Source organism: Martelella limonii, from assembly GCF_013344475.1.
GTDB lineage: Bacteria > Pseudomonadota > Alphaproteobacteria > Rhizobiales > Rhizobiaceae > Martelella > Martelella limonii.
In genome coordinates this window covers 142,957-198,398 of sequence record NZ_JABUOU010000004.1, presented here as the reverse complement: position 1 = coordinate 198,398, position 55,442 = coordinate 142,957, and the positions used below count along the sequence as shown (strand labels likewise).

Below are 55,442 nucleotides of genomic sequence, written 5' to 3'. Positions count from 1 at the left end.
TTTTTGACAAACAGGCGGGCGGGCTCGATCGCCGTCCGGCACGGCGCTGTCGGCCTGCCGGCGGGAGACGGTGCGCGTTTTCCAAAGCGGCGGCGGAAACGCATGGTTTGGAGGCCGGTGCGGATGGCGCACGCTCTTCGATTGCCTGCCTCAAGAGAGCCCGCCGCCGGGTCGCCCGGTCACGTCTTTCCGGACCGCACCGCCACCCGGTCGCTTCAGCACGCGCGGCCCCAGCCGGCCGACTTCCGCAAACATCCGATGATCAAGGACAACCGCAATGACACTCTTTGCCGCCCTGAGGCTTCCCGGCGAAATCCTGTTCGGCAAGGGCCAGCGCCATGCGCTGGCAAGGGTTGCGCAAAAGCACGGCAAGCGCGCCCTGATCTGCACCGACGAGCGATTTGCCGGCACGGAGATCTTTGCCGAGATCCGGTCATCGCTTGCGGCCGCCGGGATTGCGCTTCACGTTCACGATCGCGTGGCGCCGGACGTGCCGCGCGACAGCGTTGGCGCCTGCGTTTCGGAGATCGGCGATTTCGCGCCAGACATGGTGATCGGCATCGGCGGCGGAAGCTGTCTCGATATGGCAAAATGCGCGGCGCTTCTGATCAGCCACGGCGGCGCGCTTTCTGACTACTACGGAGAATTCAAGGTGCCGGGGCCGGTTCTGCCGGTGATCGCCGTTCCGACCACGGCGGGAACGGGCTCCGAGGTGACGCCTGTCGCCGTGATTTCCGATCCGGACCGGACGCTGAAGGTGGGAATATCAAGCCCGCATCTGATTGCGGCGGCGGCGATCTGCGATCCCGACCTGACGCTCACATGCCCGGCGGGCCTGACGGCGATTGCCGGCGCGGATGCGCTGACTCATGCGATCGAGGCTTATACCGCCGTCCGGCGCGAGGGCAGCGCAGAGCTTGCGCAGAACCATGTGTTCATCGGCAAGAGCGACCTCAGCGATCAACTGGCGCTTTACGCCATCCGCCTTATCGGCCGCAGCCTGGAGCGGGCCTGCGCGGATGGGAGCGACGAGGCGGCGCGGGCCGATGTGATGATGGGGGCGCTTGCCGCAGGCGCGGCCTTCGGCACGGCCGGCACGGCTGCGGCCCATGCGATCCAGTATCCTGCAGGCGCGCTCACCCATACCGCCCACGGTCTCGGGGTTGCGACCATGTTGCCCTATGTCCTGAACTATAACCGCAAGGCAGCAAGCGCGGAGATCGCCGATGTCGGCGAGGCGTTGGGTCTGGTGCCCGCGGGGCGCAGCAAGGAAGTCCTGGCGGAAGCGACGATCGAGGAGGTCGCACGGCTGTTTGCCGCGATCGGCATCACGAGAACGCTCGCAGCGCTTGGCCTGCCCGAAGAGCGTATCGACTGGACCGCCGAACAGGCGCTCGGCATCGACCGCCTGATCAAGAACAATCCCCGCCCGTTCGATCTGTCCGCGATGAAGCGTCTGATCCGGGCGGCGTTTGATGGCGACCTTTCCGCAGCCGCCCAGTGAACGCGTGTTAACCGGGCTTCGAATTTCGTTTGAGACAAGCAGGATATCTTTCATGAACGCACCGCAGAAAACCCCGGCGCTCGATTTTCCGGCCTTTGCCAAGGGCCTTTATATTGGCGGCGATTGGCGTGCCGCAAAGAGCGGAAAGACCATCAACGTCACCGATCCTTCGAGCGAGGCGGTGCTTGCAGCCGTCGCCGATGCCGGGCTTGAAGATGCTGCAGCGGCCGTCGATGCCGCAGCCGCCGCAGCACGGGGCTGGCGGCAGACGCCGCCCCGCCAGCGCTCGGAAATCCTGCGCCGCTGCTTCGAGTTGATGATCGCGCGTGCCGACATGCTGGCCCGGCTGATCTCCCACGAAAACGGCAAGGCGCTGCGCGATGCGCGCGGCGAGGTTGCCTATGCCGCCGAATTCTTCCGCTGGAATGCCGAGGAGGCGGTGCGCATTTCCGGCGAGTACGGTCTTGCCCCTTCCGGCGCAAACAGGATCATCGTCGATTATCAGCCGATGGGGATCGCGGTGCTGATCACGCCGTGGAACTTTCCCGCCGCCATGGCAACGCGCAAGATCGCGCCGGCGCTGGCCGCCGGCTGCACGGTGATCCTGAAGCCCGCCACGGAAACCCCGCTCACGGCCTATGCGCTTGCCGATCTCTTCGCGGAGGCGGGCGTGCCGCCAGGCGTCGTCAACGTGCTGACCACATCGACGCCCGGGCCGGTCACCAATGCCATGCTCGCCGATCCGAGGGTGCGCAAGCTGTCCTTCACCGGCTCGACCGGCGTTGGCAGGGCGCTGCTGTCGGAAGCCGGCAAGAATGTGATCTCGTGTTCGATGGAACTGGGCGGCAACGCCCCCTTCGTGGTGTTCGACGACGCCGATCTGGAGTTGGCGCTCGACGGCGTGATGGTTGCGAAGATGCGCAATGCGGGCGAAGCCTGCACGGCTGCAAACCGCATCTATGTCCAGTCCGGCATTCATGACGCCTTTGCCGAAGGGCTTGCAAAGCGGATGGCGGCGCTGAAGGTCGGCGAGGGCGTGGACGAGGCCACCGAATGCGGGCCGATGATCACCCGCAAGGCTGTCGAGAAGATCGACCGGCTGGTTTCCGACGCCGTCGGTCGCGGGGCGAAGATCACCTGTGGCGGCAAGAAGGGAGAGGGGACCGGCTTCTTCTATCCGCCCACCGTCATCACGGATGTGCCGGACGACAGCGAAATGGTGCGCGAGGAAATCTTCGGGCCCGTCGCGCCGCTTTACCGGTTCGAGACGGAAGAAGAGGCGATCGAGCGCGCAAATGACACCGAATACGGGCTTGCGGCCTATGTCTTCACCCGGGATATCGGTCGGGGCCTTCGGGTCGCGGGCGGGATCGAGGCCGGCATGATCGCGCTCAATCGCGGACTTGTTTCCGATCCGGCCGCCCCCTTCGGTGGCGTCAAGCAGAGCGGGCTCGGACGCGAAGGCGGACAGCATCACGGGATTGCCGAGTACATGGAAGCCAAATACATTGCCGCCTCGATCTGAGGGAGGCAGTCTTGGCAAGTGATCCGTTCCGCATCCGCGACCACGTCGCGGCATTTGATGACATCGTGGCCGAAATCCGCGAGCGCAGCGCCGAGACGCGCCGGCGCCTGCGCATGAGCGGTGGCGTCGCCTATGGCACGGGGCAGGGCGAAACGCTCGATCTGTTCTGGCCTGCCAATCCCGCGCCCGGCGCGCCGGTGCATATCTTCATCCATGGCGGCTACTGGCGGATGTTTTCGAAGGACGACTATTCCTATGTCGCCGATACGATCTGTTCGGCCGGTGCCATTGCCGTGATCGTCGATTATGCGCTGATGCCGGGCGTCAGGATGGCGACGATTGTCGATCAGATGCAGCGCGCCAAAGCCTGGGTGCGCGAAAGGATCGGCCATTTCGGGGGAGATCCGGCCCGGCTGACCGTCAGCGGCCACTCCGCCGGGGCGCACCTCGCGAGCTTTCTGTTCGAAACGCAAGGCTCAGGCGTCAAGGCGGCGCTGCTTCTCGGCGGCCTTTATGCGTTGAAGCCGCTGCAGACATCGTTCCTCATGGACGAAATCGGTTTTACCGATGAGGAGGTTGCGCAGTTTTCGCCGATGACCCGTCCCCATAATCCGCAGACGCAGGTCGATATTCTGGTCGGCAGCGAAGAGACCCCGCCGTTTCATGCGCAGGCCGATCAGTTTCGCGATCACCTTGCAAGCCAGGGGCTTGTCGTGACCCGCGCCAATGTCACGGGCCGCAACCACATGGACAGCGTGCGCGATCTCGGGATCGCGACGTCGGATGCCGGGCGCAGCCTGGATCGCCTGATCCGGAAAAGCTGAACGGCGCGGCTGTTCCGGCGCGCAACACGTTCCGAGGGAGCAGAAATGCAGAAGCCCGGCATTGGCCGGGCTTCCGTTTTTCGTCAGTTGAAGTTCAGATCCGGCGGGCTGTCGAGGTTGAAGCCATCGTCCGAGCCGCCTTCTGCGGGCTGGTCGCCGCTGCCGAAATCGGGCAGGCCGAACGCATCATTGCCTTCGCCGCCGAAGCCGCTGTCAAAGCCGAACCCGCTGTCTTCACCGCCGAAGGACGGCATGTCGATCGTGACCGTGCTCGGATCCACGCGCACGACCTCGTCCTTGTAGTGGGTGACGAGCTTCGGGAAGGCGATGACGGCGGTGATCGCCAGCAACTGGATGATGATGAAGGGCACGATACCCTTGTAGATATCGAGCGTTCTGACGCCGCGCATCATCTTGCCGGTAACCTTGTCGCGCCACTCCTCGGCCGGCGTGACCGAGCGCAGATAGAACAGCGAGAAGCCGAAGGGCGGGGTCAGGAACGATGTCTGCAGGTTGAGGCCGAGGATGATGCCGAACCAGATCAGGTCGATGCCCAGCGCCTGTGCCGGCGCCACCAGGAGCGGCACCATGATGAAGGCGATCTCGAAGAAATCGAGGAAGCAGCCAAGAATGAAGACGATGATCGTGACCACGATCAGGAAGCCGTATTCGCCGCCCGGCAGGCCGGTCAGCAGCTCCTCGATCCAGACATTGCCGTTGATGCCGTAGAAAGTCAGGCTGAAGACGCGGGCGCCCATCAGGATCATCATCACGAAGGCCGAAAGCTTGGTGGTGCTGTCGAGCGCCGCCTTCAGGGCCGAAAAGTCGAGCCTGCCCTTGGCGATCGCGAGCGCCAGCGCGCCGGTCGCACCCATGGCGCCGCCTTCCGTCGGCGTGGCAATGCCGAGGAAGATGGTGCCGAGCACCAGGAAGATCAGCGCCAGCGGCGGCACCAGCACGATGATGACCTGCTGGGAAAGCCGCGACAGGATGTTGAGGTTGAAGCGGTCATTGGCGATCGCCGCCAGATAGATCACCATCACGCCGAAGAACAGAGCCGCCACCAGCCGCCATGCCTCGTCGAGGCCAGTGAACAGCACGTGGTAGCCGAGATAGTAAAGCGCGACCGCGACCGCGATCATCACCAGAAGCGAGGTGACGCCATTGCCGAGCGTGCGGGCTTCCACAGGCATGGCAGGTGCGGCCTTCGGCCGGATGAGCGTGGTCACGAACACGTAGAGGCAGTAGGCCGCGATCACCAGCAGCGACGGGTAGAGCGCGCCGACATACATGTCGCCGACGGAGCGGCCGAGCTGATCGGCCATCACGATCAGCACCAGCGACGGCGGCACGATCTGGGCAAGCGTTCCGGACGCCGCAATGGTGCCGGTGGCAAAGGAGCGGTCATAGCTGTAGCGCAGCATGACCGGCAGCGAGATCAGGCCCATCGCCATGACGGAGGCAGCGACCACGCCGGTGGTGGCCCCCAGTAGCGCGCCCACGAGCACGACCGCATAGGCGACGCCCCCTCGTATCGGACCGAAAAGCTGGCCGATCGTATCGAGCAGGTCTTCCGCCATCCGCGAGCGCTCGAGGATGATGCCCATAAAGGTGAAGAATGGCACCGCAAGCAGCGTCTCGTTCGACATGATGCCGCCGAAGAAGCGGTCGGGATGGGATTGCAGCAGCGGCCAGAACAGGTGGATTTCCGGAGAAATCGCTGAAAATTCGACCCCGAGGACGAAGAAGATCAGACCTCCGGCTGCCAGTGTGAAGGCGACCGGATAGCCGAGAAGCAGCATCGCCATCACGGAAATGAACATGATGGGGGCGAGGTTGTGCGCGACCAGATCAATCATGCGGCATGTCCTCGGTCATCATGTGGGCGGCATTGCCAGCCTCGGTGTAAAGCGTCTTGTCTTCATTGAGATGGCCGGACAGCACGGCGGCGCGCTTGATGATCTCCGAAAACGCCTGCAGCAGCAGAAGCGCAAAGCCGATCAGGATGAAGGATTTTGCCGGCCACAGGATCAGCCCGCCGGCATTGGTAGAGTGCTCGCCCGTGATGAAGGAGCGCCAGAACCACGGCCAGCACAGATAGACCATCATGCCCGCAAACGGGATGAGGAAGATGGTGTGCAGCACCAGATCGATCCAGTCACGGGTGCGTTTCGACCATGACGAGGACAGGATGTCGATGCGGATGTGCTCGTTCTTCAACAGCGCATATGCCGCTGCCAGCATGAACACCGCGCCGTAAAGATACCATTGTAATTCGAGCATGGCGTTCGAAGAGAGCGCAAACAGCTTGCGGCTCACCGCATTGCCGGCGCTGACCAGAACGGCCACAAGGAGCAGCCAGGACACCGAGTGTCCGATGAATTCGTTCAGCCTGTCGATTGCTCGGCTTATTATTATCAGTGGTCGCATGCGTGCCTCCAAACCGTCCGACTTCCTTAATGGAAGTTGTCAAGGCCACGCAACATGCCTTTGGTACAATACGACCGCAAAATCACCTCATATTGAAACTTTCCGGCTGTTTTCGGCTCCGGACCAGCCAGATTCTTTCCGCGTACCGGAAAACGCCTGGGTTGATGGGCAATGCCCAGCGCCGCCGCGTCGGGTCATGCCGGTTGCGGAAGTGGGGTCGTCTGAGCTCTGCGCTGGCGGAAGGTGAGCGCCATCAGCGTTGCTCCGATCCCCATGCCCCAGGCGCCGACATACATCCATGTATAGGTCGCGAAGCTGTCATAGATCAGTCCGCCGGCCAGCGGCCCGAGCGCCATGCCGAGGCCGCCCGCAAGCCCGGTGCCGCCGATGACGGTTCCCATCATCCGCTGCGGGAAATTTTCCCGCGCCAGTACCGCATAGAGCGGCATCACCCCGGCATAGATGAAGCCGAAGATCGCCGCGACGGTGTAAAAGCCTGCGAGCTCGCGCACGAAGGCATAGGCGAGCGCGCCGAAGGCCTGGGCGAGGAGGCCCGCGACCAGCACGCGCTTGGCGCCGAGCCGGTCGCCGAGAATGCCGAAGACGACGCGTCCGCCAAGACCCGCAAGGCCCTCGATCGAATAGATCGAAACCGCCGCCATCAGCGGTATGCCGCACGTCACCGCATAGCTGACGGTATGGAAGATCGGACCGGCATGGGTGGCGCAGCAGAAGAAATTGGTGAGGCAGAGGATGATGAATTGCGGCGAGCGGATCGCCTCGCTGACGGTGATTTCGGGCGTGGCGGCAATCGTGTCGGCAATGGCGGCCTCTTCCGCCGGCGGCCGGCGCATCAGCATCGCTGCCGGCAGCATCAGGATGGCAACCACGAGCGCGATGATCTGCATTGCGGTGCGCCAGTCATGACCTTCCACGAGATAGGCCGCGAAAGGCGACATCGTCATCGGCGCGACGCCGAAGCCGACCGAGACCAGCGAAACCGCCAGCGATCGGTGGGTGTCGAACCAGCCGACGATCGAGGACATCATCGGCGCCATCAGCGCGGCGATCGCAAGGCCGGAGAGGAGGCCGAAGGTGAGCTGGAACGTGAGAAGGCTCTCGCTTCTGCTGCCAAGGAGGAGGGCTGCGACCATGAGGATGCTGCCTGCGACGACGACGGGCCGCGGGCCGATCCGGTCGGAGAGTGTGCCGGTGAGCATGCTTGCGAGTGCCGAGACCACAAAGCCGATCGTCATGGCGGAGGAAATGCCGGTGTTTGACCAGCCCGTCGCCTCTCCCATCGGTCTCAGAAAGACCGGAAGCGAGAATACGGAGCCGATTGCAAGGCAGCCGATGACGGCACCGGCACCGACCATGATCCAGCGATAGTGAACATGTTTCATGATGCATCCCCCAACAATCATGACGCCAGCAAAGGGCTGAAAACGATATAAGTTGATATCAACCTATATAAATGCTGTCAATTCTGCTCTTCAATAATCGATTGAATGACTTGGGTTTCCTGCAGGCGTTGTTGAAAGCGCCGAACAAGGTATGATAATCGAGAACGCCTAGGGGTTTAGGCCGCACCAGGTGCGGCGAGCGCGGCGGGGGCCGCAAAGGAGGGAAGTCTATGCAGAATGTCGAAGTATCTCAGCCGGCCGACGAGGCGGATTTTTCGGAACACGCCCACACATACAAACTGTTCGTCAACGGCACGAAATACGGCACTGTGCATCTGATCGCCCTGATGGTGGCCATGGCCGCCGGTCTGCTTGGTCCGTTCGGATTTTTCGGCAGTCTGATCATCTTCGTCGTTATCAGCGCCATCGGCTATCTGGCCCTGCGCTGAACGCTTTTGAACTTTTGCAGTCTTGCGGAATCGCGCGTGCCGGTGATCCGGTGCGCCGTTGACGGCTGTCGTCGATTCCGCGTTCAATCTGGGAGCATGTGTTGAGCAAGACACTCTTTGTACCGAAGGAGACGGCGGAAGCGGAAACCCGCGTTGCCGCTTCGCCCGATACGGTCAAGAAACTAAAAGCCCTGGGCTTCGATGTCGTGGTGGAAAGCGGCGCGGGCCTTGCCTCAAGGATCGATGACGAAGCCTATCGCGCCGCTGGCGCCGAGATCGCCGGAACAGAGGCCGCTGCCAATGCAGACGTGCTCTTTTGCGTGCGCAGGCCCGGCGAGGACGCCTATTCCGGCTACAAGAACGGCGCGGTGGTCATCGCCATCATGGATCCATACGGCCATGAGGACGTGCTGTCGGCGATGGCCGGCAAGGGGATTTCGACCTTCGCCATGGAATTGATGCCGCGCATCACCCGCGCGCAGTCGATGGATGTCCTGTCCTCGCAGGCAAACCTTGCCGGCTACCAGGCCGTGATCGAGGCGGCAGCCGTGTTCGACCGCGCCATGCCGATGATGATGACGGCCGCAGGCACCGTGCCGGCAGCGCGCGTCTTCGTCATGGGCGCAGGCGTTGCCGGGCTGCAGGCAATCGCGACCGCACGCCGTCTCGGCGCCGTGGTTTCGGCAACCGATGTGCGTCCCGCCGCCAAGGAACAGGTCGCCTCGCTCGGCGCCAAGTTCATCGCGGTCGAGGATGACGAGTTCAAGGCGGCTGAAACCGCCGGCGGTTATGCCAAGGAAATGTCGGCCGAATATCAGGCGAAGCAGGCCGAACTGGTCGCTGCCCACATCGCCAAGCAGGATATCGTGATCACCACCGCGCTGATCCCCGGCCGCCCCGCGCCAAGGCTTGTGAGCCGCGCCATGCTTTCGGCGATGAAGTTCGGTTCCGTCGCCGTCGACCTCGCGGTCGAGCGAGGCGGCAATATCGAGGGCGTGGTTGCTGGCGAAGTTGCCGAGGTCGAGGGCGTGAACGTCATCGGCCACGAAAACATGGCCGGCCGGATCGCGGCCAGTGCCTCCGCGCTTTACGCCAAGAACCTCCTGACCTTCTTCGAGACGCTGGTCGACAAGGAAAGCGGCGAGCTGAAAATCAACCGGGATGACGAACTCGTCGCCGCCACGCTTCTCACCCATGGCGGCGCGCTGGTTCATCCGAAATTCGGCGGCCAGACCGCGCAAGGAGAGGCCTGATGCCGTTAGATGATGTCAAAACCTCGATCGATCAGGCGATGCTGTCGCTTGAGCATGCCAAGACCTCGATCGGCAACCTGGAAGACGGTTCGCTTGCCTCGCTGGCCCATGCGGCGACCGGCGGCGTGATCGATCCCTTCGTGTTTCAGCTGGCGATCTTCGTGCTCGCCGTGTTCGTCGGCTATTACGTCGTCTGGTCGGTGACGCCCGCGCTGCATACGCCGCTGATGGCCGTCACCAACGCGATCTCCTCGGTGATCGTGGTCGGTGCGCTTCTGGCGGTCGCGCTCTCCGCAAGCGGCATCGCCACCGGCATGGGCTTCGTTGCCCTGATTCTGGTCGCGATCAATATTTTCGGCGGCTTTCTGGTGACCCAGCGGATGCTGGCCATGTACAAGAAAAAAGAGAAGTGAGGCCGTAGACGATGTCTGTCAATTTTGCAGCCTTGCTGTTTCTTGTTTCCGCCGTCCTGTTCATTCTGGCGCTGAGGGGGCTTTCGCACCCGTCCACCAGTCGCAAGGGCAATCTTTACGGCATGATCGGCATGGGGATTGCAATCCTCACCACGCTGATGCTTGCCAAGCCGGATTTTCCGGCGCTGATCCTGATCATCCTGGCGCTTGCCATCGGCGGCGGTATCGGCGCTTACATCGCCCGCACCATCCCGATGACCGCCATGCCGCAGCTTGTGGCGGGCTTCCACTCGCTGGTCGGCCTTGCCGCCGTGCTGGTGGCGGGCGCGGCGCTCTACTCGCCGGAAAGCTTCGGAATCGGCACGCCGGATGACATCCATCTCAGAGCCCTGATCGAGCTTTCGATCGGTGCGGCGATCGGTGCGATCACCTTCACCGGCTCGATCATTGCTTTCCTGAAGCTCGACGGGCGCATGTCCGGCAAGCCGATCATGCTGCCGGGCCGTCATGTGATCAATCTGGCGCTTCTTGCCGGCCTGGTTCTGTTCATCGTGTCGCTGTCGGCAACGGCTAATCCGGTCCATTTCTGGCTGATCGTCATTCTGGCGCTGGTGCTCGGCGTGCTGCTGATCGTGCCGATCGGCGGCGCCGACATGCCGGTCGTGGTCTCGATGCTGAACTCCTATTCGGGCTGGGCGGCAGCCGGCATCGGCTTCACGCTCGGCAACATGGCGCTGATCGTTACCGGCGCGCTGGTCGGCTCTTCGGGTGCGATCCTCTCCTACATCATGTGCAAGGGCATGAACCGCTCGTTCATCTCGGTCATCCTTGGCGGCTTCGGCGGTGACAGCGGATCTGCCGCAGCCGCTGGCGGCGCGGTCGATCGCAACGTCAAGACCGGCTCGGCCGATGATGCGGCCTTCCTGATGGAGAATGCCTCCAAGGTGATCATCGTGCCGGGTTACGGCATGGCGGTTGCTCAGGCACAGCATGCCCTGCGCGAGCTTGCCGACAAGCTGAAGGAAAAGGGCGTCGAGGTGAAATACGCCATTCATCCGGTCGCCGGCCGCATGCCGGGGCATATGAATGTGCTGCTCGCCGAGGCCAATGTGCCTTACGATGAAGTCTTCGAACTCGAGGATATCAACTCGGAATTCGCCCAGGCCGATGTGGCTTACGTGATCGGGGCCAATGACGTCACCAATCCGGCGGCGCGCGATGACAAGGCCTCGCCGATTTACGGCATGCCGATCCTCGACGTCGACAAGGCCAAAACCTGCCTGTTCGTAAAGCGCTCGCTCGGCTCCGGCTATGCCGGTATCGACAATGAGCTGTTCTACAAGGACGGCACGATGATGCTGCTTGGCGACGCCAAGAAGATGACCGAAGATATCGTCAAGGCGATCGAATAGTCTCATCTCTCTGATTTTATTGAGAACCCGGCGGCCTGTCTCGCCGGGTTCATCTTTTGTGATTTGGTGTTGCGGGAACCCCGCGCCACGACCGCACGTTGTCTCGATGTACGATCAACCGAGGATTTCACGTGGTCAGTCTCCGCAAGCCCATCGCCCTTGCCGCCCTGCCGGCAGCGGCGCTCTTCCTGATGGCGCTCGATCTGCCGGAAAACCCGCCCGTTCCCGAACAGCGTCCCGAAGCTTCCACCGCTCAGCCGGGTTCCGCAGCCGCACCCGAAAAGGCTGACGCCGCAACGGAGACGGAAGACGCCGCAAAGGCGGAAGGTGCCGAGGCAGGCAAACCGGCCGAAGAGGCGCCCAAGCCCGACGCCGCTGCAGAGGGGGAAGACGCGGACAAGTCCAGCGCGGATGAGGAGGCGATCGAGAAGGTGGAGGAGGATCTGCCCGATGATCCGCCCGTTCCGGAGGAGCGTGCCGACAATCCGCCGACTCCGCCGCCTGCCGACCCAAAGCCGGCGAAGGAAGATGCCGAAGCCTTCAACCGCTGCACGGCTGAGCTGATGAAGCTCGGAACGGCATTCAAGGTTCTCGACACGATCGACGGGCCAGGCATCTGCGGCATCGACCGGCCGCTTGAAGTCACGATGGTGATAAAGGGCGTTGAGCTTTCCCCGGCTGGCACAATGCGCTGCGAGACGGCGCTGGCGCTTGCAAACTGGGCAAAGGACTATGTGAACCCGACTGCAAAGGTCGCGCTTTCGAAGGACGCGGAGCTCAAGCGGATCAATCAGGCTTCGACCTATATCTGCCGCAGCCGCAACAATGTCGAAGGCGCGAAGGTATCCGAGCATGCCAAGGGCAATGCGATCGACATTGCCAGCCTGACCTTCTCGGATGGCACCGTCGTCGACATGGAACCGCGCATGACCGACGGCACGGCCACCGGGGCATTCCAGCGCACGGTCAGCGCCGCGGCCTGCCTCTATTTCAAGACAGTCCTTGCACCGGGCAGCGATGCCACCCATCAGGATCACATGCATCTCGATGTGATCGACCGCAAGGGTGGCTATCGCTACTGCCGCTAGAGAGCGTCAGGCGGAAAGCCAGGCCACGGCCTCGTCCTGGCGGTCGGGGGCAAAGACCCTGACCTCGGCATGGAACAGCATGCCGAACATCTGGACCGCCTGGGCGAAACCCCGGTTGGCGCTGACGATCGCGATGCTCTTGAAGTTCAGGGGTTCGGAGCGGCGGAACGCCTGGCCACCCATCGCCGAGCCGACATCCGCGCCCGCAAAATCCGGTCCGGTCACGAGGAGCAGCCGCAGCCCGCCGGCATGCGTGCTCTGGGTTTCGAGCGCGGGCAGAAGAACGTTCTGGTAATCATTGGCACTCAGCGCGCTGTGGATGGTGAAGCCGATCATGGTGTCGGGCAGGTTGTCGATTTTCTCAAGCATGGAATTATCTCCGGTTTGCAAGCGTTTTAACGCGCTCAGTCTTCCGTGAAAAGCCGCCATTGGTGATTTGCACCCTGTTGGGGCGGGGCCAGGCGCAGTGCCGCGCTCGGCATCGAAAAGGAGGGTGAGGCGCATTCCGAATAAACATGAGTATAATTCTCATATTTAAACTTTACCTTTTTTATCATGTTTTATAAGGTCGCCATGATGATGCACGAAACCCTCGTTGGAAGGAGGTCTTTCATGGCGAAGAAGAACAGGCGCAAGGCGGAAAAGGGTGTCTCGGCTTCGGAGGACGTCACGCGGGTGGCGCAGGCGCCCGACAGTCTTTCCGGCCGCAGCTTTCTCTATGTCGGTGGTCGGGACTGTCAGGTGGCGCACCTGCGTGCGGTTGCCGATGTCTATGGCGCGGAGTTGATCCACCACGATGGCGGCCTGCGCGAGGCGGTATCGCGGATCGACCGGGTTCTGCCTTCGGTGGATTGCGTGTTCTGCCCGATCGACTGCATCAGCCACGACGCCTGCGTGCGCGTCAAATCCGGCTGCAAGAAGTTCAACAAGGCGTTCATTCCGCTCAGGAACGGCTCGAAGTCGTCGCTCGAGCGCGCGCTCCAGAGCATGAACGAGCGCAACAACTGATGAAGAGCGATCTTGGTGACGCCGGTCTCATCGGCCTGCATCGGACGGACAGCTTCGGCCGTCTCATCACCCGCTACGCGCCGATGCACGCGCAGGCGACGGTTCTGGTCTTTCCGGCGCGAAAGCGGCTGCAACGCCCGCAGAAGAACGCCAGGAGCGCCGACGTCATTGACCTTCAGAGCCGGCATCGCCATGTCGGAGAATGCAAAAGGGAGGTACCCCAGTGTATATCGCAATGAACCGCTTCAAGGTTGCCATCGGCTCGGAAGAGATTTTCGAGGATATCTGGAAGGGCAGAGATTCCAGGCTCGCCGAGCTCGAAGGCTTCATCTCCTTCCATCTGCTCAGGGGCAAGACATTCCCGGATGAAGGCTACACGCTTTATGCATCGCACACGATGTGGGCGAGCGAGGAGGCGTTTCTGGCCTGGACGAAGTCGGAGCAGTTTCGCGATGCGCACCGCAATGCCGGCGCGCGCAAGGCGGATTATCTCGGACCGCCCGTGTTCGAGGGTTTCAACGCGGTTGCTGGTGCCTGATGAGCGATCCCTCTGAAATCACGGTCCTTCCCGTGCTGCCATCGCTCGATCTTGCCGAGACAAAAGCGTTCTATGGCGAAAAGCTGGGTCTTGCCGAAATTGTCCATCAGGCTGACGACTATCTCATCCTGCGCCGCCCGGGCCTGGAGCTCCACTTCTGGCTGACGGATGATCGCTCGCTCTGCGAGCGCAGCTCCGTCTATATCCGTGGCGGCGGCATCGATGGCTTGTATGCCGAATACGAAAAGCGCGGCGTGCTGCGTCCCGAAGGCTTCACCGAACGGCCCTGGGGCATGAAAGAGTTTTACATCTCCGATCCGCACGGCAACCTGCTGCGCTTCGGACGGATCCCCACTGCCGAATGATCAGCGCTTTCCGGCTGGCAGCAGTGCCGCCAGGGCTGCGATCAGCCAACCGGCGATGATGGCGGTCCCGCCAAGAGGGGCCGCCATGCGGAACAGGCCTGATCCGAGATAATTGAGTGCCGCGATATCGCCTGCAAACAGCAGCGTGCCTGCCGCAATCAGGACGCCGGAAACGGCAGCGACGGACGTGCGCACGGCGATCAGCGAAAGGGCCAGCAGTGCCGGGCCGTTTGCAAGGCAGATCAGGGCGGCCGATTGCAGGATATCGCTGCTGCCGTGATAGGCGGCAGCGGCCAGCATGATGCCAGAGGCGCCTGAAATGCCGCCGAAGAACATCAGGAGGCGGGATGAACGCGTAAGGCTTCCCATGATCAGCTCCGGTTTTGCATGTGATAGGCAAGTTTCTCGATCGGCGGCATGATCACGGCCCTCAGACGGATGTCGGGCACGGTCTCTTCCAGCGCGCGACGGAAGCAGAGCAGCCACTCGTCGCGCTCATCGGCGCCGATGGGCGCCGGCATGTGCCGCATCCTGAGGCGCGGATGTCCGTGCTTTTCCACATAGACCGGCGGGCCGCCGAGATAGCCGGTCAGATAGTCCCGGAATTTTTCCTCGGAGCCCGAAAGGTCTTTCGGGTGGATGGCGCGGCACCTTGCCGCTTCGGGAAGCGTATCCATCAGCGCGTAGAAGCGGCCTGTCAGCCGTTCGACCGTCGCCGCACCGCCAATCGCTTCGTAAAGTGTGATCGCTTCCGGCGCGCTCATCGGCTCGTCCCAAGTCTTCTGCGTATGGAATCATTTGCGAAGCCGTGGGCCCGCGCGAGGTTCTGCGCAGCCGCAGCTGGCATGTGGGCAGGCGTAATGGAGCGGTGATCCGCCGTCAACCGCCATGAATTTACCTATTCGCAGCGCGATGCCGCAACCGCGTCGTCGTTAAGCGGACCATTGCCGAACCGGTCGGCGATGTCGGCAAGCGTCACGCCGGCGAAACGTTTGAGCAGCAATTGTTCGGCCTCGTCGAAGACATCGATCAGGGTTGCGTTCACCGCCTGTTCGATGGGGCAGCCGGGCATGTCATAGGCAGGGCCGACGGCGAAAACGGAGGGCTCGCCCACGGCGCGGTAGATATCGAGCAGGGAGAGCTGGTCAAGCCGGCGCGTCAGCGTCCAACCGCCGCGATGCCCCTTTTCCGAGCGCACGTAACCCTCATCGCGAAGTCCCGCCATCGTGCGGCGGATCACGACGGGATTGGCGTCGAGCATGGCGGCAATCATATCGGAGGTCATCGCGCCGTCATGCCTCCCCATATGGATCAGTACATGAAGCATGCGTGAAAGCCGGCTGTCCTGCCGCATGATGTCGCTCCTTTGCCTCGGCTCCTGCTCTTTTTGCTCTAGCACAGCTTCAAGGTCACGAAACAACAAAAGTTTCGTGAGTGTTGACGGCGTCATGTTATGTAACTTATGTTGTGTCGAGAAATGAAAGGTGAAACCATGAATGCTCTCGTATACGACGTCATCATCATCGGCGGCAGCTATGCCGGACTTTCCGCTGCCCTGCAGCTTGGCCGTGCCCGGCAGCGGGTGCTGATCATTGACGAGGGAAAGCGCCGGAACCGGTTTGCCAGCCACTCGCACGGCTTCTTGACGAATGATGGGGCGGAGCCCGCCGAAATCGCCGCAAGGGCGCGCGCGGAGGTGCTGAAATACAAGACGGTAGGGTGGCTTTCCGCCCGAGCCGAAAGCGCCGAGCGCGTGACGCCGGTGGAAGCAGGGGAGCTGCTGTTTGCGGTGACCGTTAAAGAAGAGCGCCATCTGGCGCGTCGCCTGATCCTTGCAACCGGCCTGCGCGATATCATGCCGGAAATCAGCGGCCTTTCCGAGCGGTGGGGCAAGGCCGTGTTTCATTGCCCCTACTGCCATGGCTATGAACTCGATCAGGGTATGATCGGCGTGATTGCAGGCTCGGCGCTGTCCATGCATCACGCGCTGATGCTGCCGGACTGGGGGCCGACGACATTCTTCATCAATGATGCCTTCGAGCCCGACCGCGGCCAGCTTGAGAGCCTTTCTGCGCGCGGCGTGACGATCGAACGCGGCTCAATCGCGGCGATTACCGGTCACGCCGATATCCGGCTTGAGGACGGCCGGGTGTTGCCGTTTGCCGGGTTGTTCGCGCTCGCTCGGTTCGAGCTTGCAAGCCCGATTGCTGTCGGCCTTGGCCTGGCTCTGGAGGAGGGGCCGCTCGGCGCCGTCATTCGCACAGGGGCGATGAAGGAGACCAGCATGCCGGGCGTTTTTGCCTGCGGCGATGCGGCCCGTCCGATGGCATCCGTCGCGCTTGCGGTGGGCGATGGCAATCTCGCCGGAGCAAGCGGCCACCGGTCGCTGATATTCGGCGCCGGCTAGGCCATCGGGCTGAAAATCGGGTTCGATCTTTGCAAGGGCCGTTGCGTCGCTGCAACCGCCGGGAGGGCGATGCGGCCGACTGGCCCGAACGGTGTTCAGCCGGCAGGCCGCATCAACGCTTCAGGGCGCGACGCACTCCAGTGCCACGCCCTTTTCCTGCAGGACATGGCGCTGCTCTTCTGCCAGTTCCGCGCCGGTGAAGACGGCATTGAAGGTTTCAAGCCCGGTCAGGAAGTGCAGGCCGGGGCGTCCGAACTTGGTGTGGTCTGCGAGCAGAACCCGCCGCTCGGCGCCCTTGACGATCAGCCGCTTGGTCTGCACCACTTCCGGGTCCTGGTGAAAGGCCGCGCCGTCATAGATCGCCGAGGCCGAGATGAACCCCATATCGGCGCGCAGACCGCGCAACGCGTCCTCCGTCAGAAGGCCGAAAAAGCCGTTGAACTTGCGGCTGTACTGGCCGCCAAGCGCCATCAGTTCAATCCCGGCGATCCCGGCAAGCTGTGATATCACACTCAGATTGTTCGATATCACCGTCAGCGGCAGCCGGTGGACGAGATGTTCGGTGAGATTGGCGGCGGTCGAGGAATCGTCGATCATCAGCGTCATGCCGGGCTCGACCAATGTGGCAGCGCGCGCGGCGATCCGCGCCTTCTCATTCGCCGCCATCTTCTGGCGATAGCGGAAATCCGCCTGAAACATTGCCGACGATTGCACGGACGCCCCGCCGCGCACCTTGCGCAACTGGCCCGAGGCTTCCAGTTCGTCGAGATCGCGATGCACCGTCATCTTCGAAACATGGAATCTGAGGCTCAGTTCATCGACGCTCGCCGTACCCTTTTCCATCAGAAGCGCCATCATCGCCGCTCGTCTTTCATCCGCTTTCAACAGGCTCTCCTTGTCGAATGTTGGCGCATTTTTGATATCACAGGTTCGTCAATGATACATATCACATTTTATAACGATTAAAATAACAATCAATATGTTGTTTGTAAAATCATGTTGTTATTTTCCGGGGTCTCCCTATCATCATCATACAAAGCTGCCATACTCGGGCGGCTGAGGAACATTTTGATGAGCCGTCGGCAGGGCGGCGCTAGATCACAGGAGACTTGGCCATGCCCATGATTACCTTGCGGCAACTGCTCGACCACGCGGCCGAATACGGCTACGGCGTGCCGGCCTTCAACATCAACAATATGGAACAGGGCCTCGCGATCATGGAGGCGGCGAAGAAGACGTCGTCGCCGCTGATCATCCAGGCAAGCCGCGGCGCGCGCTCCTATGCCAACGATCTGGTGCTCGCCAAGCTGATCGAGGGGCTGGCAGCGCTTCATCCCGAAATCCCGCTGGTGATGCATCAGGACCACGGCAACAATGAAGCCACCTGCATGACCGCGATCAAATACGGCTTCACCTCGGTGATGATGGACGGCTCGCTGAAGGGCGATGGCAAGACGCCGGCCGACTATGAGTACAATGCCGGCATCACCCGCCGCGTCTCGGACTTCGCCCACTGGGCCGGTGCGTCCGTCGAGGGTGAGATCGGCATTCTCGGCTCGCTGGAAACCGGCGAGGGCGAGAAGGAAGATGGACATGGCTTCGAGGGCAAGCTCGATCACGACCAGCTGCTGACCGATCCGGATCAGGCCGTCCAGTTCGTCAGGGACACCAATGTCGATGCGCTGGCCGTTGCCATGGGCACCAGCCACGGCGCCTACAAGTTTACCCGCAAGCCCGATGGCGAAGTGCTGGCGATGAACGTGATCGAGGAAATTCACCGGCGGCTGCCGGATACGCACCTCGTCATGCATGGCTCCTCCTCCGTGCCGGAGGATCTCCAGGAGATCATCAACCGGTATGGCGGCGAGATGAAGCCGACCTGGGGCGTCCCGGTGGAGGAGATCCAGCGCGGCATCAAGCATGGCGTGCGCAAGATCAACATCGATACCGACAACCGCATGGCGATGACCGGCGCGATCCGGAAGGTGTTTGCCGAAAACCCCTCCGAGTTCGACCCGCGCAAATATCTGAAGCCTGCGATGGAAGCGATGACCAAGCTCTGCGTCGAGCGTTTCGAGGCCTTCGGAACCGCCGGTCACGCCGACAAGATCAAGCCGATCTCCATGGCCGACATGGCAAAGCGCTATGCGGACGGCTCGCTCGCGCCGAAGCTCGGCTGAAGGACAAGGCGGCGACCGCATGAGGTCGCCGCATGCCTCCGACAGGTCATGCTTGCGCGTCGGAGCGTGGCTTTCAGTGCGGCAAACGCGCCATGGTCAGCGACGATCCATCGAACGCGACACCATGAGCACCGGGATAAGGCCTGCGAGGATGATGATCATCGCAGGCACTGACGCGCTTTCCACCTCCGCCCGCGAGGCATCCTCGTAGACCAGTGTCGCGAGCGTGTTGAAATTGAAGGGGCGCAGCAGGATGGTGGCCGAAAGTTCCTTCAGCGTTTCGATGAAGACCAGAAGTGCTGCCGTCCAGAGCGCCGGGCGCATGTTCGGCAACAGCACGGAAAACAGCGCCTTCACGGGCGAACGGCCGAGCGTGCGGGCCGCCATGTCGAGATTGGGCGACAGCTTCTGGAAGCCTGAATCGACGCTGCCCTCCGCCATGGCCAGAAACCGCACGGTGCAGGCATAGACGATGGCAAAGCCGCTGCCGGACAGGATGAGGCCGGTGGAGACGCCGAAGCCTGCGCGCATCACCCCATCGACGGCGTTGTCGAAGCCTGCAAGCGGGATGAGCACGCCGATCGCGAGCACCGTTCCGGGAATGGCGTAGCCGAGCGAGGCAAGGCGTGCGAAGCTTTTTGCCTTGCGCGATGGATCGTTGCGCACCGCATAGGAAAGCGTGAGCCCGAAGAACACCGCAAACAGCGCAGCAAGCCCGGCAACCGCAATGCTGGTGGTCAGCGCCTCGAGGAGGCGGGGGGAGGCGAAAGCATCAAGACGCTTCAGCGCAAAGCCCGCCAGAACCAGGGTCGGCACGAAGAAGCCGATGATGACGGGCAGGGCGCAGCAAAGCGTCGCGAGAGCGGCCTTCGGGCCGCTCAATCTCTGGCGCGAAGCTTCGCCGTTTGCGCGTGAGGCGGCATAACGCTGATTGCGGCGCGCCAGCCGTTCCATCATGATCAGCGCAAGCACGATCAAAAGCAGGATGACCGAAAGCTGGGCGGCGCCGCCAAGATCGCCCCGGTTGAGCCAGGTCTCATAGATCGAGAAGGTCAGCGTGTTGACGCCGAGATATTGCACGGCGCCGATATCGTTGAGGCTTTCCATCATCACCAGCGTGAGGCCGACGATGATGGCCGGCCGCGCCATCGGGAGCTGGACCCGCAACAGCACCCGCCAGCGCCCGGCGCCAAGCGTGCGCGCCACATCCGCGGCATTGCGGCCCTGCATCGCGAAAACGGCGCGGGCGGTCAGATAGACGTAAGGGTAGAGCACCGCCGTCATCACCAGCACGGCGCCGCCGAGGGAGCGGACATCGGGGAAGCCGTAGTCGCGTGCGCTCTTGAAGCCGAAGATCGCGCGGTAAAACGTCTGCACCGGACCGGTAAAATCGAGAAATTCGCCGAAGGCATAGGCCGCGAGATAGATCGGCATGGCAAGCGGCAGAACCAGAAGCACCGAAAGCAGGCGGCGGAACGGAAAATCGAAGGAAACGACCAGCCAGGCCGTCACCACCCCGACAAGGCCGGTGATCACGCCGTTCAACAATAGCAGCCAGAATGTCCGCCGCGCCGCTGCCGGAAGCACGGTGGTCGCCAGATGGGAGATCGCCGACAGATCCGAGGTGAAAGCGAGCCAGACGATGGCTGCAAGCGGAAGCAGCATCAGCGCGCTGATCGCCGAGGCGGCCAGCGCCAGCGAGGAAAACCTGAAGGCCGGGCGGCCGGAGGTTTCGGATACGGACATCTCTTCTCGCCTTTCGGCAGCCGGTCATTTCAGCCCGGACCTTTGTGTTATGCGCGCCCCTTGAGGAACCCAGCGCGCGGTGATTCCGCACGCTGGGTGATGCTTTAGAGCATTTTGCGGCAAGGTGGAATCTCCCGCCAGGGCTCAAAACGCCGCGCAAGCATCACCGGGTGAGCGCGAAAGAACCGGACAGGACGGTGCCCGATCAATAATGCAGCGGCCGCGTCTGCGTTTCGGACAGGAACACTTCCACCAGCATGCCTTCGTTCGGCACGGCGTTCACGACGAGGCGTGCGCCAAGACTGTCTGCCAGTGCCCGCGCTTTGGCGAGATGGGAATTGTCCGGCTCGCCCTGTTCGATGCGCGCGCCGCCATTGCCGATGCGCCGCCGGGACGGTGCAATGCCATTGTCGCGAAATCTGAGAACAATGCCGCCTTCAGGGGTAAGCGCCGAAGAGACCACGACCTGCCCGCCGGCAGGCGTGAACTGAACGGCGCCCAGAAGAAGCTCATGGGCAATATCGCGCAGCGTCTCGGACGAGCCGCCCGCAGAGCCGATGCCCGGCGACAGGGCGGCGCGGATGATGATCCGTCGGCTGTTGGCGCGCGGCTGGACCATGCTGACGGCTTCCGCGATCGCATCATTGACCGGGGCGGCAGCCTCGGTATTGACGGCCTGGGCCTCTGGCTGTTTGGGAAGCGGTGCCGGTTCCACCTCGGGCTCCGGCACGGCTTCGCCCAGAAGCCTGCCGATCACGCCGCGCGCATGCCGGCCCTTCAGCGCGATCTCGCGGGCTATGGCGTGGTAGCGCCCGTCGCCCATCGGACCGAACGCCTGATGATCCATGGTTTCCGACAGCGAGACGATCGCATCGATCGGCTGGCGCAGCTCGTAGCGCAGGGCGGAGAGGAAGTCCTCGCGCTCATCCTGCGCCTCGCGCGCCTCGCGCCGGGCCGAGCGTAGATCGTCCTCGCGCCGCTTCAGCGCGGTGATATCGCGCAGCACCACGCAGATGCCGTCCGATTGCGGCAGGCGGCCGAGCGTGACGTAAAGCGGAATGAGCCCGCCGCCCGCTTCGCGACCGATCACCTCCAGCCCTTCGGAATTGACGTCTCCAGCCCTTTGCATGCGTTTGAGATGAATGGAGAGATCGCTGTGGCTTTCCTCGGCGAAAAGAACATCCACCGGCTCGCCGGCCACATCGGTCGTATCGGTCGCAAACAGCGCCGAGGCCGATGCCGACAGCGAGCGGATGCGCTGGTCGCCATCGAGAATCAGAATACCGTCCGTGGCGGTGTCGAGGATCGAGGAGAGTTCCGTAACCTCTGCGGCACTTTCATCTGCGGGCTCCGCCTGCGGCACGCGGCGGATCACCGGGTTTGCGGAAGCGCCGTGTTCGCTTTCAGGCCGCAGGGTCAGGGCAAGCGCCCGTCCGCCCTGCCAGGTGATGGCCTGCATGTGAAAGGATACGGGGAGCTTGGTGCCGTCTGCGGTGCGCAGAAACAGCCGGTCATCGCTGCCGCGCTCGACGAAGGCATCCGTTCCGCCTGCGGCAATGACGGCCTCAAGAGAGCCGTAACCCGAAATCGTCAGAAAGGCGTGGTTTGCATAAAGCACGCGATCGCCGGACTGGATCACGATCGGATCTTCGCGGCCGTCGAAGTCGCTGGTGTCGGGCAACGCCTCATTCTCCGAGGGCGCGGCAGTCTTGCGGCGGATGAGCGGGCGCGGCGTGTCTTCCGTCTCCGCCGGTGTCTCTTCGGCGGGCGCTGCGGCGCGCAGCTGAAGCGCGATCTCGTCAAGCGCGTTGCGCTCGTCGGCGGTGAGCGTCTTGGCCGTTTCGGCAGGGCGCTTCGGCGCAGCCGGCTGAGGCTTCGGGCTCGTCTTCTCCTCGCCCCTGCGCACGAGGCCGAAGCCGCGGAAGCCATCGAACCGGCGTTCGCGGGTGAAGGTCGGCAACGCGGCAAGATCGACAGGGACCACCATGTCGGTACCTGAAATCGGCCATTCCACGGTGCGGCCCGACCAGGTCTCCGTCGATTGCACCAGATCACCGATCGCGCCGGCGCCGGTTACGCCCAGCTGGGCTTCGATCTCGGAAAAGGAAAGGCCGGTGATCGTTCCGGTTTCGTCGCCGACGGCCTCGACGAGCTCTCCCGATGTCTCGACGATCCGGCCGTCAATGTCGCTGCGCCAGACGAATCGAAGCGGCAGCGCGCGCTGTGCGGCAAGTTCCGGGGACGGCTCGGGCGCGGCCTTGGCCGGAGCGGGTGCCCTGCGGATCACCGGCTGCGGCGTCTCATCGATGTCTTCAATCAGCGCGCCTAGGCTATCGTCAATCGCGGCGATCACGTCGAGGGGGGAGCGGGCCGGAGGCTGCGGCTCTGGTCTGACGTCTGCCGAAAGATCGGGTGATACGGCGAGCAGGTAACGCTCGGGATCGCTTGAAAGCCTGCCAAGAGCCACCGGCCAGATGCCGCTCTCGCTGGTGATTAGCCGTTCGACATAGCTTTCAGGCCGGCGGCGCAGGCTTTCGATCACGCCGTCGATCTCGTCTTCGTCAAGCTCTGCATCCGTGAAACCCGCCGAATGCTCAAGCACCCGGCCCTCGCCATCGATCAGCGCCAGATGCAGGTCACCGGGTCCTTCCACAAGATTTTTCGGGGCGCGCTGATCCGCTTCGCATTCGATCAGAACGTAGCGCTTCTGGGACAGGACGAACAGGGTGACGGTTGCCGCCACGGCGGCGCGCCGGAAACCTCTGGTGACATGGATGGTGAACCGCTCGCTGTCGCCCGGCGCTTTAAGCCTGCCGGCGGCGGCCTGGAACTGGCGGCGAATGATGGGATCTGCAAGTTCGTTGCCGATGGCATCGCCGATGGCGGTGTAGCCGAAGCCGCTTGCGCCCGCAGCATTTGCCCAGACGATCCGGCCATCATCCGCATCTGCGACGAGCATGGCACGCGCTTCGACATAGCGCTGGCGCAGGGCCGGGTGCGATGCAAAGGCAATGAAGGACGGGGTGGTCATGAACTGCTGTCCGGTTGGCTGTTTCGGCATGCGCGACTGAAGCGGGGCCCTTAATCCTTTTTTAATAATAATTCGCGATCCGGTCCAGCATCGGGGCGTTGTTTTCATGCCGCACGGTTAATTCCAGCCCGGTCACCTCCTTAAATCTGAGCGTGATGTCATGTTGGGGCTTGCAAATTGAGAGCAGGCATTTTAAACGGGCCGCGATGCATAGCGCATCGCCTTTGTGCGGTTGTAGCTCAGTTGGTTAGAGCGCAGGTTTGTGGCACCTGAGGTCGTAGGTTCGATTCCCACCAACCGTACCATTTTCCCCTTCATTCATGTCAGTGTCGTCAAGGCGTGCTGTCATGCGCTTAAATCCAAAATTAACCTTAATCATTTACTTTCGAACAACTTGATAATCGTGAAGTTCACTTTGTCATTCTGGTGACAGGGCAAGCCTGTACTTTGCCGTCTTGGATAAGCACGTGCGGCACTTGTACATATAATGGCCATGCTCTAAGGTCGCGGCGATTTCAAAGAGACTTTTCGGCCGGGATGTAGCGGTTGACACATAGTAAGACCAGCCTGACCGTTCGTATAGCAGGAGCCGGCCTTTTGGCGGCGGCGATCCTGTCAGGCGGAGTCCGCTCTTCAAACGCCCAGCTTCTGGAAGGCCCCGGTGCCCTGTTCCTCGATCAGACGCCGATCGAGATGATGGCGTCCAACTATTCGAGCTTTGAAACCGGCTATCTCCTGCCGCGCGGCGCCATCGATCTTCAGACCGGATACGACCAGACTACCGCCGGCAGCGGAACGGGTACGCAGGTTTACACATTGCGCGGCGACTGGGCCATGACCGACTGGCTCCAGGTTTCGGGCTACGGTTTCGTGTTCGACGATCCGCTGCTGTGCGGCACGGCGTTGTGTAGAGACAATCTTACCTTTCTCGGCATGGGCGGCGGCGCGAAGGTCGGTCTGCTCTCCAGCGAGGGACTTTCGATCGCAGCTTTCGGCTCACTGGAATCCGTCTTTCTGTCCGGCAATATTTACGGCAATGAAGGCGACGGCGACTGGGCGATGACCGGAAGCCTGCAATTGCCGATGAGCCTCACGGTGACGGATAGCCTGCGTCTTCATGTCACGCCCGGCATTTCGTTCCTGCCCGATGCGATCAATGGCGTTCCCTATTACGGCAATATTCCCTATGTCGGCGCGGGCCTCACCTGGCAGCCGATTACCGGGCTGCAATCCTATGCGACCGTCATGCTGCCCTTCGGAACCGATGGCAACAATATTTCCAGCACCGGCGCCTTCGAAGTGACGCCGGTCTGGATGGCGGGCGTGAAGCTTGCCGTAACGCCCAAGGCGGCGATCGATCTGTTCGCGACAAATGGCCTGGGTCAGACCCCTGCGACCAGCATTCTCGCCTTTCCCGGCGATGATGACATCGCCTATGGAATTCGTTTGAGCTACACGCCGACCGTTGGCGTTGCCACCCGTGATGTCTATTTCGACAGCTATCGCGTCGACATGCTGAGCCCGGTGACGGCGCTGGAGCTCGCCCGCGAATTCGACGGCGTGACGCTCACAAGCGCCAGCACGCTGACGCCCCGTCGGATTCTTGCGGAGGCCGGCATCGGCAATCGCAATTTCAGCGATGTCCATTTCGGCTATGGCCTCGATCAGGATCTCCAGCTCGACGTGATCTTCTCGGAATATCCGGGTGGCGGGACGGCGGGCGATGCGGTCAGCCCCTGGGGGGACGAGTGGTCCTACATGGTGGGTGGCAAGCTGCGGCTGATGGATCAGAAATATGGCGACCTGTTCTCGCTCTCCGGCCAGGTTCTGGCGGGCCGGGATTTCAAGAAACCGACGGAAGGCGTGCTCTATGCATCGCTGCCGGCAAGCCTTGCAGTCTCTGACAGCCTGTCATTTGCCTTCGAGCCAAAGGTCGCGGCATTTGGAAGCGAACGCCTGAAGGCGATCGGCGGCGGTATCACCGTGCGCCCGACCGCCGATTTCGCGCTCATTGGCGAGGTCACGGCTCTGCTCGATGACGGCGACCCGGTCTGGGCGGCCGGCGCGCGCTACCAGCTTCACAATACGGCGTTCAGCGCCGATGCCTATGTTACAAATGCAACAGGTCTTCATGGAGTCGGCACGATGCTGGCGCAAGACGAGGCGCGCTATGGACTCACCTTGAGATTTGCGTATTAAAAGGGCCTCTGAGAAAAGTTTGAAATTGCCGGCATCGTCTTTCTGGAAATGTCGAGGCCTGGCAATTTTTTACATGATTATTGAGATGGGTTTGTTTTTAATCCATTTTCAACAGTTCGCGGGTATCTCGAAAGCATAGTTTTGCGTTTCCTGGTGCATGTGTTCAGAAGGCTCGAATGCCGGAGCAATAAGGGCAATTCGGAGAATTTCTAAGTGCGTGCCTTATCAACCATCTGCCTGACCGTGCTGCTGTCTGGGTGCAGCGCCATCTACAATGTTTCGGACGTGCGTCCGGTTGTGGGCACGACTTCGGCCGTCAAGGTGGTGCCGGTCACCGCCGACAATGTGCTGCTGGCCAACGCGATGACGCCTTACCAGCCGTTGAGCCTGCCGCCCGTTTTCGATCAGACCGCCACATTGCAGAATTCCGCGGTGCCGCGCATCGCAGCCTACAAGCCGCAGACGCGCCCGGGTCCCGTCGCGACACGCCTGCCGCCGCTTCAGACGCCGAAGCCCTATCGGATCGGTGTCGGGGATGTCGTTCTGCTGGCAACGCCCAATGCCGATTCTTCCCTGAACGAGATCAACGGCCTGCTTGCGGCCCAGAATTCCAGGCAGGGCTATACGGTGCAGGATGATGGCGCCGTTGCCATCCCGACCGTCGGGCGCGTGATGATTGCGGGCATGACGCTGCAGGAGGCGCAGTCGGCGCTGTTCCAGCGGCTGGTGACGAGCCAGATCGATCCGACCTTCAATCTCGAAATCACGGATTTCAACTCGCAGCGCGTTGCCGTCGGTGGTGCCGTCGGCACCCCGCAGCTCGAGCCGATCACGCTGACGCCGCTCTATCTTGACGAAGCGATCACGGTCGCAGGCGGCATTGCTGTTGAAGATCCGTCTTATGCGACCGTCCGTCTCTATCGCGACGGCCAAGTCTATCAGATCAGCGCGAACAAGCTGTTTGCCAAGAACGATATTCCGCGGGTATTGCTGCAGAACGGCGACCGGGTTTTCGTGGAGAGCGAGTACTCCGAGGCGCGTGCCGAAAACTATTTGCGCCAGGAACTCGATCTGGCCAAGTTCCAGCGCGACGTTCTCGATGAACAGCGTGACATTTTCCAGACCCGTCTGAGCATGGACGCGGTCGAGCGCGACTATGTCTATGTCTTCGGCGAAGTGAAAAATCAGGGCCGCTGGCCGCTGCCGTTCGATCGCTATGCATCGCTTGCCGATGCGATGTTCGAGCAGGGGGGCATTTCGCCCGTTACCGGAAATCCGCGCCGTATTTACCTGCTGCGCAAGAGCCGCCTGCAGCCGGGCGCGCCGCTGGAGATTACGGCGTGGTCGCTTGATGCGCAGAACACCGCCAACCTGCTTCTGGCAACCGAACTGCAATTGCGTCCCGATGATATCGTCTTCGTCGCCTCTCAGCCGGTCACCAACTGGAACCGTCTGATTTCGCAGCTGACGCCGTCGATCTCGATTCTGGGAACCGCCAACGGTATTCTCGACTGATCGACAGCCCAGCGTTTGATGCCGGAGATCGGCGCGCGGCGTCTTCAGGATGATTTGGCAATGCACCTTGATGGCATGAAAAAGGCGGCACAGATGCCGCCTTTTTCCGTTTGATGGCTGCCCAAAGAGCGATCAGGGGCCGTCGTTGAAGCCGACCTTGTCGACCAGTTCCGAAGCTTCCTTGCGATGCGCTGCAACCTCGGAAAGCGGCAGTTCATCGGGGTGGATCTCGCCGAAGGATTGCACGATTTCCGAAGCCTTTGCACCCGGCATCACCGGATATTCGAACACCTGCTCGGCATAGATTTCCTGGGCTTCGGGCGAGGCGAGGAATTCCATCAGCTTCAGCGCATTCTCGGAATGGGGCGCGTTCTTTGCCATCGCCATGCCGGAAATGTTGACGTGGGTGCCACGGTCGTCGGCATTGGGAAACAGCACGTTCATGGAGGCCGCCCATTCCTTCTGTTCGGGCTCCTTGTCGTTGGTCATCATCAGGCCGACATAATAGGTATTGCCAAGCGCAATGTCGCATTCACCAGACATGATTGCCTTGGCCTGGCTGCGATCGTTGCCGTTCGGCTTGCGGGCGAGATTGGCCTTCACGCCTTTCAGCCATTCCTCGGTGTATTCCGCGCCATGATGGGCGATCATCGAGGCGATCAGGGCGATGTTATAGGGGTGCTGGCCGTCGCGCACGCAGATCGCGCCCTTCCATTTCGGATCGGCCAGTTCTTCATAGGTGATCGGAACGACGCCGACCCTGTCCTTGGAGGCGTAGACAACGCGGCCGCGCTTGGTAAGCGCAAACCATTCGCCCTCGCCATCGCGGAACTGGGCCGGGATGTCGGCAGAAATGACGTCGCTTTCGACCGGCTGCGTGACGCCGCCTTCCTTGGCTTCCATCAGGCGACCGATATCGACCGTCAGGATCACGTCGGCCGGGCTGTTGACGCCCTCGGCCTGGATTCTCTCGACAAGTCCCTTATCCAGGAAGAGCACATTGGTCTCGATGCCAGTCTCTTCCTCGAAGCGCTCCAGAAGCGGTGCGATCAGCTCGGGCTGGCGGTAGGAGTAGATGTTGACCTCCTCGGCCGCCTGTGCAGCAGCGGAAAATGCCACCGAGCCGGCAAGTGCGCCGGAAAGCGCCACGATACGGGTGAGGATGGAAAGCCTTGTCATTTCCTTGCTCCTGTGGTTTTTTATCTTGAGTATTGTAATCAGGTAATGGTGTCCGCCTGTCAACCACGTGCTCCAAGACTTGAGTGAAAATTTCTTCTTTTGGAATTGTTCAAAAGAGACAAAGGCGCTATAACGTGGAAACATTCTAAAGAGGAGCACGGCATGCGCCTGACAAAGCAGACAAATTACGCGGTTCGGATGCTGATGTATTGCGCCGCCAATGACGGGCGCCTCAGCCGTGTACCCGAAATTGCCAAGGCTTACGGCGTCTCCGAACTGTTTCTGTTCAAGATCATCCAGCCGCTCCACAAGGCCGGCATCATGGATACGGTGCGTGGGCGCAATGGCGGGGTCCGCCTCGGCCGCCCGGCTGCGGAAATCACGCTGTTCGACGTCGTCAGGGTCACCGAAGAAAACTTCGCCATGGCGGAATGCTTCGATATCGATTCGGAAACCGATTGCCCGCTCGTTGACAGCTGCGGCTTCAATGCGGCGCTGCGGGAAGCGCTCAACGCGTTCTTCGCCGTACTCTCCAAATATACGATTGCCGATCTCGTGCGCCGCCGCACCGATATCTTCAAGCTTCTCAGCATCGAAGAAAATCCCAAGACCGAACAGACTGCTGCCTGACTGAAGGCTGCGAAACAAAGGTTCCGCGATGATGGGCGGCGGTCTCTGACGGACCGCCGGAGCATGAGGACAGCTATCCTCTTCCAAGTTCCTCATTCATTGGGCTTGATCCTTGCATGACCTCACGGGGTGCGGGGATGACGGGGCCCTCAAGCCCGGATTTCTGCAAAAACCGCGTCAAAGGTCTTTTCCAGCAGGTCGAACATCTCGTCCATCTCTGCCCTTGTCATGATGAAGGGCGGCGCCAGCACCACGGATGCGCCGAGCGGTCGGCAGATCAGGCCGTTTTGAATCGCCTTGTTGGCGATCCGCTCCGATATGCCGATCTTGCTGTCGAACGGGGTCTTGGTGACCTTGTCGGCGACGATTTCGATGGCGCCCATGAAGCCGATGCCCCGTGTCTCGCCAGCGTGCGGGCGATCGTTGAAGCGCTGCAGCCGCTCCTGAAAATGCGGCGTCAGCGCGCGCACGTTGTCGATCAACCCCTCGTTCTCGATGACATCGAGCGCTTTCAGGGCAACGGCGCTGCCCAGCGGGCTGCCGGATGCGGTAAATCCGTGAGGGAACTCTCCAAAACGGTCGGAGGCTTCCATCAGCGCATCCGAAAGCCCCTTGCCGAGAATGACTGCCCCCATCGGATAATAGCCGGCGGTGATGCATTTCGAGGCGATGATCGCATCCGGCTCGATGCCGTAGACGTCGCTGCCCCACATGGCGCCAAGCCGGCCGAAGCCGCAGATCACTTCGTCGGCGATCAGCGGAATGCCGTATTTTCTGAGGATCGGCCTGATCGCCTGGAAATAGCCCTTCGAGGGCGGTATCACGCCACCGGCACCCTGCACCGGTTCTGCAAACATGCCGGCAATCGTCTCCGGACCTTCGCGTTCGATCAGGTCTTCGAGATTGCGCGCCATCCGTGCCGTGAACGCGTCCTCACTCTCGCCCGGAAGACCGTTGCGCCAGAAATGCGGGCAGTCGGCATGAAGAAAGCCCGGCAGCGGCAGCCCGAATTCGGCATTATAGGGTTTTGCCGTCATCGAGGATGTTGCGACCGTGACCCCGTGATAGGCGTTCTGCCGGGTGATGATCTTGCGGCGGCCGGGTTCGCCCTTGGCGCGGTTGATCATCCACAGCATCTTCACCATGGTGTCGTTCGCTTCGGAACCGGAATTCGTGTAATAGACCTTGCCGTCTTCAAAAGGGGAGAGGGCGATCAGCCGCTGCGACAGCTCGACGGTGACATCGGCCACCCGCCCGAAGAAGGAATGGTAGCCCGGAAAACGCTGCGCCTGGGCGCAGAGGGCGTCGATGATGCCCTGATGATTGAAGCCCGCGACATTGTTCCAGAGGCCTGAATTGGCGTCGAGATAGCGTTTGCCATCGACGTCGACGACGTAAATGCCCTCGCCATGGGACAGCACGATCGGGCCGATCTCATCCAGTGACGCGAAATCGGAAAAGCCTGGAAAGACATTTTCCATGCCCTGTTTTTCCCATGCGTGCATCATCGTCTCCATCTTGCATTTCAGGCTGCGAGGTTTGTCGCGAACCGGCCCTGCCGTCAACCCGTGATCGCTGCAGCGCCTGAGGGGCCTTTCTTTCGGCAAAGCGCGATTCCAATTCTTCGCGAAACGATTTAAGCAGGCTGTAGCAGAACCATTACGCAGCTTTTCCGCGCATCGGTGGCGTTCATTTCGGGAGGAATACATGACGGACAACGGTATCAGGAACCCCATCTTGCCGGGTTTCAATCCCGATCCTTCGATCTGCCGCGTCGGCGGCGACTATTATATCGCGACGTCCACTTTCGAGTGGTATCCGGGCGTGCAGATCCACCACTCCCGCGATCTTGCCAACTGGCGCCTTGCCGCCCGCCCGCTCGACCGCGCAGACCTTCTCGACATGCGCGGTAATTGCGACAGCGGCGGCATCTGGGCGCCGTGCCTGACCCATGCCGACGGCCTGTTCTGGCTGATCTATACCGACGTGAAGCGGATTTCGGGCAGCTTCAAGGATGCGCCGAACTATCTCACCACGGCCTCGTCGGTCGAAGGTCCCTGGTCTGACCGCATCTATCTCAATGCCAGCGGCTTCGACGCCTCGCTGTTTCACGCACCCGACGGCCGCAAATATCTTTTGAACATGCTCTGGGATCACCGCCAGCAGGGCCATGGAGACCAGTTCTCCGGGATCGTGCTGCAGGAATATGATGTCGAGGCCGAAAAGCTCGTCGGCCCGATCCATAACATCTTCCGCGGATCGGAGCGCAAGCTCACCGAGGCGCCGCATCTCTACTACCGCAATGGCTGGTACTATCTGATGACGGCCGAGGGCGGCACGGGTTATGAGCACGCTGTCACGCTTGCCCGTTCGCGCGATCTTCTCGGTCCCTACGAGATGCACCCCGAAACCCATGTGCTGACCACTTTCGATGCACCCGACGCGCCGCTGCAGCGCTGCGGTCACGCCGATATCGTCGAGACCGAGGCGGGCGAGACCTATATGGTCCATCTCTGCACGCGGCCCATCGCGGTGGACTGGGACGAGGGCAAGGCCGCATTCCGCCGCGGCCTGCCAGGCGAGGAAAATGAGCGCCGCCGATCGCAGATGGGCCGCGAAACCGGCATCCAGAAGATGGAATGGCGTGACGATGGCTGGCTCTATCTCGCCGAAGGCGGGCATGCACCGACAAGCCTGATCACGCCTGCACCGGAAGGGCTTGAACCTCACCCTTTCGATCAGCCGCCCGCGCGCACGCTCTTCAACCCCGGCCCGCTGCCCTTCGACTTCCAGTGGCTCAGGAGCCCCGCACCCGAGCGCCTGTTCTCGCTCGACGACCATCCCGGCTATCTTCGGATCTTCGGCCGGATGTCGCCTGGCAATGTCTTTGAAAACGCGATGCTCGCCCGCCGCCAGACCAGCCATCACTATACGGCGACGACGGAAATCGATTTCGACCCGATCGACTTCCAGACCTTCGCCGGGCTGATGTGCTGGTACAACATGGCGCAGCACCATTTCCTTGCGATTTGCGGGGAAGATGATGGCTCCCGGGCGCTCAGGATCATGTCGGCACTCGGCGATTTTCCGTTCGGCAAGACCGTGTTCGGCTGCGATCCCGTGACCGTTCCCGATGGGTTGCTGGAGCTTCGCGTCACCGTCGACAAGTCTGCGCTGCAGTTCTCCTGGCGCACGACCGGCGGCGACTGGAGCGATATCGGGCCGGTGCTCGACGCCACGATCCTGTCCGATGAGGCAGGTGTGGGCGAGGGCAACAATTTTACCGGCGCTTTCGTCGGCATGGCGGCCTATGATACCGGCGGACGCGGCCACCATGCGGATTTCGCGTGGTTCGAGTACGATGTCCGCGACTGATTGACAAAGCTGATTATTTTACTCAAGTATGGCCTCGATCAGACAATCGGGGCCATTCATGTTTTCGCGCATCTTCAACGCCGCAGCACTTTCCATAGCGCTTCTCTCGCCAGCCGCAGCTTTTGCAGGCCAGACCATCGATCATGCCATGGGCACGACCGAGGTGCCGGACCATCCGCTCCGGGTCATCACGTTGACCAACGAGACCACCGAGGCGGCGCTTGCGCTTGGCGTGACGCCGGTTGGCGCTCCGCAATCCTGGTATGGCGAACCCTGGTATCCGCATCTGGGAGAGCAGCTGGACGGTACGGAGGTGCTCGGAACCGAGCTTGCGGTCAATGTCGAACTGGTGGCAGCGCTTGAGCCCGACCTGATCATCGGCAGCCGCAAGCGGGACGAGGCGATCTACGGACAGTTGTCTGCAATCGCTCCCACCGTCTTCATCGAGGGACTTGGCGCCTGGAAGGACAATTTCGCCTTTGTCGCCGATGTCCTGAACCGCGAGACGGAAGGCGAGGCGGCGCTTCAAAATTACGAGATGAGGCTCGATGCGCTGAAGGCCGGTCTTGGCGACAATGCAGGCGAGAGCCTGTCAGTGGTGCGGTTCGTGCCGGGCCAGACCTATCTCTATCTCAATGGCAGCTTTCTCGGTCATGTGCTCTCGGATGCGGGCTTCACCCGTCCGCCAGGGCAGGATGGAGAAGGCCTTTCGCTTGCCGTCGGGCGTGAAAGCATCCCGGAGATGGAGGGCGACCGTATCTTCTGGCTTACCTATGACAGTGGTGATGGCAAGGGCGACGCCATGGCGGAGGAGTTCATCCATGATCCGCTCTGGTCCCGGTTGAAAGCGGTTCAGGATGGCAGGGTCTACGAAGTCGATGACGGCGTCTGGGCAACGGCCGGCGGCTATTTTGCCGCCCAGGAAATGCTCGGCGATCTTGCAGAGGTTTACGGCGTGGAACTTCCGGCGCTCGAAACGGCGTCCGACTAGGTCAGGCGGCGCTGCGCGACAGCGGCACGATCACCGGCAGGCTGGTGTCCGGCAGCGGCACGATCCGGCAGTCGATATCGAAAACCGTGCTGATCCGCTCCTCGGTCAGCACGTCGCGCGTTGGCCCTTCCGCCGCTATCTTGCCGGCGTGAAACAGCACGACATGATCGGCATAGCGCAGCGCATGGTTGAGATCGTGCAGCACGACCACGAAGCTGCGCTTTTCGCGGCGGTTGAGCGTCACCAGAAGGTCGAGAATTTCAAGCGCATGGGCGATATCGAGATGGTTGGTGGGCTCGTCCAGAAAAATGCGCGGCGCATCCTGGGCAAGCGTCATCGCGATCCAGGCGCGCTGCAACTGACCGCCTGAAAGCTTTCCGAGGCTGCGCTCCGAGAAGCCGGTCATGCCGGTTGTCCGGAGCGCGCTTTCAACGGCGCGCCTGTCTTCAGTCGAGGGCGCCGAGAACCGGCTGCGGCGCGCATAGCGGCCGAGCATGGCAAGGTCGAACACGCTCATATCCGCTGGTGCATCGGGTGACTGGCTGAGCATCGCGATCTCGCGGGCAAGCGCGCGGGGCGTCCAGTCCGAGACCGCCTTGCCGGCAATTTCGGCTTCTCCGCTCGTTGCCGCATGCAGCGCACGCAGCACTTTCAGGGCCGTCGACTTGCCGCTGCCGTTTGGGCCGCAGAATGCGATGATCTTTTCTTCCGGCAGGGTGAGGTCGATGGCATCGAGTGCCTTGTAACCTTCGTAATCGGCCGAAAGCGCGGCCATGGTGGCGAGCGGTCTAGACATGGGTGCGCTGGCTCCTGAGGATGAGGATGAGGAAAAGCGGTGCGCCGATGAGCGCGGTCACCGCGCCTGCCGGAAGTTCAAGCGGGCTTGCTAGGGTGCGCGCCAGCGTGTCGGCGGCAAGCACGAGAATGCCGCCGATCATGGCGGTCGCCACCAGATAGCCGGCAGTGAACTGTCCGTGAAACAGCCGTGCGGCATGGGGCGCGATCAGCCCGACAAAGCCGATGGCCCCGACCTGCGAGATCGCGAGCGCCGTCAGCAGCAATGACAGGATCATCAGAGCGACCCGGTTCCGGTCGACCTGAAAACCGGTTGTCGCGGCGGTATCGGCATCGAGCACGATCTGGCGCATCGGCAGGCGCATGATGACGAGCGCTGGGATGGCGGCAACAAGGCCTGCGGTCACGATCGCCACATCCATCCAGTGCGCGGCGTTGACCGAGCCCGTGATCCACTGCAGCGCCTGGCTCGCGCGGTAGACCGGGCCAATGATCATCATCAGCGTGACCGAGGCCTTGGCAAGCGCCGAGAGCGCGATGCCATAGAGGATCACGCGGACGGGATCGCGGCGGCGCGGGTCGGAGAGCGTCAGCAGCCCGACAAGGCTCGCAAAGACCAGTGCGCCGATGACGGCCGCGAGCGGTTGCCAGCGGATCGAGACCGTCAGCACATTGGCCTCGTCCGAGAACAGCCACAGAAAGGTGACGACGCCAAAGGCCGCGCCATCGGTGATGCCGAGGATGGAGGGCGCTGCCATCGGGTTTCTGAGCGCCCGCTGCAGGATGGCGCCGCCAAGGCCGAGCGCCATGCCGGCGGTCATCGCCAGGGCCACCCGCGGCAGTCTCAGCGTCCAGACGATGACGCCGTCCATCCGGCTGCCATGGCCGAGGAAGGCCGCGACCACCCGTTCCGGCCCGATGAAGCTGGAGCCCAGCCCGGTCGCGATGACGAGGCAGAGGGCGGCAAGGGCTGCAATCAGGCTCAGGCGAAGGAGGGGGGCTGTCACAGGCTTGCCTCCCGCAACCGGCCGGCGCGCAGCAGCATTACCAGGAACGGCACGCCGACAAAGGCAAGCACGGCCCCGATCGGCGCTTCGCCGGGGGCGACGATCAGGCGCGCCAGAATATCGGCCAGCACCGCGATGATTGCGCCGGTCAGCATGGCAAGCACGGCCATGGCGAAAAAACCGGGCCGGTCCGGCGAGAGGCGACGCGCGATATGCGGCGCGATCAGGCCGAGAAAGGCGACCGGGCCGGACATGGCGACAGCGCCGGCGGAAAGCAGCGCTGCCAGCGACAGGCCCGCAATCCGGGTGCGGGCAACATGGACGCCGATGCCGGCGGCACTTTGATCATCAAGACGCAGGGCATCGAGCGACGGTCCGATCAGCGCCACACCGGCAAGCGAGAGAACGAGCGCTGTGCCGCCGATCGCAAGCAGCGAAAGCGGCCGGTCGGCAAAACCGCCGGAAAGCCAGAACAGCAGGGTCTCGAGCGCTGTTTCATCAAGAAGGAGGGCAAGCTGGGTCAGGGAGGCGAGCATGGCGGCGACCGTGACGCCGATCAGCAGGATGCCGGTCGGTCCTGCCTGCGGGCCGAGCGCTGCGGAAAGGCCGAACACCAGCGCCGTTGCCGCAAGCGCGCCCGAGACCGCAAGGAGGCCGATTGCGGCCGTGGAGACCACGCCGAAAAGCACCAGGCCGAAGGCCACCGCAAAAGCCGCCCCCGCATTGACCCCGAGCAGGCCGGGTTCGGCCAGCGGATTGCGGGTCGTCGCCTGCATCAGCAGGCCGGAAATGGCAAGCGCCGCGCCCGTTGCCACGGCAATCAGCGTGCGCGGGAGCCGCAGCGTGCGGACAATGATGTCTGCGGTTTCATCGCCGCCCGACAACGCGGACCATACCGTCATGGGGCCATAGATGCGCACGCCCAGATGCAGGCTTGCGATCACGGCCATCAGCAATGTCAGTGCGAGCAGCGTCAGCGGAAGCAGCAGGGTTTTGCGCACGGCATTTCCTTTCTGCGCGACGATTGACATTGCTGATTGAAATGGTCAACTTTAAATCGAAAAGATGAGTATGATAATCAGCTTTGGAGCTCCGATGCATTCCTTCCTTCGCCTGGCTGCCGCTGCTGCCCTTTCAATCACGATGGCCGCTCCTGGTTTCGCACGGGAGATCACAGATGCCATGGGCACGGTGGAAGTGCCGGATGAACCCCAGCGCGTTGTCGTTCTCACCAATGAGGGTACGGAGGCGCTGCTTGCGCTCGGCGTCACGCCTGTGGGTGCGGTCAATTCCTGGCAGGGGGATCCATGGTGGGACCACATCGAAAGCCAGATGGGCGATGCGGAGCCGGTCGGGGTTGAAAGCGCGGTCAATCTGGAGCTTGTGGCAGCCCTGGAACCGGATCTCATCATCGGCAACCGCCAGCGTCAGGAGGATCTTTACCCCCAACTTTCCGCGATCGCGCCGACGGTGATGTCAGGAGAGTTGAGGGGCGACTGGAAGGTGAATCTTGCCCTTTATGCCGAAGCGCTCGGCCTTTCGGAAAAGGGCGATGCCGTGATAGCGGACTATGATGCGAAGGTCGCCGGGCTTCGTGAGAAACTCGGCAATGCGACCGATGAGGCGGTTTCCGTCGTCCGTTTCGTCCCGGGGCAGATCCGCATCTATCAGCTCGACAGCTTCTCGGGCGTGCTGCTGAAGGACGTCGGCTTCAACCGTCCGGCTAACCAGAATGTCGAGGACTTCGCGATCCGCACAGGAAAGGAGAGCATTCCGGATATGGATGGCGACCGGATTTTCTATTTCACCTGGGATGAAGGCAATGGCGAGGGCGAGGCGCTGGAGCAAGATGTACTCTCCGATCCGCTGTGGCAGTCGCTCTCAGCGGTCAAGGCCGGCAAGGTCCATGGCGTCTCCGATGCCATCTGGAACACGGCCGGCGGAGTTCTCGCCGCCGATCTGATGCTGGATGACATTGCAAGGATTTATGCGGTGGAGTGACGCTCACGTCCCGTGCAGCGCAAATTCCAGCATCAGCGTTTCCTGCAGGAGCGTGTTGTCGTTGTCATCGGACACGATGATCAGGTGCAGGCTGCCGTCCGGCATGGTGATGATGTCGAGGCCTTCCATGTTGTCGATGCGGTTGACGCTGCCGCGCGCCTGCATGATCACGGGGCCGTCGACCACGGCGCCAGCGCGGATTGCGTCCGCCTCGATGCGGCGGATACGCATGCCGATGCCGGTCATGAGGGAGAACCGGCGCTCCAGCAGGAGCAGGTCGCCATCTGGCAGGAATGCGGCATCGGTGACGTCGAACTCATCGCTCTTGCGAACCTTGAAGACGCCCTTGCCGGGCCCTGAAATGATCGCCGCAAACAGGTTTCCGTTCTTGTCGACGCTCTTTTCCGCAACCGCCACCAAGCGGCCCTTGCCATTGTCGGCAAGTGCCTCGAGCCCGCCATTGGCGCGCAATTCGGAGGCGGGGATCAGGAAGTCCGGGCCGGGGCGGGCATCGGTCGTGGCGTGGCCCTTGAGCGGATAGTCATCAATCCTGTGCTTGCCTTCGAAACCGACGAAGATCCGGTCTCCGACAATCGCCATGCTTTCCGCATCCATCAGCGATTTCTGGGCATGGACGCCGGCTGCGTTCTTCATCGGGGTCACGGTGACGTTGATGATGCCGGAAAGCCGTCCCCTGTCGTCGCGCGTGATTTCCCCGTCGACCCATTGGCCGTCGTCGGCGACCGCAACGAAGCGGCGGCCGTCCGGAAGAAACCGGATGGATGACAGCGAATGCAGCCCGGAAATCTTCAGCCCGCCGACAAAGGTGACGTCGCCCAGCGCCTGGCCGGGTTCGGAACTGAACTCGGTGATCCGGCTGGTCTCTGCATCCCTCGCCAGAGCCGATGACGCCAGCAGGAGAACCGCGAGGGTGAGCGCGCGGATCATTTGCGGCGGCGGCCTTTTGCGCTTGTGCCTGCCTGGTCTTCGAACAATGCCGCCAACTGGTCGGTCATGGCGCCAGCCAGTTCATCGGCATCGACGATCGTGACCGCGCGGCGATAGTAGCGCGTCACGTCATGGCCGATGCCGATCGCGAGCAATTCCACCGGCGAGCGGGTTTCGATATGCTCGATCACGGCGCGCAGATGCTTTTCGAGGAAATTGCCCGGATTGACGGAGAGCGTGGAATCATCCACCGGCGCGCCATCGGAAATCATCATCAGGATCCGGCGCTGCTCGGGCCGGGCCATCAGCCGGTCATGGGCCCAGATCAGCGCCTCGCCATCGATGTTTTCCTTGAGCAGCCCTTCGCGCATCATCAGGCCCAGATTAGCGCGCGAGCGCCGCCAGGGCGTGTCCGCGGACTTGTAGACGATGTGGCGCAGATCGTTGAGGCGGCCAGGCGTTGATGGTTTACCGGCTTCCAGCCATTTTTCGCGCGACTGTCCGCCCTTCCAGGCCTTGGTGGTAAAGCCGAGGATCTCGACCTTCACGCCGCAGCGTTCCAGCGTGCGGGCAAGAATGTCGCCGCAGGTGGCGGCAACGGTGATTGGCCTGCCGCGCATGGATCCGGAATTGTCGATCAGCAGCGACACGACGGTATCGCGGAACTGAGTGTCGCGCTCCATCTTGAAGGAGAGCGGCTGCATCGGGTCGATGACCATGCGCACCAGCCGCGCGGTGTCGAGATAGCCTTCCTCGAGATCGAAATCCCAGGAGCGATTCTGTTTCGCCATCAGCCGGCGCTGCATGCGGTTGGCAAGCCTGCCGACCGCGCCCTGCAGATGGGCAAGCTGCTTGTCGAGATGGGCGCGCAGCCGGTTCAGCTCTTCCTGATCGCAAAGCTCGTCGGCGGTGATTTCCTCGTCGAACTCGGTCGAGAATACGCGGTAGTCGACCTTGTCGTTGAAATCGTCGAAGGCGGTGTTAGGGCGCTTGGTCTCGCCGGCCACTTCGGAATCCGGGTCGGCCTCGTCGTCGAGATCGGTGTCGGCCACTTCCGCGCCGTCCATCTCGCCCTGATCCATTTCCTCGTCGGCGCTGTCGCTGTTTTCGGCGGAGGCCGAATCCTCGCCCGCCTCTTCCTGGACCTCTTCGTCGTTCTCGCGTTCGGAGCGGGGCTGGTCCTCGTCGGAGAGGTTTTCATCCTCCTCGTCATTGTCGAGGTCGTCGCCGGCATAATCGTCGGCCATCTCCATCGAGGACAGCATCGAGCGAATGACGCGGGCAAAGGCATCCTGATCGTCGATCGAGCTGCCGAGGCGATCCAGATCGACGGCGGCCTTCTGCTCGATGAAGTCGCGCCAGTAATCGAGGACGCGGCCTGCCGAGGCCGGCGGCTTTTGACCGGTCAGCTTCTCGCGCACCAGCATGGCAACCGCTTCGGAAACCGGTGCGTCTTCCTTGCGGTCGATGGCGGCGAAATTGGCCTTTTCGTATTTTTCGGCATGCATGGCGGCAAGGTTCTTCGCCATGCCGGGCATGCGCCGTGCGCCGATCGAATCGATCCGGGCCTGTTCGACGGCATCAAAGATCGCCTGGGCATCCGTGCCGCCGGGCGACATCTGGGCATGCGTCACGGGGTTGTGGCAGGCCATGCGCAGCGCCATCGAATCCCCGAGCCCCCGCACCACCGCAAGCTCTTCCGGCGTCGGGCGCTTGGAGAATTCCGGCAGCCGGATCTGGTTGCCGCTCATGCCCGGCCGGTCGCGCGAAAACACGACCTCCGCCTCCCGCTCGCCCGAGACAGCACGCACGGTGCCTGACACGGCCCGGTGCAGCGGTTCAAGATCTACGGGCGCATAAGGGTTCGATTTTCGATTGTCGCCGGGACCGGCCATGAAACATTCCTCAGGCGCTGATCACGACGTTTGCAGCGCTTTCCTTGAGTTCGTCGCCAAAGGCGCGCTGATACTGTTCGGCCACCAGCGTGCGCTCGAGCTCATCGCACTTGTTGAGGAAGGTCACACGGAAGGCAAAGCCGACATCGCCGAAGATCTCGGCATTTTCGGCCCAGTTGATCACCGTGCGCGGGCTCATCACGGTCGACAGGTCGCCGTTGACGAAAGCCGAGCGGGTAAGGTCTGCAACGCGCACCATGTTGGAGATCGTCTCGCGTCCCTTTTCGGTGGCGGCAAAGCTCTTCACCTTGGCGAGGATGATGTTCACTTCCTGCTCATGCGGCAGGTAGTTGAGCGTGGTCACCAGCGACCAGCGGTCCATCTGCGCCTGGTTGATCTGCTGCGTGCCGTGATAGAGGCCGGTGGTATCGCCGAGGCCAACGGTGTTGGCGGTCGCAAACAGGCGGAAGGCCGGGTGGGGGCTGATCACGCGGCTCTGGTCGAGCAGAGTCAGGCGGCCCGAGCTTTCCAGCACGCGCTGGATCACGAACATCACGTCCGGCCGGCCGGCGTCGTATTCGTCGAAAACCAGCGCAACATTGTTCTGGTAGGCCCAGGGCAGGATGCCGTCCTTGAACTCGGTGACCTGCAGCCCGTCCTTGACCACGATCGCGTCCTTGCCGACGAGATCGATACGGCTGACATGGCTGTCGAGGTTGACGCGCACGCACGGCCATTTCAGCCGGGCGGCAACCTGTTCGATATGGGTGGACTTGCCGGTGCCGTGATAGCCGGAGACCATCACGCGGCGGTTATGGGCGAAGCCTGCGAGGATAGCGAGCGTGGTGTCGTGATCGAACAGGTAATCGGGGTCGAGATCGGGAACGTAAGGGTCGTCCGCCGAAAAGGCCGGCACCTTCAGGTCGACATCGAGGCCGAAAGTTTCACGAACGTCGACGGTGGTGTCCGGCCGGTTCGAGTAGTCCAGATCGATCTTGCTCATCATTTCTCCAGCGCGGCCCCTGCGAAAAACCGCTCTACGCTCTCATATTTGCTTTTGGTAATAGCGTCCTAGCAGAAGCCGGACTGCTTTAACAATTGGTATGCCTGCACCACGGCGCGAAAAGTTTCCTCCGAGCCGCGATCGCCGCCATTGGCATCGGGGTGATGCTTCTTGACCATGGCCTTGTACTGTTTCTTGATGTCGTCGGATGTGGCCGAGGCGGTCAGTCCCAGCGTGTCGAAGGCTTTCGCTTCCAGCGTCTTCAGCTTGCGCTCGCGCTTCGGGCGCTGCGGCCGGCCATCCTTGCCGTCATTGACGAAGCCGAACGGATCGCGCATGCGCGCTGCCGATGCGGCGTTTCCGGCCTTTTTCGAGCCGTTGATGGGGGTTTTGCGGGTGTCGCCGTTGACGCCGACCGTCCAGGTCGGGCGGTGGCCGGTGAGCGCCTCCTTCTGGTAGCGCGCAATGTCGCTGTCGGAGAGGCCCTCGAAATAATTATAGCCCTTGTTGTAGGTCTTCACATGCTCGAAGCAGAACAGGAAAAACTGCCCTTCGGCATTGCGGCCGACAGGGGCCTTGTGCTTTCCGGGCTTGTGGCAGCCGTCCCACTGGCATTCGGGCACAGTGGTTTCCTGCTCCGGTTTGGCGGAGGCGGGTCCCTTGCGCTTGGTGCGCAGACGGTCGAAATATTTGGAGTCTAGATTCATGGCGCGTGATTATGACCTTACGAGCCCGTCATCACAAGAATTGACAACGGGATTTCTTACTGGCTTTCTGACCTGTTAACGCATCGACCAATGCGTCGGCTCGGCGAAAACCGGATTTCACCCTCCCGCACGACGCAAGCCATGCGAAAAAGGAGCATAACGATGACTATGGCCGCCGTAATCGAACAACGGCTCAACACCCTCTTCAATCCCGAACGGCTGATTCTGAAGGACGAAAGCGCGCAACATGCGGGTCATTACGATGATCCTGACGCTCCCGAGATCACCCATTTAAGGATTCGGATCGTATCCGACAAGTTCGAAGGCATGTCCCGCATTGCACGCCATCGTGCCGTCAATGAGGCATTGGGTCCCGAATTTGCCGGTGGCCTTCATGCACTAGCCATCGAGGCGGCGGCCCCGGGAGAGCCGACGCGGTGGTGATGGCCGCGCGGGCCATCACGTTTTCTTTCGGGAAAAATCAGAGCGCCACGCCGAAATGACGCAAGCCCTCGATGACGCCGTCGGCGATCTCTCCGCGCGCCTGGTAGATCCGGTCATTGCCTCTGGCGCGTGAACGCAGGTCTTCATGGCCGTTCGCCGGAATGATGCCGGAAACGCCCGGCACCTCGAACATCGCGCTGTCATTGCCGGTATCGCCTGCCACCACCACGTCGTCATGGTCGATGCCAAGCGTGCCGCAGAGCCAGGTCAGGCAGAGCCCCTTGTCGGCATTGCTGGGCAATATGTCGAGATCTCGGGCCGACGAATAGACGAGCTTGACCTCGAGACCTTCGCCGTTCAGCGCCTCTTCGATCGCCTCCAGCTGGCTTTGTCGGGCGTCGTGAAGATACCAGCTCGATTTGTAGCCGTGCTGGTATCGGTCCGGCTGGCGGGTGACATCGGCGATGCCGTGCATGATCCGCTCGACCTTTGCTGCATCGAAACCGGTGCCGATAAAGTCCTCGAACCCGGCAATCGTCGCTCCTGCTCTGTGGTCGCGCGCCATGGTGCCGACGCCGCCGATCAGAAAATCGGGTTCCGGCAGACCGGCGATCCCGATCAACTCCGCGATATCGTCGACAAGCCGGCCGCTGTTATAGACGAGCAGCGGCCGTTCGCTTTCCGGGATGGCTTCGAAGGCCCGGCGGAAACGCTCCGTCGAGCCGTTGTCGCCGACAAGCGTGCCGTCGAGGTCGGATGAAAAAAGTCTGACAGCCATCGATCAGTCGCCGTCATGCCAGGGTTCTGCCCAGTCGCTGTCCTGCAGCGACTGTCGCATCGGCCGGCCCTCGACGAGCGAGATCAGCTGCTGGGCGATGCCGGTCCAGGTGAACAGGCTCCGGGCCTTGTGCGCGCCCATGCGGGCCAGGCGGTTGTAGAGCCGCTGATGCTTGAATGGCTTCATCATGTTGATGCCGAGGTCATATTTGTCGAAGCTGTCGGCAAACAGCGCATGGCGGCCAAACGAGATGGCGCGGTAAAGCCCGCCATTGGTGGTCACCACCGTCGGCGTTCCCGATGCCATCGCCTCGATCGCGGTCATGCCGAAAGGCTCGTACCGGCTTGAAAGCACGAACATGTCTGCGGCGCGGTAGATGTCGGGCAGGTCGTCGTCAGAAACATAGCCGGAAAAATGCACCTTGTCCTCGATGCCGAGTTCCTTGACCAGCGCCTTCAACTCGTTGAGGATCTTGGTCTCAAGCGGGTCCATGTCGGTGCCGCCGACGGCAAGCTGCAGCTCGGCATCTGGCACGCGCTCTGCCATCACCGAAAACGCCTGGATCAGCAGATCGTAGCCCTTGTTGGTCGCAAGCCGTCCGAGCGCCAGCACGGTCTTGCCCTTGAAGCCAAAATGTTCGCGCAGCATGTCGCGGGTGGCGCCCGATACCGGATAGAACCGGTTGTCGTCATAACCCGGCGGGATCATGTAGACCCGATCCTCGCGGATACCGTAGTCCTCGACCAGCATGTCCACCTGGATCGGCGTCGTCGCGATCACGCTGTCGCAGGCGCGGTAGATCTTGTTTTCGTGCTTGATCCGCTCCGAGAAGTTGAAGTCCTTTTCGAACTGTTCCTTCTGGTCCGGATAGTCGGTTTCCATCGTCCGCTTTTTCCAGAGGCCGATCGAGTGGGGTGTGTGGAGATGCGGAATGTGAAGGGCCTCCGCAAGCCTCAGGGCTGCATAGCCGGCATCCCAGTAATGAGAATTGATGAAGGTATAGGAGAGATTGTTGTCGCGCATGTAGCGCAGCGCATTCTCGCTCCATTCCAGAAGGTGCTTGTAGAGATATTCCTTCGGAATGAACTCCTTGCCGCCGCAGGGAATGCGCACGACCCGGACCCGCTCGTCGACCTCATCGATTTCCGGCTGGTCTTCGAAGCGGCGGGTGTAGATGTCGACCGAAAAGCCGAGCTGGGCGAGTTTCTTGGAAAGTTCCAGAATGTAGACGACCTGTCCGCCGGTGTCTGCGGCACCGAGCGGCGGGTCTGCGGCCACATAGCCGTGGGTGGAAACAAGTGCGATATTGGGATACTTATCGGACCCGTTTTGATCTGCCATTCTGAAAATCCTTCCTTGCTGAAATCATGCGTGGCGTGGCTGCGCGTATTCGATCCTGTCATGCTTCGGTGGCGGTGAAATGAAGACGAAAAGAAACGGCAGGACACACGTCTCGCTTGTGCACAACGCAACGTCCGCCCACAAAGTTCCAATAAACTTGAGCCGTCCCGCCTAATGTGAAAGATAGGGAAACTGCCGGATGAGGAAAATCGATGACCTTCAGACAAGACCCTGACGCTTTCCTGCGCTCGCTTTTCGAGATTGCCGTTGCTGCTGCAGACCCGATGGAGCAGGTTGCGAAATACCTGCCGGAACCGCCAAAGGGACGCACGGTCGTCGTCGGCGCCGGCAAGGGCTCGGCGCGCATGGCTGAAGCGCTGGAAGCGTGCTGGGAAGGGCCGCTGGAAGGCGTGGTCGTCACCCGCTATGGCCATGAGGCGCCGTGCCGGAAGATCGAGATTCTCTCTGCCTCGCACCCGGTGCCGGATGCGGCAGGCGAACGGGCAGCCAAGCGCATTCTGGAAACGGTTTCGGGGCTCACCGAAGATGATCTGGTGATCGTGCTGATTTCGGGCGGCGGTTCGGCGCTTCTGTCGCTCCCGCCGGAGGGGATCACGCTTGCGGACAAGATCGCGCTGAACAAGGCGCTGCTCAGATCCGGCGCGGCGATCGACGAGATGAATTGCGTGCGCAAGCATCTCTCCGCCATCAAGGGCGGGCGGCTCGCGGCAGCCATCCATCCGGCGCGCTGCCATACGCTGCTGATTTCCGACGTGCCCGGTGATGATCCGGCCATCATCGCCTCCGGCCCGACGGTCGGCGAGGCGACGACCGCAGAGGATGCCCGCGCGATCCTGAAGCGCTATGCGATCGACGTGCCGGACCATGTCGCCCGTCATCTTGAGACGGAAGACGCCCGCTGCATTTCCCCCGAAGACACGCGGCTTCAACACGCCGAAAATCACATCATCGCGACGCCTTTCATGTCGCTTGCGGCCGCCGCGCAGAAGGCGCGAGACGCCGGCCTCGACGTGCTGGTGCTCGGCGATACGATCGAGGGTGAGGCGAAGGATGTCGGGATCGTCCATTCCGGCATTGCGCATTCGATCGTGCATCACGGCGTTCCGGTAAAGCGCCCTGCCATCATCCTCTCGGGCGGCGAGACCAGCGTAACCGTCAAGGGAGAGGGCAGGGGCGGGCGCAATGTCGAGTTCCTGCTGTCGCTCGCGATCGATCTCAACGGCCTTGAGGGCGTCCATGCGCTCGCCGGCGACACCGATGGCGTTGACGGGCGCGAGGAGGTGGCAGGCGCGGTGATCGGCCCCGATACGCTGAAACGCGCCCGCACGCTCGGCATCGATGCCCGCGCGGCGCTTGCCGACAATGACGGTCACGGCTTCTTCGAGGCGCTGGGCGATCAGGTGATTACCGGCCCGACGCTGACCAATGTCAACGATTTCCGCGCGATCCTGATCCTCTGATCGCTGCGGTTCTCAAGGCGAGGTGGCGCCCGCTGCTCGCTGCGGGAGAGACGACTTCAGACGGCCGCCGAAACGGCCGTCCATTTTACGCTTTGGTAACCATATTCGCACATTTTTGGTGCAGCCCGCACGGCGCGATTTGCCGCCTGCGTCCTGCATCGGAATGGTGGATTATCAATGCGTTCTCTCGTAACCTGCATGGCAGGTCTTTGCGCGCTCACGCTCGCCTCCTGCGCCTCCACCGGAGAGCGGGACATGACATCTCTCAAGACAGCATTGTTTCCCGAGCCCACCCGGATCGTGGCCGAAGGGCCGGATGCCATCGAGGTGATCGTCACCGGCTCGATCGGCGAACCGGCGGAGATCGAATTGCCGCCGGTGCAGCTCGGCTCGATCCATTCGCGCATCGTTGCAGGCGCTGACCGCGGCCCGCAGGTGATGACCGTCAGCCTTGATGCGGATGGCCGGCCGGAAGCGCATCCGCTTGCCGGGCGCACGATCTATCTGGACGAGACGCGCGACATCACGCTCGCACCTCTTGAAGTGGTGCTGACCTTCGATGATGGCCCTGTGCCGGGACGCACGAATGTGGTGCTCGATGCGCTCGATGCCTATGGGGTCAAGGGCCTGTTCTTCATGGTCGGCCAGATGGCGCATTACTATCCGGAAACGGCGCGGCTGGTGGCCGAAAGCGGGCAGACGATTGCCACCCATACCTGGTCCCACCCCTATCTCCCGGCGCTGGGTCACGACGCAGCGCTCGCCAATATCGACAAGGGCGCGGCGATCGTAACCGAGGCCACGGGAGAGACGCCGCACTTCTTCCGCTTCCCCTATCTTGCCGAAAACGAGCGGCTGGATCGCGCCCTTTTCGAGCGCGGTCTGATCCCGGTCGGTGCCGATGTCGATTCCCGCGACTATCAGGAGGCCTCCACCTCCGAGCTGGTCGACCGGGTGATCCGCGGGCTCGAGGACCGCGGCGGCGGGATCGTGCTGATGCATGACCTGCAGGGCCGCACGGCGCGCGCCATCGTGCCGCTTCTGGAGCGGCTGCAGGAAGGCGGCTTCAAGGTGGTGCAGATCAAGCATGGCAAGCCGCCCGCCATGGACGACACGCTGGTGGCGCGTTTGTCTCCCCGATTTCCGCGATAGGCCCGGCGCGTACCGCAACACGGGCGATCTGCCTTGAAATGCAGCCGATGCCGGTCTAGAACCGCCTCGGCCAGCCAGAGGCGCTGTCATGATGGATGGCGCGCGGCCCAGCATTCATGAACAAGCACGCATGGACCAGCGCAATTGGCCCATAACTCAGGGAGGCATCATTGAGCCATCGTAAACTCTTTCTTCTGCCCGGCGACGGCATCGGCCCGGAAATCACCGAGGAATTCGTCAAGGTCATCAACCTTCTGAACGAAAAGGCCGGTGCGGGTTTCGAAATCGAGAAGGGTCTCGTCGGCGGCGCAGCCTATGATGCCCACGGCAAGGCAATCTCCGAAGACGACATGGCGCTTGCCATGGCCGCCGATGCGGTGATGTTTGCAGCCGTCGGCGGCCCCAAATGGGACAATGTCGCCTATGATGTGCGTCCCGAAGCCGGCCTCCTGCGCCTGCGCAAGGATCTGGAACTCTTCGCCAATCTGCGTCCTGCGATCTGCTACGCAGCACTTGCCGCCTCGTCTTCGCTGAAGCCGGAACTGGTCGAAGGCCTCGACATCCTGATCGTTCGCGAGTTGACCGGCGGCGTCTATTTCGGCGAGCCGAAGGAGATCATCGATCTCGAGAACGGCCAGCAGCGCGCCATCGATACCCAGGTCTATGACACCTACGAAATCGAGCGCATCGCCGCCGTTGCCTTCGAACTCGCCCGCACGCGCGGCAACCGCGTCTGCTCGATGGAAAAGCGCAACGTCATGAAGTCCGGCCTGTTCTGGAACCAGGTCGTCACCAAGGTGCACAAGGAGAAATTCTCCGATGTCGAGCTGTCGCACATGCTGGCGGATGCCGGCGGCATGCAGCTTGTCCGTGCTCCGAAGCAGTTCGACGTGATCGTCACCGACAACCTGTTCGGCGATATGCTTTCCGACGTTGCCGCCATGCTGACCGGTTCGCTCGGCATGCTGCCGTCGGCGTCGCTCGGCGCGGAAGATGCCGTCACCGGCAAGCGGAAGGCGATGTATGAGCCGGTGCACGGTTCGGCGCCTGACATCGCCGGAAAGGGCGTTGCCAATCCGCTCGCCATGCTCGCTTCGTTCGCGATGTGCCTGCGCTACTCCTTCAACATGATCACCGAGGCCGAAGCGCTCGATGGCGCCATTGCCAAGGTGCTGGATGATGGCCTGCGCACCGGCGACATCATGGCAGATGGTTGCCGCAAGGTCGGCACCAGCGAAATGGGCGATGCGGTCACGGCCGCATTCGCAGCCAAGCTCGGCGTTTGAAATTGAAGCCGGCGGCGGGGTTTATTACCGCCGCCGGCGCGCTATCTTGTCGGAATGGATGAAACCCGACAGAAACTCCCGCAAACCGGTATCCGCCTGCCGCCGCTCTTCTGGAAGCGACGCGTGGCGCACGAGGTGTTCCGCCTTTCCTCTACGCGCTGGCCGTGGTTCCTGCTGCCGGCGACCACGCTTGCGCTTTTGTGCATGGCGGTTCTTGACGGGCCGGTGGCGTCAGCGCGCGATGCAATGTCGTCGCGGTTTCAGGATTTTGCTGCACGGCTGACCGATGTCACGACGGCGCCGTGGATACTGGCGGCAAGCGGAACGGTCACGGTGCTGGCCTTCGTCGCGGTCACCTGTCTTGCCACTTCGCGCGCCAAGTTCCGCGCCGCGCTCGTATTGCATCAGGCCTTTTATCTTTTCTGTTCTGTCGCGCTCGCCAGTGCCACCGTCAATGTGGTCAAACGGCTGATTGGACGGGCAAGGCCGACCCTGTTCGACCAGGTCGGCGACCTTCATTTCAACTTCGGCGTCTGGGCCTATGACTATGCGAGCTTTCCCTCGGGCCACTCGACGACCTCGGGTGCGATCTTTGCGGGGCTTGCGCTGCTTTATCCGCGTCTGGGCCCGTTCTTCGCCGCATTCGCGGTGTTTTTCGGCTTTGCCCGCGTCGCAGTCGGCGCGCATTACCCCAGCGATGTTTCCGCAGGCCTGTTCTACGGCGCATGGATCTCGGTGCTGGTTGCCTGCGTGTTTGCGCGCTACCGGCTGTTGTTTTACGTACCAGACCACGGCCTTCCAATGCGCCGTCCGAGACCGCGCCTGCGCGACCGGCTGTTGCGCTAACCTCCCACGTGTTTGCCTGTAATCTCTCTGTGATCTTGGTGGATTAACCCGTTTTGCGGATCGACGCGAAGCGTGGGCGTTGATGCCGCCGCTAGGCTCGGTTAGGATCGCCACGAATTCTGATGGGCGCGCTTCGGCGCGCCGGATTGCAGGGAGGTCGAATGCCGGTCAGGTATCGCTGGTTCAGTCAGCGCAGGAAGTTGAAGGACCGGGCATGGCCATCGACGCATTGGCGCGGCTTTGCGCTTGCGGCCTCCAGCCTGCTGTTCGTCGCGTTTGCGGTACTCGATTATCCGGTCGGTCTGATGGTCCGCGATCTCACTGGACCGGTAAAACATTATGGCGAATTCGTTACCCATTTCGGTCAGTCGGAATGGATCCTGATTACATCGTTTCTGGTGTTCGCCCTCGGCATGACGGCTGCGGGCTCGGCTGATCCGGCCGACCGGCGAACCCGCGCGAAGGGCGTGTTTCTGGCGCAGGCGGCAAGCTTCGTGTTTGCCGCGGTCGCGCTTTCGGGGCTTGCCACCAACCTTCTGAAAGGCATTATCGGCAGACCAAGGCCGAACATGCTAGTCTATCACGACCTGAGCCCGTTCGCCTTCGATCCCTTCAGTTTTGCCGGCAGCTATTCAAGCCTTCCTTCCGGCCACGCCACCACCGTCGCGGCAATCTTTACGGCCGCCGCGTTCTTCCTGCCGCGTCACCGCATCCTGTTCTTCAGCCTCGCCGTCTGTATCGGCATGAGCCGGATCATCGTCGGCGCGCATTATCCAAGCGATGTGATTGCCGGTCTCGCCTTCGGAAGCTGGTTCACCTATCTGACGGCGATCGTGTTCTCGCGCTACCGCATGGTGTTCCGTATCGATGCCCATGGCTGGCCGGTGCCGCGCAACGGGTTTTCGGCGCTGCGACCGGAATTCATGCGCACGCCTCGCCACAGCCCCGCCCCGCAAACAGACCTTGACTTCACCACGCAAAAGGGCCATTAGCCTTCGCGGTAGAAGGAAAAGCCGAATATGCCGCTCGACGTGCGTCACATCGCTGCTGATGTCACCCTGGCGCCCAGCGCCGGCGGCCGGATTTCGCCTTCCCGCAGTTTCATGAAAACAGCCAAGAAAACGACGACGAAAACCGTCTGACGTTCCTGGCCTACCGCTCTCTCCCCGGTGACGCCGGGGACGGGAAGATGCCGTTTAGGCCGCTCTTCCACTCCCGCGATTTTCGAGGAGAGAAACGAAAGAGAGCTTATCATCATGGGTTTCAAGATTGCAGTCGTGGGCGCCACCGGCAATGTCGGGCGCGAAATGCTGTCCATCCTCGAGGAGCGCGGTTTCCCCGCCGATGAGGTTGTGGCGCTGGCCTCCAGCCGGTCCGTGGGCCGGGAAGTGTCGTTCGGCGACAAGACGCTGAAGGTCAAGAACCTCGAGACCTATGACTTCTCCGACACCGATATCTGCCTGATGTCGGCCGGCGGCACCATCTCGCAGAAGTGGTCGCCGAAGATCGGCGCGCAGGGCTGCGTCGTCATCGACAATTCGTCGGCCTGGCGCTACGACGCGGACGTTCCGCTGATCGTGCCGGAAGTGAACCCGGACGCGATCGTGGGCTTTACCAAGCGCAACATCATCGCCAATCCGAACTGCTCGACCGCCCAACTCGTCGTCGCGCTGAAGCCGCTGCATGACCGCGCCACCATCAAGCGTCTCGTGGTCTCGACCTATCAGTCGGTCTCCGGCGCCGGCAAGGATGGCATGGACGAGCTGTTCAACCAGACCCGCGCCGTGTTCGTTGCCGATCCGATCGAGAACCGGAAGTTCACCAAGCGCATCGCCTTCAATGTCATTCCGCACATCGACAGCTTCATGGAAGATGGCTACACCAAGGAAGAGTGGAAGGTTCTGGCCGAAACCAAGAAGATGCTCGACCCCAAGATCCGGGTCACCTGCACCGCCGTGCGCGTGCCGGTTTTCATCGGCCATTCTGAATCGGTCAATATCGAATTCGAGAAGGAAATCAGCGCCGAGGAAGCACGCGATATCCTGCGCGAGGCCCCTGGCTGCCAGGTGATCGACAAGCATGAGGATGGCGGTTACATCACGCCCGTCGAGTGCGCCGGCGAGGATGCCACCTACATCTCCCGCATCCGCGAGGATGCCACGGTTGAAAACGGTCTTGCCATGTGGATCGTCTCCGACAATCTGCGCAAGGGGGCAGCCCTCAACGCGATCCAGATCGCCGAACTGCTTGTCGAGCGCAATCTGGTAAAGCCCCGGGCCATGGCCTGACAAAATCGCATGACGGCGCCGGACTTTCCGGCGCCGTTTTTGCTTTCCTCCATGTCGCTGTACCAATCGTGCGCCGGCTGCTTTCAGCCGCGATCCGTCGTCCATACGGCAAGGCGCGAACGGGCTTCGTGTCAGTTGATCGCCCGCCAGCCGGGTTGAACGCTCCGCATCAATCACTCTTGACGCTTCGACGATACTGCCTTTGCGACCAGCGAACGCCCGCAAATACAAGGCGTTGCTGAAACAGTATGGTCGAATGTGACCGCCGCTGCTAGCATGGGCTCCGGCTGCTTGCAGGGATGAATGGCGGCCGGCTTTGGCAAACAGCGAAGCGGGTGTGGACGCGCTCGCAAGGAGGGACCGATCATGTGTGATCAATGCAATACCGTGAATGTCAGCCGCCGCGGGCTGGTGATGGGTGGGCTCGCACTTTCGCTTGCCGCACCATTTGCGTCGCGTGCGCTGGCGCAGGAAACAGCAGCATCGCCGGCTGCTGGCGATGATCCGATCAAACGCCTGATGGACGGCAATGCGCGCTATGTCGCAAACACGCCCAACAACGCCGACCATTCCGCCGACCGGACCGCGCGTGCTGCCGGCCAATCGCCGTTCGCCGCCATCGTGGCCTGTTCGGATTCGCGGGCCGTTCCGGAACTGATCTTCGATCAGGCGCCGGGTGACCTGTTCATCGTGCGCGTTGCCGGCAATTTTCTGAACGAGGACGGGATCGCGAGCCTGGAATTTGCCGCTGCCGTTCTGGGCATTCAGGCCATTGTCGTGCTCGGCCACACCGGCTGCGGCGCGATCAGTGCGACGATCGACTCGATCCAGAACAACGAACTCCCGCCCGGACATCTTCCGAGCCTCGTCAACGCCATCCGGCCGGCCGTTTACGACGCGATGCGCGAGAAGCCGACTGATCTGATGGCTGCGGCAACGGCCGAAAACGCGCGCTACAATGCCAGGATCTCCGCCGAAACCGGTCCGATCCTTTCCGACATGCACGCATCGGGAAAGCTGAAATCCTCGGCTGCCCTCTACGACATTGCCACCGGCAAGGTGGATTTTCTCTGAGACGAAAAAGGCGCTCACCGAATGCCGGCTGAACCCGGCCTTCGGTGACTTCAGATATGTTCATCGGAAAGGGGATGCGCCGTGCGCGGTCGCAAAGGGCCGGATGGTCAGCGCGGATACGCCAGGGAAATCAGCCCTGACGTGGGCAGGACATGAACGCCCGAGATGGGGTTTCAGGATGTTTCAATCTGAAAAGAAAGTCTGGTAGCGGAGGAGGGATTTGAACCCCCGACACAAGGATTATGATTCCTCTGCTCTAACCTACTGAGCTACTCCGCCAACCGGCCGGCCCCTGAAGGGCGACGCGTGGTCCAGCGCTTTGCGTGGGACGGGGCGTTATTAGGGCCTCAAGATGGGGGTGTCAAGCGCGAACAGCTGCTTTTCCGCCAGTTTGCGAGCAATGGTTTCCATGCCTTTGCTTTGCATAAATCCCAGACCCTCCAGCGGCCGTAATCTTTGCTCGAAATCTCCCGTGAAAAAGCCTATATGGGCCGAACGAAGGAGCTGATATGGCGCGTGAAAACAAGAGCGAGGACTGGCAGGGCCGGTATTCACCCAGTCTGGAGAGCGTGGAGTCGCTTGCAATCGAGGCCTATGCCAGGTTGCCCGAGGGCTTCCGCGCGCTCACCGGCGATCTCGTGATCGAAATCGCCGATTTTCCAACCGATGACGTGTTCGAGGACATGGCGCTTGAAACGCCGTTCGATCTCCTTGGCCTGTTCGAGGGCAGGGGCATCACCGAACGCTTCACCATGGAAACCGGCGAGATGGTCAACCGGATCACGCTCTATCGCCGTCCGATCCTGGACTACTGGGCGGAGAACGAAGAGACGCTCGGCGATATCGTGACCCATGTGCTGATCCACGAGATCGGCCATCATTTCGGCCTGTCCGACGACGACATGGAGCGGATCGAGGAAAGCGCCGACAGCGACGCGGCGCGGCGCTGACCCGCCGCTGACAGGGGCGAGACGCCTGCGCTCAAGCCGGGCGGATGAAATCGCCGGTCTTGCTGTCCATCACCCACAATTCGCCGGAAGATATGTCGAACCAGGCGCCGTAAAGCTTCAGCTTGCCCTGCTTTTCCGCCTCTCGGACATTCGGAAATGAACGCAGATTGGCGATCGAGTTGCGGATCGAAATCCGCTCCAGCGCGGTCTGGCGCTCGCCTTCCGTCATGATCGAGTTGGAATTGATCTGCTTGGCGGCGGGCTTCAGCAGATTTGTCCATTTGCCGATGAAGTCGCCTGGGGAAAGCGGCTCGGCGTCGGGCGAAAGGGCCGCATGGATGCCGCCGCAGCGGCCGTGGCCGAGCACCACGATATTCTTGACCTTCAACCCCTCCACCGCAAATTCGAGGGCGGCCGAGGTACCGTGATACTGGCCGTCCGGCTCGTAGGGCGGCACCATGTTGGCGACATTGCGCACCACGAACAATTCGCCGGGGCTTGCGTCGAAGATCATTTCAGGAGCCGCGCGCGAATCGCAGCAGGCAATGAACAGCGTCTGCGGCTTCTGACCTTCCTCGGCAAGCTGGCGATAGCGCGCGCTTTCCTCGCTGTAGCGCCCGGACATGAACTTCTTGTAGCCATCGAGAAGAGGTTTGGGGAAGGAATCCATCAATCTGCTGTCCTTTTTCACAGGGCGCGTGCCGGTGTTTCAGGGTCTTTTACGACGCCGGGAGGGATGCATCAATTGGCGAAGGCCGACTTTGGCAAACGGCGCCCTCAGGCTTTGCGCATCTTTTTCGGGCATCAGTTCGTCTGCGCCTTCGCGCACGGCCCGCGACAGTGTTTCGAACACGGATGCCGTCGATTTTTCCAGAGCCTCCGCTGCCGGCGTTCCGGCGAGCCGGGCGGCGAGATAGAGTGCGGAAAACAGGTCGCCGAGCCCGTTCGGCGGATTGTCGACATGCGGGTGTTCGGCAAGGAGCGCCTGCCTGCCGTCGACATAAAGTGCCGCCACGCCATCCTTCAGCATGGCGTGGGCGGAGGTCACCACCACCTCCGCGGGGCCGAGCGCGAGCGCGGCGTTGATGGCGGCGGTGTTGTCGTCGATTGCGCCGCCCGTCAGCCAGCCGAGTTCGAAGCGGTTGGGGGTTGCGATATCGGCAAGCGGCAGGAGCGTGTCGCGGATGGCCGATGCCGTTTCCTCCGCCACGTAGAGACCGCCCATATCGCCGATCACCGGATCGCAGAGATAGAGGAGATCGGGCGTGTCCGCGCGCAGTCTTTTCACCAGCGCCGCAACGGCATGGGCCTGTGCGGGATGGGCGAGGTATCCGCTGATGACGGCGCGAACCTCGCCGCGCCAGCGGCTTTCGCCAAGTTCGGCAAGGGCGGCGCCAAAGGCTTCGCCTTCAAATTGCAGACGGGTGGACCGCCCATGGCCGGGATGCCAGGGCAGCACCACGGTGGGTACCGCCCATGTGTTATACCCAAGTGTTTCCAGCGCAAAAACAATGGCACGGTTGCCAATCTTGCCGCGCATGACGTAGCTTGAGATGGCGATGACGGCGCCGGCCGGCGTCTCGAAAGTCATGTGATGGACCTTGCTGCTGAGCCAGGGGCTGCAACCTGAACGATAAAAGAGCGGATTTGCTTTGCCTTTCGCCTCATTTACGCTCTAAATCGCCTATTGGAGGGCGCTGTCAAGCGGCTGTCATGGCAGCGACGTTACAAGTTTATCCTGTGATGACACGGATCTGCGGCAACATAATCATAAAAGACCAGCTGGAGGAAACATGGAAAGCAAAGCCGAGCAGAAGCGCAAAGCCCTGATGGAAAAGGCTGCAAGCGTGGCCGGGGCGGGCGACAAGGCCTATATCAATCCGTTTTTCATGTTCGACCGCGCAAGCCCCGAGGATCTGGAGCGCTATACGCCGGAGATTCTCGCCGCTTCCGCCGTGCACGCTTCAAGCGAAATCGCCGC

The 55,442-nt window shown here is 62.0% G+C and carries 54 protein-coding genes and 2 tRNA genes (1 of these 56 running past the window's edge); 32 read left to right on the top strand and 24 right to left on the bottom strand.

Translation table 11 applies throughout. From position 1 onward, the window contains the following. Positions 1 to 277: 277 nt before the first annotated feature. The 3 genes from HPQ62_RS10825 to HPQ62_RS10815 are packed head-to-tail and all read left to right on the top strand — an operon-like array spanning position 278 to position 3,853. A complete protein-coding gene (locus tag HPQ62_RS10825) occupies positions 278 to 1,504 on the top strand; it encodes an iron-containing alcohol dehydrogenase (protein WP_174802560.1) in 1,227 nt (408 codons plus the stop codon). A 52-nt stretch (positions 1,505 to 1,556) separates the two neighbouring features. Continuing rightward, a complete protein-coding gene (locus HPQ62_RS10820; protein WP_174802559.1) occupies positions 1,557 to 3,029 on the top strand; it encodes an NAD-dependent succinate-semialdehyde dehydrogenase in 1,473 nt (490 codons plus the stop codon). Between the two features lie 11 nt (positions 3,030 to 3,040). Then, entirely contained in the window at positions 3,041 to 3,853 is an 813-nt protein-coding gene (locus HPQ62_RS10815) for an alpha/beta hydrolase (RefSeq protein WP_174802558.1), read from the top strand. Between the two features lie 83 nt (positions 3,854 to 3,936). Here the strand turns inward: HPQ62_RS10815 and HPQ62_RS10810 are convergent, their stop codons facing one another. The 3 genes from HPQ62_RS10810 to HPQ62_RS10800 all read right to left on the bottom strand — a co-directional run bounded on the left by HPQ62_RS10810 (position 3,937) and on the right by HPQ62_RS10800 (position 7,686). Next, complete coding sequence (locus HPQ62_RS10810) at positions 3,937 to 5,712, bottom strand: TRAP transporter large permease (RefSeq protein ID WP_174802557.1); 1,776 nt, start codon at positions 5,710 to 5,712, stop codon at positions 3,937 to 3,939. After that, positions 5,705 to 6,283 carry a TRAP transporter small permease subunit gene (locus tag HPQ62_RS10805; RefSeq protein WP_174802556.1) on the bottom strand — a complete coding sequence of 193 codons (579 nt, stop codon included), beginning with the start codon at positions 6,281 to 6,283 and terminating at the stop codon, positions 5,705 to 5,707. The genes HPQ62_RS10810 and HPQ62_RS10805 overlap by 8 nt, the downstream gene beginning before the upstream one ends. Positions 6,284 to 6,477: 194 nt before the next feature. After that, complete coding sequence (locus HPQ62_RS10800; RefSeq protein WP_174802555.1) at positions 6,478 to 7,686, bottom strand: MFS transporter; 1,209 nt, start codon at positions 7,684 to 7,686, stop codon at positions 6,478 to 6,480. Positions 7,687 to 7,916: 230 nt separating this feature from the next. Between HPQ62_RS10800 and HPQ62_RS10795 the strand changes: the two genes are divergently transcribed. The 5 genes from HPQ62_RS10795 to HPQ62_RS21190 all read left to right on the top strand — a co-directional run bounded on the left by HPQ62_RS10795 (position 7,917) and on the right by HPQ62_RS21190 (position 12,301). After that, positions 7,917 to 8,135 carry an aa3-type cytochrome c oxidase subunit IV gene (locus HPQ62_RS10795; protein WP_174802554.1) on the top strand — a complete coding sequence of 73 codons (219 nt, stop codon included), beginning with the start codon at positions 7,917 to 7,919 and terminating at the stop codon, positions 8,133 to 8,135. A gap of 101 nt (positions 8,136 to 8,236) precedes the next feature. Then, positions 8,237 to 9,388 (top strand): Re/Si-specific NAD(P)(+) transhydrogenase subunit alpha, encoded by a 1,152-nt coding sequence (locus HPQ62_RS10790; RefSeq protein WP_174802553.1) that lies wholly within the window; start codon positions 8,237 to 8,239, stop codon positions 9,386 to 9,388. Continuing rightward, positions 9,388 to 9,801: a proton-translocating transhydrogenase family protein gene (locus HPQ62_RS10785; protein ID WP_174802552.1), complete on the top strand. Its 414-nt coding sequence runs from the start codon at positions 9,388 to 9,390 to the stop codon at positions 9,799 to 9,801. The genes HPQ62_RS10790 and HPQ62_RS10785 overlap by 1 nt, the downstream gene beginning before the upstream one ends. Before the next feature lie 11 nt (positions 9,802 to 9,812). Further along, complete coding sequence (locus HPQ62_RS10780) at positions 9,813 to 11,213, top strand: NAD(P)(+) transhydrogenase (Re/Si-specific) subunit beta (RefSeq protein ID WP_174802551.1); 1,401 nt, start codon at positions 9,813 to 9,815, stop codon at positions 11,211 to 11,213. Between the two features lie 131 nt (positions 11,214 to 11,344). After that, positions 11,345 to 12,301: an extensin family protein gene (locus HPQ62_RS21190; RefSeq protein ID WP_174802550.1), complete on the top strand. Its 957-nt coding sequence runs from the start codon at positions 11,345 to 11,347 to the stop codon at positions 12,299 to 12,301. 6 nt (positions 12,302 to 12,307) lie between these two features. Here HPQ62_RS21190 and HPQ62_RS10770 read toward each other — a convergent pair whose 3' ends face one another. Next, positions 12,308 to 12,670, bottom strand: a complete 363-nt coding sequence (locus HPQ62_RS10770) for a SpoIIAA family protein (protein WP_174802549.1) — start codon at positions 12,668 to 12,670, stop codon at positions 12,308 to 12,310. Positions 12,671 to 12,913: 243 nt separating this feature from the next. Between HPQ62_RS10770 and HPQ62_RS10765 the strand changes: the two genes are divergently transcribed. Genes HPQ62_RS10765 through HPQ62_RS10750 form a run of 4 tightly spaced genes read left to right on the top strand, consistent with a single transcriptional unit; the run spans position 12,914 to position 14,212 of the window. After that, positions 12,914 to 13,309 (top strand): DUF2325 domain-containing protein, encoded by a 396-nt coding sequence (locus tag HPQ62_RS10765; protein ID WP_174802548.1) that lies wholly within the window; start codon positions 12,914 to 12,916, stop codon positions 13,307 to 13,309. Next, the gene (locus HPQ62_RS10760; RefSeq protein WP_174802547.1) at positions 13,309 to 13,548 is read left to right on the top strand and encodes a hypothetical protein; all 240 of its coding nucleotides are present in this window, start codon (positions 13,309 to 13,311) and stop codon (positions 13,546 to 13,548) included. The genes HPQ62_RS10765 and HPQ62_RS10760 overlap by 1 nt, the downstream gene beginning before the upstream one ends. After that, positions 13,533 to 13,847, top strand: coding sequence for a heme-degrading protein HmuQ (gene hmuQ, locus HPQ62_RS10755; protein ID WP_174802546.1), 315 nt, complete (start codon positions 13,533 to 13,535; stop codon positions 13,845 to 13,847). Before HPQ62_RS10760 ends, hmuQ begins: the two co-directional genes overlap by 16 nt. Beyond that, complete coding sequence (locus HPQ62_RS10750; protein ID WP_174802545.1) at positions 13,847 to 14,212, top strand: bleomycin resistance protein; 366 nt, start codon at positions 13,847 to 13,849, stop codon at positions 14,210 to 14,212. Before hmuQ ends, HPQ62_RS10750 begins: the two co-directional genes overlap by 1 nt. Here HPQ62_RS10750 and HPQ62_RS10745 read toward each other — a convergent pair whose 3' ends face one another. The 3 genes from HPQ62_RS10745 to HPQ62_RS10735 form a co-directional block, all read right to left on the bottom strand. Then, positions 14,213 to 14,581, bottom strand: a complete 369-nt coding sequence (locus HPQ62_RS10745; protein ID WP_174802544.1) for a DUF423 domain-containing protein — start codon at positions 14,579 to 14,581, stop codon at positions 14,213 to 14,215. Positions 14,582 to 14,583: 2 nt separating this feature from the next. Continuing rightward, on the bottom strand, positions 14,584 to 14,976 hold the full coding sequence (locus tag HPQ62_RS10740; protein WP_174802543.1) for a group II truncated hemoglobin: 393 nt from the start codon (positions 14,974 to 14,976) through the stop codon (positions 14,584 to 14,586). Positions 14,977 to 15,110: 134 nt separating this feature from the next. Continuing rightward, positions 15,111 to 15,566 carry an Rrf2 family transcriptional regulator gene (locus HPQ62_RS10735; RefSeq protein WP_174802542.1) on the bottom strand — a complete coding sequence of 152 codons (456 nt, stop codon included), beginning with the start codon at positions 15,564 to 15,566 and terminating at the stop codon, positions 15,111 to 15,113. A 138-nt stretch (positions 15,567 to 15,704) separates the two neighbouring features. Here HPQ62_RS10735 and HPQ62_RS10730 point away from each other — a divergent pair, with 138 nt between their 5' ends. Further along, a complete protein-coding gene (locus HPQ62_RS10730) occupies positions 15,705 to 16,619 on the top strand; it encodes an NAD(P)/FAD-dependent oxidoreductase (protein WP_174802541.1) in 915 nt (304 codons plus the stop codon). A gap of 120 nt (positions 16,620 to 16,739) precedes the next feature. Here HPQ62_RS10730 and HPQ62_RS10725 read toward each other — a convergent pair whose 3' ends face one another. Further along, complete coding sequence (locus tag HPQ62_RS10725) at positions 16,740 to 17,504, bottom strand: DeoR/GlpR family DNA-binding transcription regulator (protein WP_244629641.1); 765 nt, start codon at positions 17,502 to 17,504, stop codon at positions 16,740 to 16,742. Between the two features lie 230 nt (positions 17,505 to 17,734). Between HPQ62_RS10725 and fba the strand changes: the two genes are divergently transcribed. Further along, positions 17,735 to 18,799, top strand: coding sequence for a class II fructose-bisphosphate aldolase (gene fba, locus HPQ62_RS10720; protein ID WP_174802540.1), 1,065 nt, complete (start codon positions 17,735 to 17,737; stop codon positions 18,797 to 18,799). A gap of 96 nt (positions 18,800 to 18,895) precedes the next feature. On the opposite strand, the gene HPQ62_RS10715 is transcribed toward fba, so the two are convergent. Next, complete coding sequence (locus HPQ62_RS10715; protein ID WP_174802539.1) at positions 18,896 to 20,545, bottom strand: ABC transporter permease; 1,650 nt, start codon at positions 20,543 to 20,545, stop codon at positions 18,896 to 18,898. A gap of 205 nt (positions 20,546 to 20,750) precedes the next feature. Then, the gene (locus HPQ62_RS10710; protein WP_174802538.1) at positions 20,751 to 23,576 is read right to left on the bottom strand and encodes a PAS domain-containing sensor histidine kinase; all 2,826 of its coding nucleotides are present in this window, start codon (positions 23,574 to 23,576) and stop codon (positions 20,751 to 20,753) included. 228 nt (positions 23,577 to 23,804) lie between these two features. Here HPQ62_RS10710 and HPQ62_RS10705 point away from each other — a divergent pair. The 3 genes from HPQ62_RS10705 to HPQ62_RS10695 all read left to right on the top strand — a co-directional run bounded on the left by HPQ62_RS10705 (position 23,805) and on the right by HPQ62_RS10695 (position 27,290). Beyond that, a tRNA-His gene (locus HPQ62_RS10705) sits at positions 23,805 to 23,881 on the top strand. Between the two features lie 241 nt (positions 23,882 to 24,122). After that, the gene (locus HPQ62_RS10700; RefSeq protein WP_174802537.1) at positions 24,123 to 25,775 is read left to right on the top strand and encodes a hypothetical protein; all 1,653 of its coding nucleotides are present in this window, start codon (positions 24,123 to 24,125) and stop codon (positions 25,773 to 25,775) included. 213 nt (positions 25,776 to 25,988) lie between these two features. Beyond that, positions 25,989 to 27,290, top strand: coding sequence for a polysaccharide biosynthesis/export family protein (locus HPQ62_RS10695; protein ID WP_342343701.1), 1,302 nt, complete (start codon positions 25,989 to 25,991; stop codon positions 27,288 to 27,290). Between the two features lie 132 nt (positions 27,291 to 27,422). Here HPQ62_RS10695 and HPQ62_RS10690 read toward each other — a convergent pair whose 3' ends face one another. Further along, positions 27,423 to 28,469 (bottom strand): Fe(3+) ABC transporter substrate-binding protein, encoded by a 1,047-nt coding sequence (locus HPQ62_RS10690; RefSeq protein ID WP_174802536.1) that lies wholly within the window; start codon positions 28,467 to 28,469, stop codon positions 27,423 to 27,425. A gap of 162 nt (positions 28,470 to 28,631) precedes the next feature. Here HPQ62_RS10690 and rirA point away from each other — a divergent pair, with 162 nt between their 5' ends. After that, complete coding sequence (gene rirA, locus HPQ62_RS10685; protein ID WP_174802535.1) at positions 28,632 to 29,099, top strand: iron-responsive transcriptional regulator RirA; 468 nt, start codon at positions 28,632 to 28,634, stop codon at positions 29,097 to 29,099. A 149-nt stretch (positions 29,100 to 29,248) separates the two neighbouring features. Here the strand turns inward: rirA and HPQ62_RS10680 are convergent, their stop codons facing one another. After that, positions 29,249 to 30,604, bottom strand: a complete 1,356-nt coding sequence (locus HPQ62_RS10680; RefSeq protein ID WP_206678062.1) for an aminotransferase — start codon at positions 30,602 to 30,604, stop codon at positions 29,249 to 29,251. A gap of 202 nt (positions 30,605 to 30,806) precedes the next feature. On the opposite strand from HPQ62_RS10680, the gene HPQ62_RS10675 reads away from it, so the two are divergent. Continuing rightward, complete coding sequence (locus HPQ62_RS10675) at positions 30,807 to 32,474, top strand: glycoside hydrolase family 43 protein (protein ID WP_174802534.1); 1,668 nt, start codon at positions 30,807 to 30,809, stop codon at positions 32,472 to 32,474. Between the two features lie 58 nt (positions 32,475 to 32,532). After that, on the top strand, positions 32,533 to 33,465 hold the full coding sequence (locus tag HPQ62_RS10670; RefSeq protein ID WP_174802533.1) for an ABC transporter substrate-binding protein: 933 nt from the start codon (positions 32,533 to 32,535) through the stop codon (positions 33,463 to 33,465). A gap of 1 nt (position 33,466) precedes the next feature. Here HPQ62_RS10670 and HPQ62_RS10665 read toward each other — a convergent pair whose 3' ends face one another. From HPQ62_RS10665 to HPQ62_RS10655, 3 genes are read right to left on the bottom strand one after another with little or no spacing between them, the layout of a single operon-like run. After that, the gene (locus HPQ62_RS10665) at positions 33,467 to 34,261 is read right to left on the bottom strand and encodes an ABC transporter ATP-binding protein (RefSeq protein WP_174802532.1); all 795 of its coding nucleotides are present in this window, start codon (positions 34,259 to 34,261) and stop codon (positions 33,467 to 33,469) included. After that, a complete protein-coding gene (locus HPQ62_RS10660) occupies positions 34,254 to 35,267 on the bottom strand; it encodes an iron chelate uptake ABC transporter family permease subunit (RefSeq protein WP_174802531.1) in 1,014 nt (337 codons plus the stop codon). Before HPQ62_RS10660 ends, HPQ62_RS10665 begins: the two co-directional genes overlap by 8 nt. Then, entirely contained in the window at positions 35,264 to 36,268 is a 1,005-nt protein-coding gene (locus HPQ62_RS10655) for a FecCD family ABC transporter permease (protein ID WP_342343700.1), read from the bottom strand. Before HPQ62_RS10655 ends, HPQ62_RS10660 begins: the two co-directional genes overlap by 4 nt. Before the next feature lie 94 nt (positions 36,269 to 36,362). Here HPQ62_RS10655 and HPQ62_RS10650 point away from each other — a divergent pair, with 94 nt between their 5' ends. Further along, entirely contained in the window at positions 36,363 to 37,268 is a 906-nt protein-coding gene (locus HPQ62_RS10650; RefSeq protein WP_174802529.1) for an ABC transporter substrate-binding protein, read from the top strand. 3 nt (positions 37,269 to 37,271) lie between these two features. On the opposite strand, the gene HPQ62_RS10645 is transcribed toward HPQ62_RS10650, so the two are convergent. The 4 genes from HPQ62_RS10645 to HPQ62_RS10630 all read right to left on the bottom strand — a co-directional run bounded on the left by HPQ62_RS10645 (position 37,272) and on the right by HPQ62_RS10630 (position 41,821). Continuing rightward, positions 37,272 to 38,216: an esterase-like activity of phytase family protein gene (locus HPQ62_RS10645; protein WP_174802528.1), complete on the bottom strand. Its 945-nt coding sequence runs from the start codon at positions 38,214 to 38,216 to the stop codon at positions 37,272 to 37,274. After that, the gene (gene cobT, locus HPQ62_RS10640; RefSeq protein ID WP_174802527.1) at positions 38,213 to 40,111 is read right to left on the bottom strand and encodes a cobaltochelatase subunit CobT; all 1,899 of its coding nucleotides are present in this window, start codon (positions 40,109 to 40,111) and stop codon (positions 38,213 to 38,215) included. The genes HPQ62_RS10645 and cobT overlap by 4 nt, the downstream gene beginning before the upstream one ends. A gap of 10 nt (positions 40,112 to 40,121) precedes the next feature. Beyond that, the gene (gene cobS, locus HPQ62_RS10635; protein ID WP_174802526.1) at positions 40,122 to 41,114 is read right to left on the bottom strand and encodes a cobaltochelatase subunit CobS; all 993 of its coding nucleotides are present in this window, start codon (positions 41,112 to 41,114) and stop codon (positions 40,122 to 40,124) included. A gap of 68 nt (positions 41,115 to 41,182) precedes the next feature. Next, positions 41,183 to 41,821: a J domain-containing protein gene (locus HPQ62_RS10630; RefSeq protein ID WP_174802525.1), complete on the bottom strand. Its 639-nt coding sequence runs from the start codon at positions 41,819 to 41,821 to the stop codon at positions 41,183 to 41,185. 162 nt (positions 41,822 to 41,983) lie between these two features. Between HPQ62_RS10630 and HPQ62_RS10625 the strand changes: the two genes are divergently transcribed. Further along, entirely contained in the window at positions 41,984 to 42,265 is a 282-nt protein-coding gene (locus HPQ62_RS10625) for a BolA family protein (RefSeq protein WP_174802524.1), read from the top strand. Between the two features lie 37 nt (positions 42,266 to 42,302). On the opposite strand, the gene HPQ62_RS10620 is transcribed toward HPQ62_RS10625, so the two are convergent. Together HPQ62_RS10620 and HPQ62_RS10615 are read right to left on the bottom strand one after the other, a co-directional pair. Then, complete coding sequence (locus tag HPQ62_RS10620; protein ID WP_174802523.1) at positions 42,303 to 43,043, bottom strand: HAD-IIB family hydrolase; 741 nt, start codon at positions 43,041 to 43,043, stop codon at positions 42,303 to 42,305. Between the two features lie 3 nt (positions 43,044 to 43,046). Next, positions 43,047 to 44,384 (bottom strand): glycosyltransferase family 4 protein, encoded by a 1,338-nt coding sequence (locus HPQ62_RS10615; protein WP_174802522.1) that lies wholly within the window; start codon positions 44,382 to 44,384, stop codon positions 43,047 to 43,049. Between the two features lie 212 nt (positions 44,385 to 44,596). On the opposite strand from HPQ62_RS10615, the gene HPQ62_RS10610 reads away from it, so the two are divergent. From HPQ62_RS10610 to HPQ62_RS10580, 8 genes are all read left to right on the top strand, one after another. Continuing rightward, complete coding sequence (locus HPQ62_RS10610) at positions 44,597 to 45,865, top strand: glycerate kinase type-2 family protein (RefSeq protein WP_174802521.1); 1,269 nt, start codon at positions 44,597 to 44,599, stop codon at positions 45,863 to 45,865. Between the two features lie 177 nt (positions 45,866 to 46,042). Continuing rightward, positions 46,043 to 47,017: a polysaccharide deacetylase family protein gene (locus tag HPQ62_RS10605; RefSeq protein ID WP_174802520.1), complete on the top strand. Its 975-nt coding sequence runs from the start codon at positions 46,043 to 46,045 to the stop codon at positions 47,015 to 47,017. 170 nt (positions 47,018 to 47,187) lie between these two features. Then, positions 47,188 to 48,303 (top strand): 3-isopropylmalate dehydrogenase, encoded by a 1,116-nt coding sequence (gene leuB, locus HPQ62_RS10600; protein WP_174802519.1) that lies wholly within the window; start codon positions 47,188 to 47,190, stop codon positions 48,301 to 48,303. A 123-nt stretch (positions 48,304 to 48,426) separates the two neighbouring features. After that, a complete protein-coding gene (locus HPQ62_RS10595) occupies positions 48,427 to 49,149 on the top strand; it encodes a phosphatase PAP2 family protein (protein WP_342343699.1) in 723 nt (240 codons plus the stop codon). Between the two features lie 161 nt (positions 49,150 to 49,310). After that, positions 49,311 to 50,141: a phosphatase PAP2 family protein gene (locus HPQ62_RS10590; RefSeq protein WP_174802518.1), complete on the top strand. Its 831-nt coding sequence runs from the start codon at positions 49,311 to 49,313 to the stop codon at positions 50,139 to 50,141. Positions 50,142 to 50,168: 27 nt separating this feature from the next. Further along, positions 50,169 to 50,291, top strand: coding sequence for a hypothetical protein (locus tag HPQ62_RS21185; protein WP_280516270.1), 123 nt, complete (start codon positions 50,169 to 50,171; stop codon positions 50,289 to 50,291). A gap of 114 nt (positions 50,292 to 50,405) precedes the next feature. Next, complete coding sequence (locus HPQ62_RS10585) at positions 50,406 to 51,437, top strand: aspartate-semialdehyde dehydrogenase (protein ID WP_174802517.1); 1,032 nt, start codon at positions 50,406 to 50,408, stop codon at positions 51,435 to 51,437. 366 nt (positions 51,438 to 51,803) lie between these two features. Continuing rightward, entirely contained in the window at positions 51,804 to 52,511 is a 708-nt protein-coding gene (locus HPQ62_RS10580) for a carbonic anhydrase (protein ID WP_174802516.1), read from the top strand. A gap of 202 nt (positions 52,512 to 52,713) precedes the next feature. On the opposite strand, the gene HPQ62_RS10575 is transcribed toward HPQ62_RS10580, so the two are convergent. Further along, positions 52,714 to 52,790: transfer RNA gene (locus HPQ62_RS10575), tRNA-Met, on the bottom strand. 230 nt (positions 52,791 to 53,020) lie between these two features. Here HPQ62_RS10575 and HPQ62_RS10570 point away from each other — a divergent pair. Continuing rightward, a complete protein-coding gene (locus tag HPQ62_RS10570) occupies positions 53,021 to 53,461 on the top strand; it encodes a metallopeptidase family protein (protein ID WP_174802515.1) in 441 nt (146 codons plus the stop codon). Positions 53,462 to 53,492: 31 nt separating this feature from the next. Here the strand turns inward: HPQ62_RS10570 and HPQ62_RS10565 are convergent, their stop codons facing one another. Beyond that, positions 53,493 to 54,131, bottom strand: coding sequence for a carbonic anhydrase (locus tag HPQ62_RS10565; RefSeq protein ID WP_174802514.1), 639 nt, complete (start codon positions 54,129 to 54,131; stop codon positions 53,493 to 53,495). 39 nt (positions 54,132 to 54,170) lie between these two features. Further along, positions 54,171 to 55,052, bottom strand: coding sequence for a pyridoxal kinase PdxY (pdxY, locus tag HPQ62_RS10560; protein ID WP_174802513.1), 882 nt, complete (start codon positions 55,050 to 55,052; stop codon positions 54,171 to 54,173). 202 nt (positions 55,053 to 55,254) lie between these two features. Between pdxY and HPQ62_RS10555 the strand changes: the two genes are divergently transcribed. Continuing rightward, positions 55,255 to 55,442, top strand: partial view of an NAD-glutamate dehydrogenase gene (locus HPQ62_RS10555; RefSeq protein WP_174802512.1) — the beginning only. It continues 4,597 nt past the right edge of the window; 188 of the gene's 4,785 nt are visible here — the first part of the coding sequence; the start codon lies at positions 55,255 to 55,257; the stop codon falls past the right edge of the window.

Excerpts from the sequence above, each read along its gene's own strand:
- HPQ62_RS10780 (WP_174802551.1), top strand. The coding sequence starts at position 9,813 with ATGTCTGTCAATTTTGCAGCCTTGCTGTTTCTTGTTTCCGCCGTCCTG.
- HPQ62_RS10760 (WP_174802547.1), top strand. The coding sequence starts at position 13,309 with ATGAAGAGCGATCTTGGTGACGCCGGTCTCATCGGCCTGCATCGGACG.
- HPQ62_RS10765 (WP_174802548.1), top strand. The coding sequence starts at position 12,914 with ATGGCGAAGAAGAACAGGCGCAAGGCGGAAAAGGGTGTCTCGGCTTCG.
- HPQ62_RS10820 (WP_174802559.1), top strand. The coding sequence starts at position 1,557 with ATGAACGCACCGCAGAAAACCCCGGCGCTCGATTTTCCGGCCTTTGCC.
- HPQ62_RS10580 (WP_174802516.1), top strand. The coding sequence starts at position 51,804 with ATGTGTGATCAATGCAATACCGTGAATGTCAGCCGCCGCGGGCTGGTG.
- pdxY (WP_174802513.1), bottom strand. The coding sequence starts at position 55,052 with ATGACTTTCGAGACGCCGGCCGGCGCCGTCATCGCCATCTCAAGCTAC.
- HPQ62_RS10570 (WP_174802515.1), top strand. The coding sequence starts at position 53,021 with ATGGCGCGTGAAAACAAGAGCGAGGACTGGCAGGGCCGGTATTCACCC.
- HPQ62_RS10625 (WP_174802524.1), top strand. The coding sequence starts at position 41,984 with ATGACTATGGCCGCCGTAATCGAACAACGGCTCAACACCCTCTTCAAT.
- HPQ62_RS10645 (WP_174802528.1), bottom strand. The coding sequence starts at position 38,216 with ATGATCCGCGCGCTCACCCTCGCGGTTCTCCTGCTGGCGTCATCGGCT.
- HPQ62_RS10675 (WP_174802534.1), top strand. The coding sequence starts at position 30,807 with ATGACGGACAACGGTATCAGGAACCCCATCTTGCCGGGTTTCAATCCC.
- HPQ62_RS10710 (WP_174802538.1), bottom strand. The coding sequence starts at position 23,576 with ATGACCACCCCGTCCTTCATTGCCTTTGCATCGCACCCGGCCCTGCGC.
- HPQ62_RS10825 (WP_174802560.1), top strand. The coding sequence starts at position 278 with ATGACACTCTTTGCCGCCCTGAGGCTTCCCGGCGAAATCCTGTTCGGC.
- cobS (WP_174802526.1), bottom strand. The coding sequence starts at position 41,114 with ATGAGCAAGATCGATCTGGACTACTCGAACCGGCCGGACACCACCGTC.
- HPQ62_RS10605 (WP_174802520.1), top strand. The coding sequence starts at position 46,043 with ATGCGTTCTCTCGTAACCTGCATGGCAGGTCTTTGCGCGCTCACGCTC.
- HPQ62_RS10680 (WP_206678062.1), bottom strand. The coding sequence starts at position 30,604 with ATGCACGCATGGGAAAAACAGGGCATGGAAAATGTCTTTCCAGGCTTT.
- HPQ62_RS10585 (WP_174802517.1), top strand. The coding sequence starts at position 50,406 with ATGGGTTTCAAGATTGCAGTCGTGGGCGCCACCGGCAATGTCGGGCGC.
- HPQ62_RS10620 (WP_174802523.1), bottom strand. The coding sequence starts at position 43,043 with ATGGCTGTCAGACTTTTTTCATCCGACCTCGACGGCACGCTTGTCGGC.
- HPQ62_RS10665 (WP_174802532.1), bottom strand. The coding sequence starts at position 34,261 with ATGTCTAGACCGCTCGCCACCATGGCCGCGCTTTCGGCCGATTACGAA.
- HPQ62_RS10690 (WP_174802536.1), bottom strand. The coding sequence starts at position 28,469 with ATGACAAGGCTTTCCATCCTCACCCGTATCGTGGCGCTTTCCGGCGCA.
- HPQ62_RS10715 (WP_174802539.1), bottom strand. The coding sequence starts at position 20,545 with ATGTCCGTATCCGAAACCTCCGGCCGCCCGGCCTTCAGGTTTTCCTCG.
- HPQ62_RS10810 (WP_174802557.1), bottom strand. The coding sequence starts at position 5,712 with ATGATTGATCTGGTCGCGCACAACCTCGCCCCCATCATGTTCATTTCC.
- HPQ62_RS10565 (WP_174802514.1), bottom strand. The coding sequence starts at position 54,131 with ATGGATTCCTTCCCCAAACCTCTTCTCGATGGCTACAAGAAGTTCATG.
- HPQ62_RS10650 (WP_174802529.1), top strand. The coding sequence starts at position 36,363 with ATGCATTCCTTCCTTCGCCTGGCTGCCGCTGCTGCCCTTTCAATCACG.
- HPQ62_RS10735 (WP_174802542.1), bottom strand. The coding sequence starts at position 15,566 with ATGCGGCAGGACAGCCGGCTTTCACGCATGCTTCATGTACTGATCCAT.
- HPQ62_RS10630 (WP_174802525.1), bottom strand. The coding sequence starts at position 41,821 with ATGAATCTAGACTCCAAATATTTCGACCGTCTGCGCACCAAGCGCAAG.
- HPQ62_RS10785 (WP_174802552.1), top strand. The coding sequence starts at position 9,388 with ATGCCGTTAGATGATGTCAAAACCTCGATCGATCAGGCGATGCTGTCG.
- HPQ62_RS10770 (WP_174802549.1), bottom strand. The coding sequence starts at position 12,670 with ATGCTTGAGAAAATCGACAACCTGCCCGACACCATGATCGGCTTCACC.
- HPQ62_RS10670 (WP_174802533.1), top strand. The coding sequence starts at position 32,533 with ATGTTTTCGCGCATCTTCAACGCCGCAGCACTTTCCATAGCGCTTCTC.
- HPQ62_RS10745 (WP_174802544.1), bottom strand. The coding sequence starts at position 14,581 with ATGGGAAGCCTTACGCGTTCATCCCGCCTCCTGATGTTCTTCGGCGGC.
- HPQ62_RS10615 (WP_174802522.1), bottom strand. The coding sequence starts at position 44,384 with ATGGCAGATCAAAACGGGTCCGATAAGTATCCCAATATCGCACTTGTT.
- HPQ62_RS10590 (WP_174802518.1), top strand. The coding sequence starts at position 49,311 with ATGCCGGTCAGGTATCGCTGGTTCAGTCAGCGCAGGAAGTTGAAGGAC.
- HPQ62_RS10740 (WP_174802543.1), bottom strand. The coding sequence starts at position 14,976 with ATGAGCGCGCCGGAAGCGATCACACTTTACGAAGCGATTGGCGGTGCG.
- HPQ62_RS10610 (WP_174802521.1), top strand. The coding sequence starts at position 44,597 with ATGACCTTCAGACAAGACCCTGACGCTTTCCTGCGCTCGCTTTTCGAG.
- HPQ62_RS10800 (WP_174802555.1), bottom strand. The coding sequence starts at position 7,686 with ATGAAACATGTTCACTATCGCTGGATCATGGTCGGTGCCGGTGCCGTC.
- HPQ62_RS21185 (WP_280516270.1), top strand. The coding sequence starts at position 50,169 with ATGCCGCTCGACGTGCGTCACATCGCTGCTGATGTCACCCTGGCGCCC.
- fba (WP_174802540.1), top strand. The coding sequence starts at position 17,735 with ATGCCCATGATTACCTTGCGGCAACTGCTCGACCACGCGGCCGAATAC.
- rirA (WP_174802535.1), top strand. The coding sequence starts at position 28,632 with ATGCGCCTGACAAAGCAGACAAATTACGCGGTTCGGATGCTGATGTAT.
- HPQ62_RS10730 (WP_174802541.1), top strand. The coding sequence starts at position 15,705 with ATGAATGCTCTCGTATACGACGTCATCATCATCGGCGGCAGCTATGCC.
- HPQ62_RS10750 (WP_174802545.1), top strand. The coding sequence starts at position 13,847 with ATGAGCGATCCCTCTGAAATCACGGTCCTTCCCGTGCTGCCATCGCTC.
- cobT (WP_174802527.1), bottom strand. The coding sequence starts at position 40,111 with ATGGCCGGTCCCGGCGACAATCGAAAATCGAACCCTTATGCGCCCGTA.
- HPQ62_RS10795 (WP_174802554.1), top strand. The coding sequence starts at position 7,917 with ATGCAGAATGTCGAAGTATCTCAGCCGGCCGACGAGGCGGATTTTTCG.
- HPQ62_RS10805 (WP_174802556.1), bottom strand. The coding sequence starts at position 6,283 with ATGCGACCACTGATAATAATAAGCCGAGCAATCGACAGGCTGAACGAA.